The organism is Streptomyces sp. NPDC005962 (assembly GCF_040629205.1).
GTDB lineage: Bacteria > Actinomycetota > Actinomycetes > Streptomycetales > Streptomycetaceae > Streptomyces.
Window position 1 is genome coordinate 115,343 of the sequence record NZ_JBEXVE010000014.1, and the last position, 54,060, is coordinate 169,402.

The window sequence follows — 54,060 nt, forward strand, 5'->3', positions numbered from 1 at the left end:
AGTCCGGGTCGCGACGGCGCATCTCCTCGAAGGCGCGATAGCCGCCGTCGTCCGGGTTGATGCCCCAGCCCTGCCCCGCCAGGTCGCCGGACCAGACGAAGCGCACACCCTTACGGCGCTCCGGCACCGTACGGAATGTCCCGTGCACCGGCTCGCCGGTGCGGCGCGGGTCCTCCGGGTCGGCGAGCAGCACCCGGTAGTGCACCTGGCTGCCGGAGGGCAGACCGTGCAGCGCGGTGCGGCCGGTGAAGTCCGTGCCCGGCCCGAGCAGCGGACCCTGCCAGCGCCGCGGCCGGGTGAAGGACTCCGTCGCGGAGGTCTCCACGATCATGCGGGCCGGGCGGTCGGAACGCACCCACACCAGCCCCGAAGACGTCGTCACGTCCCCCGTCTGCACGCCCCACCGGGCGCTCGGGCGCCCCGACAGCGCCTGTGCGGGCGCCGCCGATGCCACCCCCGACGCCGCGGCGGGCAGGGCCAGCGCCGCGGACGCGGCCGCCGACCCCTGCAGTACCGAACGCCGCCCGATCCCTCTGCCGGATTCCCGCGCCATGGTGGAGCCTCCCGTAACTCGTAGAACAGCTGTGCTGGTCTGTTGTTATCGGTGCGAGATGCCTCATTCCCGAACGCACAGTAAACAGCAGGAGCTTCCGATGAGTCCCGGGCCCGCTGGGCTACAGTCCGCCCGCCACTCGCAGCACCGCTCCGGTCGTGTATGACGCGTCCGGGGAGAGCAGCCACGCCACCGCGCCCGCGATCTCGTCCGGCTCACCCGGACGGCCCATCGGCACCCGCTCCGGATTCCGCCACGGCCGCTCCGGGTCACCCATCCGCGCGTGGATATCGGTCAGCGTCATGCCCGGCTGGACCGAGTTGACCCGGATGCCCTCCGCGGCCAGCTCCTTCGACAGGCCCACGGTCATCGCGTCCACGGCCGCCTTGCTGGCCGCGTAGTGCACGTACTCCCCGGGGCTGCCGGTCGTCGCCGCACCGGAGGAGACGTTGACGATGACGCCGCCCCGGCCGCCGTGCCGGGTGGACATCTCGCGCGCCGCGCGCCGCGCGCACAGCAGGGCGCCGGTCACGTTGACGTCCACGACCCGCCGCATCACCTCGGGCGACGTCTCGGTGAAGCGGCCCAACGGCCCGGTGATCCCGGCGTTGTTGACCAGCCCGGTGATCGGGCCCAGGTCCTCCCGCACCGCGTCGAACATCGCCTCGACCTGCTCCGCGACGCTCGTGTCGGCCTGGACGACGGCGGCCCGCGCCCCCTCCGCGCGCACCAGTTCGGCACTCCGCTCGGCGGCCTCCCGGTCCTGCTCGTAGCCGATGGCGACGCTGTGTCCGGCGCGTGCCAGCCGCACCGCCACCGCCGCCCCGATCCCACGGCTGCCGCCCGTCACGACCGTGACCTGGTCCATTACCTCAGCTCCCGCCCCGTTACCGTCCCTGTTGGAATGATCATGACGATAGCTGATCGGACATTGGTCTTGACCAAGTTTGCGCCCCGCCCTATGGTCACATTGATACTGCAACAATGTTTAATAAATAAGCACGCATAAAGAAGCACAGGGGGAGATCAGGGTGGGGACCACGCAGCTCGACTCGGTACCGGAGCCGAAGTACTGGCATCTGAAGACCGTGCTCAGTGAGGCGCTCGACTCGGAGTTCGCGGTCGGGGAGATCCTGCCCAACGAGCGTGAGCTGGCCGCCCGTTTCGGCGTCGCCCGCGCCACCCTCCGGCAGGCCCTCGAACAGCTCGAACTGGAGGGCAGGCTGCAGCGCCGCCGCGGGGTCGGCACCACCGTCGCGCCGCCGCGCGTCGGCGTGGCCGTCGGGGACTACACCCACACCTGGACGGAGGCGGGCGAGGACGCCTGGGCCTGCGTCGACAGCGTCGAGGCGGTGCCGCCCGCCGCGGTCCTGCGGCTCCTGGACACCGAACCCGACGCCCCCGTGCACCAGGTGCGGCGCACCCGGGTGAGCCAGGGCCAGCCGCTCGCCGCCGAACTGCTCTACGTACCGGCCGCGTCCGTTCCCGGCCTCGCCGCCATCGGGACCCCCAGCGGGCTGGCCCGCGCCCGCGCCGTGCTGCGCGAGCTGAGCAGGCTGCGGCTGGAGGGGCGGGAACAGTCGGTGGAGCTGGGGTCGGCCCGGGCGGACGACGCCAAGGAGCTGGACCGGCTGCCCGGCGCCCCCGTTCTCGTCGTGACCACCCGTTACGTCGCGGAGAACCGCACCGCGGCGGTCGCCGTGGCCACCTACCGCGCCGACACCTGCCGCCTCACCTTCGGCGACCCGGGCGGCATCGAGCTGCTGGCGGGCTGAACCGGACCGAGAGGCCTCAGCGGGCCGCCCGGCGCGCGGTGACCGTGCTCTCCACCGCGAACAGCTCCGCCTCCACATGGTCCAGCGCCAGCCGCAGCGCACCCGTCGTCACCGCGGCCTCGCCCAGCAGCGACTGGGCGACCTGCGGCGGACGCAGGCAGTAGCGGGCCAGCTCGTCGCGGAGCGGGTCCAGCACGCCGTCAAGCCCCGCGGCCCAGCCGCCCACCACGACCACCTCGGGATCGAGCGCCAGCACCAGGGCCGCCGTGTCGTGCACCAGCCGCCGGATGAAGCGGTCCACGGCCGCGCGCGCCCGCGCGTCGCCGTCCCGGGCGAGCGCGAAGACCCGTACGACCTGCGCCTCGTCCAGGGGGTTGAGCGGTTCGCCGGTGGTGGAGAGCACCTCTTCCGGGCTGGCCTCGCGGCCCAGCAGATGCAGTGCGCCGATCTCCCCGGCCGCGCCGCCGTAGCCGCGGTGCAGCCGCCCGCCGATCAGCGATCCGGCACCCGGGCTCAGCCCGGCCAGGACGAAGACCACATCGTCCGAGCCCGCCGCGGCACCCTTCCAATGCTCGGCCACGGCCGCCGTGTTCGCGTCGTTCTCCACCAGCACCGGGCACTGGAAGGAGCGCCGCAGCCGCTCCCCGAGCGGCAGGCCCGTCCAGCCCGGCAGGGCGGTGCACAGATGGACGGTGCCGTCGGCCTCCACGACGCCGGGGCTGCCCACCCCGACCGCCCGCAGCGAGCAGCGCGCGACCCCGGTGTGCCGGAGCAGATCCGCGGCGGCGGCCCGCACCCGGTCCAGCCGCTCGTCCGCCGGTGCCTTCTCGGACACCTCGCGCACCGCCGAGCCGAGCGGGCGCCCGTCCAGGTCCGACAGCAGGGCGGCGACCCGGTGCGCTCCTATCTCTATGCCCAGCAGATGCCCGGCCTCGGCGCGGAACCGGAAGCGGCGCGCGGGGCGGCCCTGGCGGCGCACTCCGCCCTCCTCGGCGGGCACCTCCGCCGCGAGCCCGCTGTCGATCAGCCCGTCGACGACGCCCTCGACCGTGGGCCGGGACAGGCCGGTGGCCAGGGTGAGGTCGGTGAGGGAGGCACAGCCGGGGCCGGACGACCCGGCGTCGCCCTCCGGGACACCCGGGGCCCGCGGGGCCTCTGTACCAGAGGGGGCATCCGGCGGAGCGGAAGCGGTGGCGGCGCGCAGCGCCTGCAGCACCACGGCGGAGTTGATGCGCCGCAGCAGGGACGGATCACCGCCGGTCAGCCGCCCCACGTCGGTCCCCCTCCCACTGAGTGTGTGCCGGATCGTATCTGCTGGGGGCGGGCACGGCGAGCCGCCCGCGACCCCGCGCACGCCCAGGTACTTAGGGGGTGTCTTGCCGGTCATGCCGGGCTCCCGACGCCTGGCACGGCACCTCGCGGCCCCGCGCTCGTCGCACGCAGCGCCGCTGCGCTCTCCTCACGCGGGTTGCGAGGCACCGCACCAGACGCCGCTCGCTGATCCGGCCTGACCGACAAGACACCCCCTGGCCACCCCGCACGCGCCCGCTGCCTCGCCGTATTCATGGCGGCCATCCAACACCTGACGGGCGGCCAGATGTCGGTCCCGGGTTGTTTACTGAGGGCATGACCAGTACGGCGGACCACCTGGCCACGATCGACGCCCTGCGGGCCCGGGACTTTCCCGCGCAGCGCCGCGGCCCGGGGTTCCATGTCGCCGACCTCCGGGTGAGCGAGGACTTCTGGGACGCGGACCTGACCCGGGTGGAGGAGGTGCTGGAGGAGTTCGAGGCCGAGCTGAGCGTCCTCGTGCAGGTGCTGACGTTACGGTGGGGCGCTCCCCGGGTCCTCGACCTCGGCGACGCCCTGGAGCGTTCGGCGATGGGCGAGCCGGTTCCGCCGCCGCTCGAAGCCCTGTGCGGATATGTGCCCGAGCTGCACATCTGGCAGGTGGACGGGCGCTGGGTCGGTCTCGGGGTCGGGCAGGGCGACCGGGAGCTGCCGTTCCAGCTGCTGGTGGCGATAGGGGAGTCGGCCGTCGGCTGACGTCAGGAGGTGCCCGGGTCCGCCTCGGCGGCGGCGCGCAGCCGGGCGAACTCCTCCGCCATCGCCGCCTTCGTCCAGTGCGCGTTGAGCCCGCTGGGGTTGGGCAGGGCCCAGACGCGGGTGTCGCCGATCGTCCGTTCCTGCGGGCCGATCTTCGCCCGCTTGTCGCCGAACGCGACCCGATAGGCGGTCACTCCCGCCACCCCGAGCCAGCGCGGCCGCAGGCGGCGGACCTTCTCCTCCAGTATCCGGCCGCCCTCCCGGTACTCCTCGTCGGACAGCTCATCGGCCCGCGCGCTGGCCCGGGCGACCACATTGGTGATGCCCAGCCCGTACGACGGCAGTTCGCCCTGCTCGGAGGGGTGCAGCAGCCTCGGGGTGAACCCCGAGGCGTGCAGCACGGGCCAGAACCGGTTGCCGGGGCGGGCGAAGTGATGGCCGGTGGCGGCGGTCATCAGCCCGGGGTTGATGCCGCAGAAGAGGACCCGCAGACCGTCCCCGACCACATCGGGGACGATGCGGTCGCGGGCGGCCTCCAGTTCGTCCGGGGTCACGGGCGGTGTCAGAGGATCGAGCCCGGTGCGTACGCCGCGGCCTCGGGGTGCCGCTTGGCGATCTCCTCGATCCGGGCGACCACCGCGCCGACCTGGTCGGCGGCCGCGCCCGTGAAGGACAGCTTGTCGGCCATGAGCGCCTCCAGCGCCGCCCGGTCCAGCGGAATCCGCTCATCGGCGGCGAGGGAGTCGAGCAGCTCGTTGCGCTCGGCGCCCTGCTCGCGCATGGCGAGGGCGGCGGCGACCGCGTGCTCCTTGATCGCCTCATGGGCGATCTCGCGGCCCACCCCGGCCCGCACGGCGCCCATCAACACCTTGGTGGTGGCGAGGAAGGGCAGGTAGCGGTCCAGCTCACGGGCGACGACGGCCGGGAAGGCACCGAACTCGTCGAGCACGGTCAGGAAGGTCTCCAGCAGCCCGTCGAAGGCGAAGAACGCGTCCGGCAGTGCGACCCGGCGCACCACCGAGCAGGAGACGTCGCCCTCGTTCCACTGGTCGCCCGCCAGCTCGCCGGTCATCGAGGCGTAGCCGCGCAGGATCACGGCGAGGCCGTTGACGCGCTCGCAGGAGCGGGTGTTCATCTTGTGCGGCATCGCGGACGAGCCGACCTGGCCCGGCTTGAAGCCCTCGGTCACCAGCTCGTGCCCGGCCATCAGCCGGACCGTCTTGGCCAGCGAGGAGGGGGCCGCGGCCAGCTGCACCAGGGCGGTGACGACCTCGTAGTCCACCGAGCGCGGGTAGACCTGGCCGACCGAGGTGAACGCCTGCGCGAAGCCCAGGTGACCGGCGATCCGCCGCTCCAGCTCGGCCAGCTTCCCCGTGTCCCCGCCCAGCAGGTCCAGCATGTCCTGCGCGGTGCCGACCGGGCCCTTGATGCCGCGCAGCGGGTACCGGCCGAGCAGCTCCTCCAAGCGCCCGAAGGCGACCAGCAGCTCGTCCGCCGCGGTCGCGAAGCGCTTGCCGAGCGTGGTGGCCTGCGCGGCGACGTTGTGCGAACGCCCGGCCATCACCAGCTCGGCGTGGTCGGCGGCCAGCTTGCCGAGCCGGACCAGCACGGCGACCGTACGGTCGCGCACCAGCTCCAGGGAGAGCCTGGTCTGCAGCTGCTCGACGTTCTCGGTGAGGTCGCGGGAGGTCATGCCCTTGTGGACGTGCTCATGACCGGCGAGGGCGTTGAACTCCTCGATGCGGGCCTTCACATCGTGCCGGGTCACCTTCTCGCGCTCGGCGATCGAGGCGAGGTCGACGTCCTCAAGGACCCGCTCGTAGTCGGCGAGGGCCGAATCCGGCACCTCGATGCCCAGGTCCTTCTGGGCACGCAGGACGGCGAGCCACAGCCGCCGCTCCAGCGTCACCTTGTACTCGGGGGACCACAGGACGGCCAGCTCCGCCGAGGCGTAGCGGCCGGCCAGGACGTTCGGAATGCGCGGCTTACCAGTCACGTGCACAGAGTCTACTGGCCGTATCCCCAGGCCAGACCGGTGCCCATTCTTCAGGCCGGACCGGTGCCCACTGCCCAGGCCGGACCGGTGTCCACCGGCCCGGCCCGATCAGCCCTCGTAGGGCAGCAGTTCGGCCCGCTTCGGCGCCCGGCCGTCGCCCGAGGAGCGGCCCGTCATCCGGCGGGCGATCCACGGGCCGAGGTGCTCGCGGGCGAACCGCGCGTCCGAGGTGCGGCGGGCCAGCCAGCCCGGGCGGACCGCGGGCGGCAGCGGCGCGTCCCAGTCCTCCTCCGGGTCGTGGCCCAGCGCCTGCCAGACGGCCTCGGCGACCCGGCGGTGCCCCTCGGCGTTCAGATGGAGCCGGTCGTCCGCCCACATCCGGGGATCGCCGACCGCCTCGGAGGAGTACAGGTCCACGACGGTCGCGTCATGCCGCACGGCCAGCTCGTCCACGAAGGAGTACAGCCGCTCCATCCGCGGCTGGAACCGGCCCTGCACCGGGCCGCGCCGCCCCGGGCCGCGCATCAGGACCAGCTTCTTGCAGCTGGGCGCGAGCCGGTCGGCGGCCTCCTCCAGCAGCCCGCATACCCGGCCGATGTCGCATTTGGGGCGCAGGACGTCGTTCCCGCCGCCGACCAGCGTCACCAGGTCCGCGCCCATCGCGGCGGCCGGGCCCGTCTGCTCGTCCACGATCTGGCCGATCAGCTTCCCGCGCACCGCGAGATTGGCGTACCGGAACCCTGGGGTGTGGGCCGCCAGCCGGGCGGCGAGGAGATCCGCCCAGCCGCGGTAGCCGCCGTCCGGGAGGGAGTCGGACATGCCTTCGGTGAAGGAGTCGCCGACCGCGACAAAGCTTGTATATGTGGTGTTCGTCTGCATGGCTCGGCCGATCTTATCCGGTGCACGCGGGCTGCGCGGAGGCCGTGGCGCGCGCATGATGAGCCGCATGGCGCTGACCCACATCTACTTCGAGGGCGGCGCCCGGAACGGGACGACGGCGAGCTGGAACCTCGAACCGGGCGCGGACATCTACGACGACAACATCTTCCGGCCGCCCGAGCTGTACCGGCGGACCGACCGTACGAAGGTGATCGGGCACGTCGAATACGTCGTCTTCCGCTACGACCCGGCGGGCGCACGGCCCGGCCGCCTGCCGTGAGCGCCCCGCGCGCGGGGGTGGCCGGGAATCTCCGGCGGGGTGGGCGCGCGGGTGCGAACGGGTCCCTCGGTTGGGCGGAGCAGGGTTCCGGACGGCGTGGAGTAGGGCAGTCTGGTGCCCGTGGATGCCTTTGAATGCGACCGTACGACGATGGCGATCGTCGCCGCCGCCCTCGCCGATGACGGTGAGGGTGCCGCGGCCCTGCTGGAGCCGCTGGAGACGCGCGACGTATGCCGGGTCGCCGTCCGGCTCGCCGCGATGGCCGCCGACGCGCTGCTGGCCGTCGCCGAGGAGGGCGGCGGCGGACGGGAGGAGGCGCTGGCCCATTGGCAGGCGTGCATCATCGCCCATGAGTCCAGACGGGACCAGTGACGGACCGGTTCTGCCGCTCCCCGTCACACCGCCACACCGTCTCGCCAGGCTTGCCGGGTTCGTCGGGCTCGTCGGGCATCACGAGACGCGGCCTCGTCACGCCACCAGGAGGCGCAGCACGTCCTCCATCGTGACCAGCCCCTCCAGCCGTCCCTCCGCGTCGACGACGGGCGCGAGATGGGTGCCGCTGTCGCGCATCGCGGTCAGCACGTCGTCCAGCGGCGTCTGCGACCGCACCCGGGCGACCGGCCGCAGCTGATCGGGGCGGAACGGAACATCGCGCGGATGCGCGTCCAGCGCGTCCTTCACATGCAGATAGCCCAGCATCTGCCCGGAGTCGTCGATCACCGGGAAGCGGGAGAAGCCGGTTTCGGCCGACATCCGCTCCAGCTCCTCCGGCGTCGCCCCGAGCCGCGCCGAGACCACCCGGTCCATCGGCAGCACCACGTCACGCACCGGCCGCCGGCCCAGCTCCAGCGCGTCCCGCAGCCGCGTCGCACCCCGGTCGTCCAGCAGCCCGGCCTCACTGGAGTCCGCGACCATACGCGCCAGTTCGTCATCCGAGAACGTCGCCGCCACCTCACCCCTGGGCTCGACCCGCATCAGCTTCAGCAGACCGTTGGCGAACGCGTTCACCGCGAAGATGACCGGGCGCAGCGCCCGCGCGAGCCCCACCAGCGGCGGCCCGAGCAGCAGCGCGGTGCGCACCGGCTCGGCCAGCGCCACGTTCTTCGGCACCATCTCGCCGACCAGCATGTGCAGATACGTCGCCAGGCTCAGCGCGATCACGAACGAGATGAGATGGATCAGGCCGAGCGACAGCCCGGCCGCGTGGAACAGCGGCTCCAGAAGATGCGCGATGGCCGGTTCCGCGACGGCGCCCAGCACCAGCGTGCACAGTGTGATGCCGAGCTGGGCCGCCGCCAGCAGCGCGGAGACGTGTTCGAGCCCCCACAGCACGGCCCGCGCCCGGCGGTCGCCCCGCTCGGCGTACGGCTCGATCTGGCTGCGCCGCACCGAGATCAGGGCGAACTCGGCGCCCACGAAGAAGGCGTTCGCGACCAGCGTCAGCAGGCCGATGAACAGCTGGACGGCGATCATGGGCCCGCCCCGCCGTGGTCCCGGCCGTGGTCATGGCCGTCGTCGTGGTGGTGGGGGAGCGGGGCGTGCAGCCGGACCCGGGCGGCGCGGTGGCCCGCCGCGTTCACCACCTCCATCCGCCAGCCCTCCGGCTCGACCGTGTCGCCCACGACCGGGATACGGCCCAGCTCGGCCGCGATCAGCCCGGCCAGCGTGTCGTACGGGCCCGGGGGCACCCGCAGCCCGATCCCCTCCAGCTGATCGACCCTGGCGGCGCCGTCCGCGTCGTACACCGCCCGGCCCGCCGCGTCCTCGCCCGCCGGGGCCAGATCGGGAGTCTCGTGCGGGTCGTGCTCGTCGCGTACCTCGCCGACCACCTCCTCGATGATGTCCTCCAGGGTGACGACACCGGCCGTGCCGCCGTACTCGTCGATGACCACGGCCATGCTGCGCCGCACCGACAGCCGGTCCAGGAGCCGGTCCACGGTGAGCGACTCGGGGACGAGCAGGGCCTCGCGCATCAGCTCGGACACCGGGTGCCACGGCCGCGCGTCGGCGGGGATCGCGAGGACGTCCTTGATGTGGACGACGCCCGCCACCGCGTCCAGGCTGTCGCGGTGGACGGGGAAGCGGGACAGCCCGGTGGCGCGGGTCGCGTTGGCGACGTCCTCGGCGGTGGCCCGTACGTCCAGCGCGATCACCTGCACCCGGGGCGTCATCACGTTCTGCGCGGTCAGCTCGGCCAGGTTCAGGGTGCGGACGAACAGCTCCGCGGTGTCCTTCTCCAGCGCGCCCTCCTTCGCGGAGTGCCGGGCGAGCGCGATCAGCTCCTGCGGGCCGCGCGCCCCGGCCAGCTCCTCGGCGGGCTCCAGGCCCATCCGGCGCACCAGCCGGTTGGCGGTGTTGTTGAGGTGCGCGATGAGCGGACGGAAGGCCGCGCTGAAGGCACGCTGCGGGGTGGCGACGGCCCGGGCGACCGGCAGCGGGCGGGAGATCGCCCAGTTCTTGGGGACCAGCTCGCCGACGACCATCATCACCACCGTGGACAGGGCGGTGCCCACGACGAGGGCCACCGAGTGGACGGCGGAGCGGGGCACCCCGATCGCGGTGAGCGGCCCGCCCAGCAGCACGGCGATGGACGGCTCGGCGAGCATGCCCACGACCAGGTTGGTGACGGTGATGCCGAGCTGGGCGCCCGAGAGCTGGTACGTCAGGCCGCGCACGGCCTTCAGGGCGCTCTCCGCACCGCGCTCGCCGCGCTCCACCGCCCGGTCGAGCTCGCTGCGCTCGACCGTGGTCAGCGAGAACTCCGCCGCCACGAATCCACCGCAGGCGAGCGCGAGCAGGAGCGCCACGGCCAGGAGGAGGACTTCGGTCATGGGGTCACCTCCGTCCCATGATCCGGCAGGGCCCGGAGGAGCGCGCGACGGGAGACGCCGCACACCTCAAGCACCTCAAGGGTAGAGGCACGGCGAAGGGCCGTCGGGGCCGCGTCGCACGGCGAGGGCGCGGCGTCAGGGCGTCGAGCGCGGACGAGGTCGCCGCGTCAGGGCGGCGTGAGCGCGGGTGAGGGCGCCGGGTCAGGGCGTCAGCGGCTTCACCCAGCGGCTCCACTGCGGCTCCCGGGCGTACCCGGCCGCGCTCCACGCCTGGTGGGCGAGCGCGTTCTCGTCGAGCACCATGGCGTCCCCGCGCCGCCCGCCCAGCGCCGCGAACCGCTCCTCGGCCGCCGCGAGCAGCGCGGTCGCCACGCCCCGGCGGCGGTGGGCGGGGTGGACCGCGAGCCGGTACAGATGGCAGCGCCAGCCGTCGAAGCCCGCTATGACGGTCCCGGCGAGCGCCCCGTCCCGCTCGGCCAGCAGCAGCGACTCCGGGTCCCGGGTGATCAGCCGGGCCACCCCGTCCCGGTCGTCGCTGATGCTCGTACCTTCCGCGGCCTCGCGCCAGAAGGCGAGCACGGTGTCGGCGTCCGAGGGGGTGGCGCTGCGGATGTGGAGATCACTCATGGCGTGAGCCAAGCAGAGCACCGGGCCGTCCGGCGACCCCTTTTCGCGAGGTCAGGGAGTACGCGGATGGAGGGGGCGCCAGGTGTCGGTGGCGGTCGCGGCGAGCGCGAGCGGGCCGAGGACGACCAGCAGCAGGACGGGGGACATGGTCAGCAGGACCACGGCGGCGGCCGTGGACCCGGCCAGCAGCACCGGTACGAGCGGCTGCCCCGGCACCGACCGGAACGCCGCGGCGAGGACGGCGCGCCAGCGCAGCCCGTCCCGCCAGGCCGCGGCGCACCGCAGCCCCAGGGCGGCGAGGGCGGCGGCCGCGATGGCGAAGGCCGGACCGGCGCCCGGCCCGCCGTGGGCGTCCAGGGCGAGCGCGTCCAGCCACAGCAGCGCCAGCACCCCGGCGGGGGCGAGCCAGACCGACGGCCCCGAGCGCAGCACCCGGCGCAGCGCGGCTAGGAAGTGGCGTGGTGTCACGCCCGCTCCGCCGTGCGTCTGCTCGCGCAGCACGGTGCAGCCCGCCACCAGGGCGGGGTAGGCGGTGACCACGGGCAGCGAGGCGAGCAGCAGGAACACCCCCAGCAGCAGACAGTCGGCGAACGGGGCGAACCAGAAACGGCGCATCTGCCCGGCCCCCTATCCCTTGAGCCCGGAGGTGTGCACGCCCTCGACCAGCAGCCGCTGGAAGGCGAGGAAGAACAGCAGCACGGGCACGAGGGTGAGCACCGACATCGCGAACATCGGCCCGAACGCGGCGCTGCCGGACTGGTCGACGAACATCCGCAGGCCCAGCTGCAGCGTGTAGTCCCGCGGGTCGGCGAGATACATCAGCTGGGAGAGGAAGTCGTTCCAGCTCCAGATGAACGAGAAGATCGTCGTGGTGACCAGGGCCGGTTTGAGCAGCGGCATGATGACGTGCCAGAAGGTGCGGTACGGCCCGCAGCCGTCGATGACCGCCGCCTCGTCGAGTTCGCGCGGCAGCGAGCGGATGAACTGGACGATCAGGAAGACGAAGAAGGCCTCGGTGGCCAGGAACTTCGGCAGGATGAGCGGCAGGAAGGTGCCGACCATGCCGAGCTTCTGGAAGATGATGTACTGCGGGATCAGCACGACGTGCATCGGCAGCATCAACGTCCCGATCATCACCGCGAAGTAGAGCCCACGGCCCCGGAACCGCAGCCGGGCGAAGGCGTACGCGGCCAGCGAGCAGGACAGGACGTTGCCGATGACCGCGCCGGTGGAGACGAGCAGCGAGTTGCCGAACAGCCGCCACAGCGTGATGCCGCTGATCCCCTCGGCCGCCTTGGTGTAGTTGCCCGGGGTGAAGACCTCCGGGACGGGGCTCAGATTCGAGATGATCTCGGTACCGGACTTCACCGAGGCCGTGACCAGCCACAGCACCGGATAGAGCAGCACGAGGCCGAGCGCCACACAGACGAGGTGCCACACCGCGGAACGCAGCGGCGGCGCGGTGCTGGTGGCAGGGGCAGGCGCAGCGGCAGGCGCAGGGGCAGGGGCCGGGGTGGGTGCGGTCGTCATGACGCCTCCTCCTGTCCGTAGAAGACCCACAGCCGGGAACTGCGGAAGACGAGGAACGTGACCAGTGCGATGACGGCCAGCAGGACCCACGCCATCGCGGAGGCGTATCCCATGTGGAAGTTGGTGAAGGCCTGTTGGTACAGGTACAGCGAGTAGAAGAGGGTCGAGTCGGACGGCCCTCCGGTGCCGTTGCTGACCACGAACGCGGAGGTGAAGGACTGGAAGGAGTGGATGATCTCCATGATCAGGTTGAAGAAGAGGACCGGCGTCAGCATCGGCAGCGTGATGGAGAAGAAGGTGCGCGTCCGGCTCGCCCCGTCGATCGAGGATGCCTCGTACAGCTCTTTCGGGATCTGCTTCAGCCCGGCCAGGAAGATCACCATGGGCGCGCCGAACTGCCAGACGGTCAGCATGATCAGCGGATAGAGCGCGTAGTCCGGATTGTCGGTGAGGCCGCCGATCTCCAGGCCGAAGAAGGCCAGCGAGCGGTCGGTGAGACCGCCGGTGGCGAACAGGGACCGCCACACGAGGGCGACGCTGACGCTCGCGCCGAGCAGTGACGGGGCGTAGAACGCGGCGCGGTACAGGCCGACTCCGCGGCGCGCGCGGTTCAGCAGCAGCGCCACGGCGAGCGCGGCCGCGAGTTTGAGCGGCGCGCCGATGAGGACGAACTTCAGGGTCACGCCCACCGAGGTGAGGAACCGGTCGTCCTCCAGCATGTAGCGGTAGTTGGCAAGACCCACCCACTGCGGCTTCGAGAAGAGGTCGTAGTCGGTGAACGACAGATACAGCGAGGCCAGCATCGGGCCGAGGGTCAGGACGACCGCGCCGATCAGCCAGGGCGCCAGGAAGACGTGTGCCGACAGAGCTGTGGAACGGCGGCGGCGCCGCACCGCGGGAACGGCGTCGGTGACGCCGCCGCCGGGGCGGGGCAAGGGACGGGGCGGTGCGGTCGCCTGGGCCATGCGTGCTCCTCCGAGGCGAGGGTGGATGACGGCGGCAACGGTTGCACGGGAAAGCGCTTGCGGCAAGAGGCGGGCGTTGTTGAACTTTTCCCTGATGATTCGGTTCTTGACATTGACTGAGTGCTGCACGCAAGCGTAATTTCCGGCTCAGTCTGAAACAGAGTGGCAACGTTTGCAGTCACTCCTCCGCCCGCAGAGTGAAGGGCCGCGATGTCCGCAACACGCCGTCCCCCCACCCCCTTCTCGCCCTCGCGCCGCCGACTGCTCGCCTCGCTCGGCGCGCTGGGGCTGGGCGCCGCCAGCGCGGGGTGCGCCCTAGACAAGGCCGTCGCCGACGACCCGGTGACGCTCGGCTTCCAGTGGTGGGGCCCCGACGATCGCAACCTGGCCACCGCCAAGGCGCTGCGGCTCTTCAAGAGCCGCCATCCGAAGGTCACGGTGGAGACCTCGTTCACCGGGTACGACGCCTACTTCCAGCGGCTCGCCACCCAAGTGGCGGCCGGCGGCGGCCCCGACATTCTGCAGATGGACTACTACCAGATGCGGGCGTACGCCGACTACGGGCTGCTCGCGGACCTCGGCGGCCCCGAGTTCTCCGCGCTCTCCCTGGACCAGGTGCCCACCGCCTATGTGAACGCCAACCGGCTGGGCGGCAAGCTGTACGCAGTACCGACAGGGCTCACGACGCAAGCCCTGTTCGTCGACCCCACCCTCTGGCGCAAGGCGGGGGTCGGCCTGCCGAAGAAGGGGTGGACCTGGGACGACCTGCTGGACGACGTCGGCCCCGCCCTGAAGCGGGCGGTGCCGGGCAGAAGCCCGCTCACCGATTTCGGCGGTTACAGCGAGTGTTTCAACGTATGGCTCGCCCAGCGCGGCAAGTCGATCTACCAGGCCGACGCCTCGCTCGGCTTCACCACGGCTGATCTCGCCGGGTTCTGGGAGCTGACCTCGCGGCTGCGGGACAAGGGCATCTTCACCCCGCCCCCCACCACCGCCTCCTACGACGGCTCGATCGAGAGCTCTCCGCTGGTACGGAAGCTCTCCACGGCCGAGTTCAAGCTCACCTCCTCGGTCACGCCCTACTTCGAGGCCTACGGCGAGGTCGCCGCCGTGCCGTTCCCCACCGTGTCCTCCGGCGCCCCGCTCGGGCTGACCGCGGGTGCCGGGATGATGTGCGTACAGCGGCGCAGCGCGCACAAGCGGGAGGCCGCGCTGCTGCTGGACTTCCTGCTCAACGACCCCCAGGCGGGCCGTGCGCTCGGCGTCGTACGCGGCCTCCCTCCGAACCGGCCGAACCTCGACCGCCTCGCCCCCGGCTTCACCAAGGGCGACCGCATGGTCTACGAGTACGTCACCTCGTTCGAGAAGGACTTCGCGCCATCTCCGCTGCCTCCGCCCGGCTCCGACGAGGACAAGCTGGAGTTCGAGGGCGTCTACCAGGACGTGATCTTCGGCAAGCAGAGTGTACGGGCGGCGGCCGCCCACATGATGGAGAAGTTCCACACCACCGTGCCGCAGGGCTGAGCCATGATCATCCGCGAACTGCGGGTCACCCCCATCGCCTTCCGTGACCCCCCGCTGCTCAACGCCGACGGAGTGCACCAGCCCCACGTCCTGCGGGCGGTCGTCGAACTGGTCGTGGACGACGGCCGCGGCGGCGAGGTGACCGGCCTCGGCGAGTGCGCCGGCCACGCCTGGCAGCTCGACTGGCTGACGCTCGTCGGCGCCCACCTGGCGGGCATCCCCGTCTTCGACACGGCGGCGGTCGGCCGGACCGTCCGGGCGCTGCTGTCCGGCCGGGCGGACGGTGTCGACTACGGCGCCGACGCGCCGTGGCGGCGCTGGTCCGACCGTACGGGGCCGCCCGAATCGCGCGGCCCCGCCCCGGTTCCCGCCCCCGCCTTCGACGTACGGCGCGTGTACGCGGCGATCGAGGTCGCCTGCCTGGACGCGCAGGGCAAGCTGTCCGGCGTACCGGTCGTCGACCTGCTGGGCGGCCGGGTGCGCGATGCCGTGCCCTACAGCGCGTACCTCTTCTACAAGTGGGAGCGGCACCCGGAACGCGACGGCGCCTCGGCGGCCGGGGACGAGTGGGGAGCCGCCCTGGACCCCGACGGCATCGTCGCCCAGGCGCGGCGCATGGTGGACCGGTACGGTTTCCGCTCGCTCAAGCTCAAGGGCGGGGTCTTCCCGCCGGACGAGGAGATCGCGGCCATCCACGCGCTGAGCGCGGCGTTCCCCGGGCATCCGCTCCGTATCGATCCGAACGCCGCGTGGACGCTTGCGACCTCCCTGGCGGCGGTCCGCGAACTCGAAGGCGTCCTCGAATACCTGGAGGACCCGGTGGCCGGGGCCGAGGACATGGGCGCCCTCGCCGCGCAGACCTCGATCCCGCTCGCCACCAACATGTGCGTGAACTCGCTGGAGACCATGCGCCCCGCCCTCGACCACGGCGCCGTGCGGATCGTGCTGGCCGATCACCACATCTGGGGCGGGCTGCGGGGCACGGCCGCGCTGGGCGACGTCTGCAAGGCAGTCGGCTGGGGGCTGTCCATGCACTCCAACTCGCACCTGGGCATCAGCCTCGCCGCGATGACCCACGTAGCCGCTGCCACGGAGGAGCTGGCCTACGCGTGCGACACCCACTACCCGTGGAACGCCGCCGATGACGTGGTGGCGCCCGGTGCCCTGGCCTTCGCGGACGGAGCGGTGCGGGTCCCGCCGGGCCCGGGTCTCGGGGTCGAGCTGGACCGCGCCGTCCTCGACCGGCTGCATGCCACGTACCTGGGTCTGGGGCGCGAGCACCGGAACGACGCGCTCTACATGAGGACCGTGGAGCCGGACTTCGACCCGAGGCTGCCGCGCTGGTAGCCGACAGCGGCTCTCACTCGACGGCGGCCGTCGACCCCCGCACCACCAGATGCGTCTCCAGCACCCGCTGCATGGGCTCCGCCCCCTCCACCGCGGGCGTGCCCAGGATGCGGGACAGCAGATCGACGGCGGCCCGCGCGGCGTACGCCTTCGGCACGGACACCGTGGTCAGCGGGGGTGCGGCCATCCCGGACAGCGCGAAGTCGTCGCAGCCCACCACGCTCATCTCGTCCGGCACCCGCACCCCGCGCGCGGTGAACCGGCTGATCAGCCCGAACGCGACGATGTCGTTGAACGCCACGACCGCGCTCGCCCCGCTGGCGAGCACCACATCGGCCGCCCCGGTGATCCCGCCGTCGAACTGCGGGGCCACGCTCCCCACGTGGACGATCTCGACCTTGCCCGACTCCGCCATCGCCTCGACGCCCGCCGCACGCTCCCGCGCGGCCCAGGAGCTGCGCGGACCGCCGACGTACGCGATCTTGCGGTGGCCCAGGGCGTGCAGATGGGCCACCGCGTCGGTCATGCCCGCCATCAGGTCGGCCGTGACGCTCGCGAAGCCGGGCTCCTTGCGGTGCAGCAGCACGGTCGGCTTGGCGGCGAGCTCGTCCAGCGACCGCAGCTCCTCGCCGCTCAGATGCGGGGAGACCAGGACGATCCCGTCCACCTGCGGGGCCAGGGTGCGGATCGCGTCCAGTTCCAGGGCCTCGTCGCGTTCGGCGTCGGAAACGAACACCGCGTATCCCAGGCCCCGGGCCCGGGACTGCACGCCCTTGCAGCACTCCGCGAAGAAGGGATTCAGCAGGTCAGGGACGATCACGCCCAGATGGCCCGTACGTCCTGTGATCAAGCCCTGGGCCGCACGGTTGGGCTGGTAGCCGAGCCGGTCGGCGGCGGCCCGCACCCGCTCGCGCGTGACGACGCTCACCGTCCCCCCGGGAGCCAGCGCCCGCGACACCGTGGACGGCGAGACCCCTGAGGCCTTCGCGACGTCTCGAATGGTCACCTGCACGACCTGAGGTTTGCACCCCCGCTCCCCGTACGTCAATCACGCTCCGTGCAGCTCCTCGATCACCGGGGCGAAGGCCTCCATATGGTGCTCCAGCACGGCGAAGTACGAGAAGCCGAAGCGCTCGCGATGGGCCCGCAGCCGGTCCGCCATCTCCTTGGGGCTGCCCAGCAGCAGCGCGGGGTGTTCCAGCAGCTGTTCCTCGGTGAGGTCGGGGGCGTACTGCTGGAGCTCGCGGGTCTTGGCGCGGAGGTCGCCGGTGTTCTCGACCTTCTGGATCAGATAGTTCAGCTCGGTGGACTCCGGGTCTCTCCCGGCTTCGGCGGTGAAGCGGCGGAAGGCCGCCACCCGCTCCTCCAGCGCCTCCGGGCTGATCATCTTCAGTGGCACGGGCGCGTCGTCCGGAGCCTGGACCGCGCCGGTGAACGCCGCGATCTCCGCGTGGCGCGCGGCCACCCGCAGCAGCCGGTCGCCGTTGCCGCCCAGGACCAGCGGCGGTCGCGGCGTCTGCGCGGGCCGCGGGCGCTGGTCGGGATCGGTCAGCAGCCGCTCCAGCTCGCGAACGGTGTGCTCCAGATGGTCGACCCGCTCGCGCGGCGATCCGAACGGCAGTCCGGCGCTGTCGTGCTCGGCCTTCACATACCCCGCTCCCAGGCCCAGCTCCAGCCGTCCCCCGGTGAGCGCGTCACAGGTGGCCACCTCACGGGCCAGCAGGGCCGGGTTCCAGAAGCCCAGGTTGAGGACGAAGGTGCCCAGCCGCGGCCGCTCGGTGACCTCGGCGGCGGCCATCAGCGCCGCGAACGGCGCGGGCATGCCCAGATGGTCGGGGGCCAGCAGCACGTCGTACCCGAGACGCTCGGCACGGCGGCACTTCTCGCGCCACGCCGGGGCCGATTCGAGCGTGAGCAGATTGACTCCGAAACGGAACGGCCTTGCCATGAGCCCTCCTTGATCGAGAATGTCCCGAACCTATCGGAGAACAACCCGGTGTTGGCCCTCGTCCGATCAGCAGCTCACGTCCGCTCAGTAGCCCACGTCGGCCACGGGTCCGTCGGGGGTGGCGTACGCGCGGGTGAAGATCTGCATGCGGCCCAGCACCGAGTCGGCCGTGGGCCGCTCCATCCGGTCGACGATCCGGCCGTCGTCGAGGAAGAGCACCAGGTCGGAGTGGGCGGCGGCGCTCGGGTCATGGGTCACCATGACCACCGTCTGGCCCAGGTCGTCCACCGCCTCGCGCAGGAAGGTCAGTACCTCCAGGCCCGCCCGCGAGTCGAGGTTGCCGGTCGGCTCGTCCGCGAAGATCAGCTCGGGGCGGGAGGCCAGCGCCCGGGCACAGGCCACCCGCTGCTGCTGGCCGCCGGACAGCTGGGCGGGCCGGTGCTTCAGCCGGTCCCGCAGCCCGAGGGTGTCGATGACCCGCTCCAGCCACTCCGGGTCGGGCTTCCGGCCCGCGATGTCCATCGGCAGGGTGATGTTCTCGGCCGCGTTCAGGGTGGGCAGCAGATTGAACGACTGGAACATGAAGCCGACCCGGTCGCGGCGCAGCTGGGTCAGCCGGCGGTCGCTCAGGCCGGTGATCTCGGTGTCGCCCAGCCAGACCTGGCCCGCGGAGACCGTGTCGAGACCCGCCAGGCAGTGCATCAGCGTGGACTTGCCGGACCCGGACGGCCCCATCACCGCGGTGAACCTGCCCCGCTCGATCTCCACGTCCACCTCGTCCAGCGCGATCACGGCGGTCTCGCCGCTGCCGTACGCCTTGGTCAGGCCGCGGGCCCGGGCCGCCGCGCGGGCGCCGCCCTCCGCGTCCCCGTCTGTTTTCGTCGCCGCCGGTGTGGACACAAACGCCTCCCGTGTCGGAACGGTTTGCCCTCGATGGTAGGCACCGGTGCGTATTTGCGCGCCGTTGGCGTCGCTAGCAATTATGCGCTAGCGTGGGGGTGTGGCTAAGACACAGCTGAACGTCCGGGTCGACGAAACCACCGCTGAGGTGGCCCGGGAGCGTGCACTGCAGCGGGGAGTGAGCGTGAACCGCTACATCGAAGAGCTGGTCCGGCAGGACGCGGGCGAGGTGGGCCGGAAGTTCGTGGAGGCCGCGGCCGACTTCATGAAGCAGTACGAGTCCGTCTTCGACGAGGAATTCGGCCGGGAGCTCGGAGGCGAAGCGCGCCGTTGACCGTGCGTATCGACCTCGCCTGGCTTCTGATGATCGCCGAACACAACACCCCGGGGGACCCGCGCGTCACCGACTACGGAGTGCTGGTGGCCGCCGTGAGCAGGCACGAAGCGGAAATATTCGGCACCCCGATCTACGACGATCCGCAGGAGCGGGCCGCCGCGCTGTTGCAGCTGCTGCTCCTGGTACCGGCCCTGGAGCGTTCGAACGCGCTGTTCGCGTCGGCTGTCGCGTACGCGTACCTGGTGGCGAGCGGGCTGAAGGTGGCCACGTCGCCGGAGCGGGTCCGGGATCTGGCGCGCCTGGTGCACGACGGCGCGGTGGATGTGCACGCGATCGCGGACGAGCTGCGCCGGTGGAGTGTCTAGCGGCGCTTACGGGACCGGGCGCCGCACCACGCCCAGCGTGCCGGGCGACGTGGGCAGCGGCAGCCCCCGCTCCGGAAGCCGCAGGGACCGGTGGGTGACGGGCTCGAAGCCCGCCCGCGCCAGCTCCGCCCGCATCTCGCGTCCCGTGTGACACCCGCCGAACAGCAGTGGCCACACCGTCCGGTCCAGCGCCTCCTGCGTCATCGCCAGTGCCCGCCCCTCGGCCCGGCCGTGCTCCAGGAACCGCAGTTCACCGCCCGGCCGCAGCACCCGCAGCAGCTCCGCCAGGGTGCGCTGGACGTCCCGTACGGAACAGAGCACCAGACACGCCACCGCCGCGTCGAACGCCTCGCTCTTGACCGGCAGTGCCTCCGCGACCCCGGGCACCACGTCCACCGGCACCTCCGCCCGGTGGCCCGCCCGCACGGCCAGTCGGCGCAGATGGCGCTCGGGTTCGATGGCGACGACCTCGGAGACGGTGTCCGGGTAGTGCGCGAAGTTCAGGCCGTTTCCGGCGCCGATCTCGATGACCCGGCCGGACAGCCCGGCCAGCAGCTCGCCGCGGAGTTCGGCGACCCCGGCCCGTTCGTCGGCCAAGGGGCTGACCTTGGCCCAGAAGCGGGCGAAGAGCGGGTGGTGGACGGCTTCACGCGGGGGCCGACGGAGGCGGACGGGCATGGGTGACACCCCTTTTCCAGCGGGACGGCTGTGTACCGGTACGGGGAGTCTGCCCATGCCGCCCCCACCGTTACGCCGTGCGGTGCTCCTTTGTACGGTGCTCATTCATGAACTGCTCCGCGTCCCAGATCCCGTCGAGCCGCGGCGCCAGCCACCCCGGGGCCGCCGCGCGGAAGTCCTCGGGCGGGAGGGCTCCGGCCCGCTCGGGGACGGCGCCCAGCAGCGGGGCGCCCGCCGCCCGGGGCAGGTCGGTCCTGTTGCAGCGGGAGGCGAGGTCCGCCCCGGCGGGCCAGCTGCCGATGACAACACCGGGGAAGCGCAGGTTCCGGGCGCGCAGCGCCTCCGCCGTGAGGGCCGTGGCGTTGAGCGTGCCCAGGCCCGCATGGGCGACGACCAGGACGGGGGCGTCGAGCAGCCGGGCCGCGTCGGCGAGCGTCGCGCCGGTCTCGTCGAACCGTACGAGCAGGCCGCCCGCGCCCTCGACGAGCACCAGATCGTGCTCGGCGGCCAGCTTCTCCGCCGCCTCCGCGATCTCCCGCGGCCGCACGGCGGGGCGCCCGGCGCGGCGCGCCGCGGTGTCGGGCGCCAGCGGCTCGGGGTAGCGGGCGAGTTCCCTCAGGGTCACGTCACCGGCGAGCCGGGCCACTTCGGCGGCATCGCCCGGTTCCTCCGGGGTGACGCCGGTCTGTGCGGGTTTGAGTACGGCGACCGAGCGGCCGCGCGCCAGCGCCGCCGCCGCGACGGCCGCTGTGGTGACGGTCTTGCCGACCTCCGTGCCGGTGCCGGTCACGACCAGTACTGACATCTGCTTCTTCGTGCCTTTCGCTGTTCTCTCGCCGCTGTGTCGTCAGCCCGCCGCGGCCGCGGCGGCCCGTACCGCCGTGCAGACGCGGGCCAGATCGTCGTCGCCCGTGATGTAGGGCGGCATGGTGTAGAGCATGTCGCGGAACGGCCGCAGCCAGACGCCCTCGCGCACCGCCGCCCGCGACGCCGCAGCCATCCCCGCGTCGTCCAGCGGGTGGTCGAGCTGGACGACGCCGATCGCGCCGAGCACCCGTACCTCCCGTACGCCCGGCAGCTCGGCGGCGGGCGTCAGCCCGTCCCGCAGCCCCGTCTCGATCCGCTTGACCTCCTGCCGCCAGTCGTAGGACAGCAGCAGGTCGATCGAGGCGCCCGCGACGGCGGCGGCCAGCGGATTGCCCATGAACGTCGGGCCGTGGGCGAGCACGGGCAGCTCGCCGCGCGAGATGCCATCCGCCACCCGCGAGGTGCACAAGGTGGCGGCCAGTGTCAGATAGCCGCCGGTCAGCGCCTTGCCGAGGCACATCACATCGGGGCTGACCCCGGCGTGGTCGGCCGCGAAGAGCGCTCCGGTGCGGCCGAAACCGGTGGCGATCTCGTCGAACACCAGCAGCACGTCGTGCTCGTCGCACGCCTCGCGCAGCATCCGCAGCAGGGCGGGGGAGTGGAACCGCATCCCGCCCGCGCCCTGCACCACCGGTTCCACGATCACCGCGGCCAGCTCGTCCGCGTGGCGGGCCACCAGCTCGCGCACATGTGCCTCGTACGCGGGGTCGGGCTCGGCGTCGAAGCCGGGCGGCGGCGCGTCCGCGAAGATCTGCTCGGGCAGGACGCCCGACCACAGCCGGTGCATACCGCCGTCCGGGTCGCACACCGCCATCGGCTGCCAGGTGTCGCCGTGGTAGCCGCCGCGCCAGGTCAGCAGCCGCTGCTTGGCGGGACGGCCGAGGGAGCGCCAGTACTGGAGGCACATCTTGACCGCGACCTCGACCGACACCGAGCCGGAGTCGGCGAGGAAGACATGCTGAAGCGGTTCGGGCGTGATCTCCACGAGCCGGGTGGCCAGCCGCACGGCGGGCTCATGGGTGAGCCCGCCGAACATCACATGGCTCATCCGGTCGAGCTGGCCGTGCGCCGCCTCGTTGAGCACCGGGTGGTTGTAGCCGTGGATGGCGGACCACCACGACGACATCCCGTCCACCAGCTCCCGTACGCCCTCCGCCGGTTCGGCGAGCCGCAGCCGGACCCCGGCCGCGGACTCCACGACGAGCGGGTCCGTGCGGCCGGGCATCGGGCCGTACGGATGCCAGACGTGCTGCCGGTCCAGCGCCAGCAGCGCGTCGGGCGTCAGCGGCTCAGGCATTGGGCGGCAGTTCCGTCCCCGCGCCCCGGCGGCGCACCGCGACCAGGTCCGCGTGCGACTCCCCGGCCGCCACCGCGACGGGCTCGGCCGCGGGCTCATCGGGAGCCGTGGTGGCGGGCGCGTCACCGCACGGGCCGCAGCCGCCGCCCTCCGCGCCGTGCGAGCCACAGCCCCCGGCGGCCGCCGCGGCCACGTCGGCGCGGTGCGCGGGCAGCGTCCTGGTGTCCGTGCCCTCCACCTCGAAGCCCGCGTCGGCGATCATGTCCAGATCGTCCTTGCCGGACTGGCCCTCGGTGGTCAGATAGTCGCCGAGGAAGATCGAGTTCGCCAGGTGCAGGGCCAGCGGCTGGAGGGTCCGCAGATGGATCTCGCGTCCGCCCGCGAGCCGCACCTCCACGTCCGGGCAGACGAACCGCACCATCGCCAGGATGCGCAGAGCGCGCTGCGGGGTGAGGTTCCAGTCCCCGGCCAGCGGGGTGCCCTCGATGGGGATGAGGAAGTTGACCGGCACCGAGTCCGGGTTCAGCTCGCGCAGCGAGAAGACCACGTCGACCAGGTCCTCGTCGCGCTCGCCCATGCCCGCGATCAGCCCGGAGCAGGCCGACATGCCCGCGGACTGGGCCTGCTGCACGGTGGAGACCCGGTCGGCGTAGGTGTGGGTGGTGGTGATGTCGCCGTACGTGGCCTCGGAGGTGTTGAGGTTGTGGTTGTACGCGTCGGCGCCCGCGTCCCGCAGCCGCTGCGCCTGACCGTCGGAGAGCAGCCCGAGACAGGCACAGATCTCGACGGCCTCGTTCTGTTCCTTGATCGCGGCGATGGTCTTCGAGACCCGGTCCACGTCCCGGTCCGTCGGCCCGCGTCCGCTCGCGACCAGGCAGACCCGCTTGGCGCCGCCCGCGACCCCGGCCTCCGCCGCGGCCGCCGCCTGGTCCGGCTTGAGCCAGGTGTACTTGAGGATCTCGGACTTCGAGCCCAGCCGCTGCGAGCAGTACCCGCAGTCCTCCGGGCACAGCCCGGACTTGAGGTTCACCAGATAGTTGAGCTTCACCCGCCGCCCGAACCAGCGACGGCGCACCCTGCCCGCGGCGGCCACCACATCCAGTACGTCGTCGTCGGAAGTCGCCAATACCGCGAGAGCCTCTGCGCGGGTCGGCGACTCGCCCCGCAGCCCCTTGTCCACCAGCGTGTTCAGCAGGTCCATGGCGGAGATCCTGTCTTACCCCGCCGCTCCGGGCAAAGGAGGGACCGTACAAGACGTGGCGTTCGGGGTGTGTGTATTGCCACACCCTGCCCCTGCGCGGGCGCGACTACCTTCTATCCGGACCCCACAGTCGGCGCCCGGCACCACACGGTACCGCCCGGTCAGTGCCCGGCCCGTGCCCGAACGAAGGTGAGGAAGCCGATGCCCCAGGACCGTCAGGACGACCCGTTCGCGTGGATCGACGCGGGACGGGAGCAGCGCGCCCGGGCCGGGCTGCGGCGTGTGCTGCGCCCCCGGCCCGCCGACTCGCCGCTGCTCGACCTGGCGAGCAACGACTACCTGGGCCTGGCCCGGCACCCCGAGGTGACGGCCGCCGCCGCGGCGGCCGCGCACCGCTGGGGCGCAGGTTCGACCGGCTCCCGGCTGGTCACCGGCTCGACGGAGCTGCATACGACGCTGGAGGCCGAGCTGGCCGCGTTCTGCGGCTTCGAGGCGGCGCTGGTGTTCTCCTCCGGGTACGCCGCCAACCTGGCCGCGGTCTCAGCGCTCAGCGGCCGGGGCGCGCTCATCGTCTCCGACGAGGGCAACCACGCCTCGCTCATCGACGGCTGCCGCCTCTCCCGCGCCGAGGTCGCCGTCGCCCCGCACGCCGCCCTCGACGCCGCCGCCAAGGTCCTCGACGGGGCCCGGACGGAGGACCCGGGCCGCCGCGTGCTCGTCGTCTCCGACTCCGTGTTCTCGGTGGACGGCGACGTGGCACCGCTGACCGGGCTCGCCGCCGCCTGCCGGGCGCACGGCGCGGCGCTGGTCGTGGACGACGCCCACGGCCTGGGGGTGGTGGGCGAGGGCGGGCGCGGTGCCCCGTACGCCGCCGGGCTCGCGGGCGCGCCGGACGTGGTGGTCACCGCCACCCTGTCGAAGTCGCTGGGCAGCCAGGGCGGGGTGGTGCTGGGGCCCGCCCGGGTGATCGAGCACCTGGTGAACACCGCGCGCACGTTCATCTTCGACACCGGCCTCAACCCGGCCGCCGTGGGCGCCGCCCTGGCAAGCCTGCGGTTGCTGCGCCGGGAGCCGGAGCGCGCCGGACGGGCCCGTGACGTCGCGGCGCGGCTGCACGCACGGCTGACCACCGCCGGGCTCACCGCGGCGCGGCCCGACGCCTCGGTGGTGTCGGTGCGCGCGCCGTCCCCGGAGCAGGCGGTGCGCTGGGCCGCGGACTGCCGTACGGCCGGTCTGGTGGTGGGCTGCTTCCGTCCCCCGTCCGTACCCGACGGCATCTCGCGGGTACGGCTCACCGCTCGCGCGGATCTGACGGATCAGCAGGTGGAGAAGGCGGCCGACGTGATCGTGGGGACCGCACCGGCCGCCTGACGGATCGGTGTCCGGCGGTGGGGAGTCCTCCCGGCTACGGCCGGGAGGCGCCCTGGGTGCCGGGGTCACCGAGATCGCCGTCGCACAGGTCCCCGACGAACGAGGCCCAGGCGGACGGGGGGAACAGCAAGGCGGGTCCCGCGGTGTTCTTCGAGTCCCGTACGGCGAGCCGGCCCGGACCGAGCCGGGCCGTTTCGACGCAGTTGTTCATTCCGACGCTATAGCTGCTGCGCAGCCACACGACGGACTTGGCGGACAGATCGGACATGGTGCCCCCTCAGGCGCCGCCCCCGATTTTCATGATGAAGGACAAGGAATCCTCTGGTGACAGGGCGTTGGTCCGCAGCACATCGAATGCGCTGCTGTACGCCCGGAGGTCTTCTTTCCGCTCCAGATAGAGGCTACTCGTCAGGTGGTCGAGAACTACTACGTCGAGGTCAGTAATGTGCGGAAAAGAGAAGATAATGAAAGGACCTGTAATACCAATAGGCATTCCCGCGGAGAACGGCAGTACCTGAAGCCGTACCTGCGGTAATTCGGCCACTTCCGCGAGCTGCCGCAACTGAGCCCTCATCACCCCGGCGTCGCCCACTCCGCGCCGCAGCACCGCCTCGTCGAGCACCGCGTGCAGTGCCAGCGGCCGGTCCTCGCGCAGCACGGACTGACGCGCGATCCGCACCTCGACCAGCGTGTCCAGCTGGTCATCCGGCAGATCCGGCAGCGCCGCCCGGGTCACCGTCCGTGCGTAGTCCGCGGTCTGCAGCAGCCCCGGCACCACCGTGGTCTCCAGCGTGTACGCGGCCGACGCCTCCGCCTCCAGGCTGATGAAGTCCCGGTAGGCGGGCGGCAGCAGATCGCGGTACGCGTACCACCAGCCGCGCCGCGACCCCTCCGGGTCCGAGGCGCCCCCGCCGCACAGCGCCTCCAGCAGGGCCCGCAGCTGCGGGTCGGTGACCCCGTACACCTTTAGCAGCCGCGCCACATCCCCGGGCTTCACCCCGCTGCGCCCGGTCTCGATCCGGCTCACCTTCGACTGGTGCCATTTCAGCCGCCGCGCGGCCTCGCCGCTGGTGAGCCCCGCCAGATCGCGCTGGCGGCGCAGTTCCGCGCCGAGCTTGCGGCGGCGTACCGCCGGGCCGTACCGCATGAGATCTCCCTCCCGCCTGTCCCGTCCGCTGTCCCGCCCTGTGATGCCGTGTCGTGACCGTGGCCCAGTCTGCCCGGCAAATCCGGTCTTCCGTAGCAGAGTTCACCGTTTCGGGCGACAGATATATGCATAACTCGGTGGATCGCCCCCGTCACGGAGGGCATTGGTGGCAGTCTGGCGATCGGAGCCGCCGGGGCCGCCCACCCGGACCCCATGGCTGCGTCGGCGCCACCCGAACGCGTCCGCAGCCGCGCCCCGGCGGGAAAGGGACAGACCGTCATGGCAGACCATCAGGAAGCATCCGTCACTCTGCCGAGCGCGCCCGCCTCGGTCCCCGCGGCCCGCGCCTACGTGGCGAACGTGCTGGCCGAATGGGGACTCGGGGAAGGCGACGAGGCCGCGGACACCGTGCGGCTCATCGTCTCCGAGCTCGCCACCAACGCCGTACAGCACACCCTGGGCCAGTCGCCCACCTTCACCCTGGACATAAGGCTCGATCAGGAGGGGCGGCTGGAAATCGGTGTCACGGACAGTCATCCCCGCCATCCCCAGCGGCTGTCCGCCGCCGCCCACCAGGACAACGGGCGGGGCCTGGTCATCATCGGCGCTCTGGCCGCCGAATCGGGCGGCGAGGTGTTCGTCACCCCGACCGCGGACGGCGGCAAGACCGTATGGATCGCCCTGCCGTGGACCGTGCCGGTGCGCTAGCCCTGGTCGGTGGGCGAGCCCGTGTCGGTGTGCGGCTCGTTCGGCTCGTTCGGCGAGGTCGCCGGGGTCGGCGCGTGGTGGCTCATCCGGTGGCGGACCCACCGCGGGAAGACGCCCCACAGCCCGAGGCACATCGCGAACGTGCCCGCCGCCGCGGCGATCCCCGGGGCGCGCCCCAGCACCACGTCCACCACCAGCAGCACCGATCCTGTGAACGCCATTGTCAGCACGCACAGACCGGCCGAGGCCAGCTTTCCCGAGATGTCCACGACCCGCCGCTTGGCTCCCCGCCGGAACAGCGCCCGGTGCAGCGCCGCCGGGGCGGTGAACAGGGCCGCCGCCACCATCGCGAGCAGCAGCGTGGCCACGTATGTGCCGCGCTGTATCTCGTCCAGCGATCCGAAGCGGTTGGTGAAGGCCAGGGTCAGCAGGAAGGCGAACAGGATCTGCACCCCCGTCTGGGTGACCCGCAGCTCCTGCAGCAGTTCGGCGAAGTTCCGGTCGTCACGCTCCAGCGCGGTCTCGTGACGGACGGTTCTCGGGGCGTCGTTCTCCATACGCCCCCGGGTTACCGGAACCGTTCACAGTACGCGCTCGACCTGCCCCGTAGCCGCCCGCGCCTCGGTCAGCTCCAGGATGCGCGCGTACGTACGGCCCGCGTCCGGGCTGATCAGATAGTGCGGCATATCGCCGCGCTCGATCACCCCGTACGGGCTCGTGCCCATCAGGTACGACGAGTAGAGGATCAGCCCGTCCGGGCGGCGCGGATCGATGGCCAGCGCCGAGAAACCGGGGAACTCGTCCGTCTGGTAGACCCGCAAACCGTCCGCCGCCGCCCCGTGGCGCTCCTTGAACCGGCCGAACCGCTCCAGCGAATCCTTGATCTTCCGGGTCATGTCCTCCTGGTACTGCCGCGACAGGGTGGCCGCCGCGTCCGAGGATGGATCGAGCAGATAGCAGCGGTACACCCCGCCCCGGCGCAGCAGGTTCAAGACCGCGTCGCGGTAGCGGGCCGGGCGCTCGGTGGTGACCAGCCGGGACGACGAGGTGCGCAGCGCGGTGCCCATGTCGAGCACCTCCACGGACGCCGCGTCCAGCAGCCGCGCCTTCTCCGGCGAACTGGGCCGCTCGGGGTAGGCGTGCACGGGCGTGCCGCCCGCCAGCCCCCGGCCCGCCAGCCAGGCCTTGGCCGCCGCGCCCGGGCCGCCGTCGCCCGCCATCAGATAGACGTCCTTGCCCTCATGGCTGCCGACGTGCGCGAACAGCTCCGCGTACCGGCCCGCGGTGCGGTACACGTCCTCCGAGACCGCCAGACAGTCCGGCGGCGTCGCCTTCTCCAGATGCGCGGCCAGATTGATGTCGGGAGAGTGGATGGTGCCGGTCCGGCCCTCGCCGGTGTGCCGTATCGCCCCCTTGTGCACCGCCATCCGCACATGCAGCTCGCCATCCACTCCCGCCTGCGCGAACTCGTCCCGCAGATGCCGCAGATCGAGCGTGAGGAAGGTACGGGCCGCCTCCAGCGCGACATCGCGGGCCACGCTCTCGCTGTCGTCGTGGATCGCGAAGAACCCGCCGTCCCCGCGCCAGTTCCACAGATCGCTGCGGGCACAGCGGTGCTGCGCGGAGACCTGGCCGATCCGCGCCCGCATCCGCTCCCGCAGCAGATCGAAACCGTGCGCGGCCCGGTCCCTGGGATTCGAGCGGACGATCGTCGAATAGCCGGAGGTGTCGACGAAGACGAGATACACCTGGTCGTAGGTCCGGTCCGCCTGGAACTGGTCCGCCTGGAACTGATCGCTCAACGTAGCTCCCCTCCCGGCGCCGGTCTCCCCGAACCGGCGCCCCCCGGCTCACGCTAACGCCTCACCGGGCCGGTCACACCAGACCCCGCTCGACCGCGCCGCGCTCCACACAGAACTCGTTGCCCTCGGGGTCGGCCATCACCGCCCACCCCATCCCGTCCTCCGTGCGCCGGTCGTCGACGATCCGCGCCCCGAGCCCGAGCAGCCGCTTCACCTCCTGGTCCCGGGTGCCCGAGGGCGGCTGGATGTCGAGGTGGACCCGGTTCTTGACGGTCTTGGTGTCCGGCACCCGCAGGAACAGCAGACCGGGCACGCCTGGTTGCCCCGACTCGATCAGCACCTCGTCGTCGCCCGGCGCGTCCTCGTCCGTCACGGCGTAGCCGGTCAGCTCCGACCAGAACAGCGCCAGGGCGTAAGGATCGTGGGCGTCGAAGGAGATATGCCGGACCGGATTGAGATACGCCATGCGGTGCCTCCGGAGGTGACGGGGGACCAGGGCTGTCCTGATCCCCCGTCAACCTACTGCCGGGCACCGACACCAGGCCCGTTCAGCGCACATGCCCGTACGAGACCTTGCTGGTCCAGATCCGCTCCAGCCGCACCACGGTGCCCGCCTTCGGGGCGTGCCAGATCCGGCCGCTGCCCGCGTAGAGGCCGACGTGGTAGACGCTGCCGCCCTCATGGAAGAAGACCAGGTCACCGCCGCTGCGGGCGGACGCCTTGATAGGGCGGCTGCGGTTGTACTGGGCGGCGGCGGTGCGTGGCAGCCGCTTCCCGGCCCGCTTGTACGCGTACTGGGTGAGCCCCGAGCAGTCGAAGCGGCGGGGCCCGGCCGCGCCGTACACGTAGGGCGCGCCCTTCTTCGAGGCCGCGATGCGCAGCGCCTTGGCCGCCACGGTCGCGGCGTCGGCCTGCTGCGGCAGAGCCGGCACCGCCACGGTGCCGCCTACGGCGACGGCGGTGAGGGCCGAGAGGGCACCGGCCCGGGAGACCATCCTGGGGATTCGTATGTGCGCGGTCATCTCGCACACCACCCTTCGGTGACCGGGTTCGGTCGTCCCAGGGATGGTCACCCGCCGCGGGCGCCGGTTCCGAGCCGAGCGGGCGGGGCGTGAGGGTGGTCACGGCTGCTCCGTTCGGGTGACCGGGACGCGGTGGGACCCGGGCTCCGGCCTGCGGCGACGGCCGTTTCGGCGACACCGGCCGCAAGCCGGAGACGGCGTCGCGCCGGGGACCGGGTTGAGCCGTTCGGGTGACGCCGGGTGCCCCCGGGCGGGGCTCCGGGGGCAGCGCGCCGGGCCGACGACGCCGGGTCCGGGCCGGGCCGACGGCGCCGGGGCCGGGGCCGGGCTGTCGTGTCGGGACCGGGGCTCAGCGCGGCGAGGCGGTCGGCAGCGTCACCCGTTCGGAGCGCCGCTCCCCGTCCAGCACCCGCAGCGCCCGGGTCAGCGTCGCGGTGTGCAGTTCGCTCTCGCCCCGGTCGTGCATCAGCGTCAGCGCGTCCCGCAGGGCGATGGCCTTCCCGACCAGCGCCTGGGCGGCGCGCAGCCCGCCGTAGGTGTCATGGCCGCGGGCCGGGTTGATCCGGCCGAGCAGATCGACCGCCTCCAGATAGGCGTCCACGAGGTCGCCCTCCGCGCGGGTCAGCGCGGGCAGCGGGGGCAGTTCCGGCGGAAGCATCGGCGCGCTCACCTCTCCCCGGGGAGCGAGCCCGGACGCTTACGGCTTTGGGTGACCCCGTCCACCAGCCCGTACGCCACCGCGGCCTCGGCGTCGAAGATCGTGTCGCGGTCGACGTCGGCGCGGACCCGCTCGGCGCTCTGGCCGGTGTGCCGCATCAGCATCTCCTCCAGCATGGCCTGGGTCCGCAGCAGCTCACCGGCCTGGATCTCCAGGTCCGAGGTGGTGCCCTCGACGGGCTCGCTGAGCGCCGCCTGATGGATGAGCACCCGCGCGCCCGGCAGCGCCAGCCGCTTGCCCGGCGCCCCGGCGGCGAGCAGCACGGCGGCGGCGGACGCGGCCTGGCCCAGGCAGATGGTCTCGATGTCGCACGCGACGAAGTGCATCGTGTCGTAGATCGCCGTCATCGCGCCGAACGAGCCGCCCGGGGAGTTGATGTAGAGCGAAACGTCCTGGTCGGGCGCGGCGTGTTCGAGGTGGATGAGCTGCGCGATCACATCGTTGGCCGCGGTGTCGTCGATGGGCGTGCCGAGGAAGACGATGCGCTCGGAAAGCAGCTTGGAATAGGGGTCCATGGTGCGCACGCCGGTGCTGGTGCGCTCGGTGAACTCGGGCAGGACATAGCGCGCGGCCGGTCGTTCCATCGCGGTCACCTCTCAGGGGGCTTGGCTCCGTAAAAAATGTACAGGATGTACGTCCCGTACGATGGGGAGCATGGCGTACGAGATTCCGGTGACGCAAGCCCGGGCGGAACTGGCGGAGCTGATCAACCGCGTGGTCTACGGCGGTGAGCGGGTGGTCCTCACCCGGCACGGAAAGCCGCTGGTCGCTCTGGTGTCCTCGGATGACCTGCGACGACTCGACGCGATCGAGGCGGATGCGGAGGGGCAGGCGGAGGAGCAGGTGATCAGTACGGTGTCGGCGATGCGCCCGACCTCGTCCGCTCCTGGCGAACGGCGGCGCTTCGGTATCGCGGCAGAACACCGCGGCCCGGACGCCGGGGATCGGCGTCCGGGCCGCGAATGATGACGACAGGCCCTGGGGGAGTGGCGGCTAGGAGCTGAGCTCCCAGACCGCGTGGGCGATGGCGTCGCTGTTGCGGTCCAGCGCGGTGTCGTCGACATTGGACGTCTTGTCGCACGCCGAGTGGTAGCACGGGTCGAACGGCTCGCCCGCCTTGCCGCCCCACGTGTCCGCCTGCGCCTGGGTCTTGGTGGACTCGGCGCCGGTGAACAGCCCGCCGACCCGCACCCCGGCGTCCTTGAACGGGGCGTGGTCCGAGCGGCCGTCGCCCTCGGTCTCCTTCTCGGTCGTGATGTCCTTGGCCGCGTACCAGTCCTTGAAGACCTTCTCCAGCTCCGGGTCGTCGTCGTAGACGAAGTAGCCGGGGTTGGGGGAGCCGAGCATGTCGAAGTTCAGATACGAGTCGATCTTCGACTTCTCGTCGGACTTCAGGCTGTCGACGTACTTCGTCGAGCCGACCATGCCGTCCTCCTCGTCGCCCCACCAGGCGAACCGCAGATGCTTGGTGGGCTTGAGGTCGGCCTTGGCCACGGCGAGCGCGACCTCCAGGATCGCGGCGGAGCCCGATCCGTTGTCGTTGATGCCGGGGCCCGCCTCGACCGAGTCGAGGTGTGACCCGGCCATGACGACCTGGTCGGCGCTGCCGCCCGGCCAGTCGGCGACGAGGTTGTAGCCCTTTGCGCCGCCCGAGGTGAACTCCTGGACGTCAGTGGTGAATCCGGCCGAGTCCAGCTTGCCCTTGAGGTAGTCCAGGGACGCCCGGTAGCCGGGCTGTCCGTGGGCGCGGTTGCCTCCGTTGTCGTCGGCGATCGTCTGGAACTGGGCCAGATCGGCCTTGACCGCGTTCACGTCGATGTCCGGTGCGGCGGCGCGGGGGGTGACGGTCGCCTGGGCCGCGGAGGCCCCGCCCAGCAGGGCGGCGGCGAGGGCGGCGCAGGTTCCGGCCGCGAGGGTGCCACGGCGAAATGGTGCTATGCGATGCACAGTTGGGCTCCGTAGTGATGTGGGGGGTTTGTGCGGAGCTGATGGATCATGATGCGGACATGAGGATCATCGTTTTTGCGTGTCATCGTCAAGGGCGATTCTTTGCCGAGGCGTTAACCAGCTTGAAACGCCGTCCAACTAGCCTTCGGTAGTCGTGCGTGAGGATGAGGTGGGACGACGTGCATTTGACGCCGCACGAGCAGGAACGCCTGCTCATTCATGTGGCTGCCGACGTGGCTGAAAAGCGACGGTCCCGGGGTGTGGTACTCAACCATCCCGAGGCCATCGCGTTGATCACCGCGCACATCCTGGAGGGCGCCCGGGACGGCCGTACCGTCGCCGAGCTGATGGCCTCCGGCCGCAAGGTGCTCACCCGCGACGAGGTCATGGAGGGCATCCCCGAGATGATCCACGACGTGCAGGTCGAGGCCACTTTCCCGGACGGCACCAAGCTCGTCACCGTCCACCAGCCGATCGTCTGACGGGAGGCGGCGTTCCATGATCCCCGGAGAGATCCTCCACGCGGACGAGCCGGTACGGCTCAACGAGGGGCGGCCGGTCCTCCGGCTCACCGTGCTCAACGCGGCCGACCGGCCGGTCCAGGTCGGCTCCCACTACCACTTCGCCGAGGCCAACCCCGGCCTGGAGTTCGACCGCGCCGCCGCCCGCGGCCACCGGCTCCACATCGCGGCGGGCACCGCCGTGCGCTTCGAACCGGGCATCCCCGCCGAAGTGGAGCTGGTGCCGCTGGCGGGCGCGCGCGTCGTCCACGGGCTGCGCGGCGAGACGGGAGGCGCGCTGTGACGGAGCTGAGCCGTGCCACCTACGCGGACCTGTTCGGACCGACCGCGGGCGACCGTATCCGGCTCGCCGACACCGACCTCGTGGTCGAGATCGAGGAGGACCGCTGCGGCGGCCCCGGCCGCTCCGGCGACGAGGCGGTCTTCGGCGGCGGCAAGGTGATCCGCGAGTCCATGGGCCAGTCCCGCGCCACCCGCGCCGAGGGCGCCCCCGACACCGTGATCACCGGTGCCGTGGTGCTCGACCACTGGGGCGTGATCAAGGCCGACGTCGGGCTGCGCGACGGCCGTATCACCGGGATCGGCAAGGCCGGGAACCCCGACACCATGGACGGAGTCCACCCCGACCTCGTCATCGGCCCCGAGACCGAGGTCATCGCGGGCAACGGCAGAATCCTCACCGCGGGCGCCATCGACGCCCACGTCCACTTCATCTCCCCGACCCTGATCGACCAGGCGCTGTCCTCGGGTATCACCACCCTCGTCGGCGGCGGCACCGGGCCCGCCGAGGGCACCAAGGCGACCACCATCACCCCCGGCCCCTGGCATCTGGCCCGGATGTTCGAGGCGCTGGAGGCGTACCCCGTCAACATCGGGCTGCTCGGCAAGGGCAACACCGTCTCGCGCGAGGGCATGCGGTCCCAACTGCGCGGCGGCGCCCTCGGATTCAAGATCCATGAGGACTGGGGAGCGACCCCCGCGGCGATCGACGCCTGCCTCGGGGTCTGCGAGGAGAGCGGCGCGCAGCTCGCCATCCACACCGACACCCTCAACGAAGCCGGGTTCGTCGCCGACACCCTCGCCGCGATCGCCGGACGCTCCATCCACGCGTACCACACCGAGGGCGCGGGCGGCGGCCACGCGCCCGACATCATCACCGTGGTCTCCCAGCCGAACGTGCTGCCCAGCTCCACCAACCCGACCCGGCCGCACACCGTCAACACGGTCGAGGAACACCTCGACATGCTGATGGTCTGCCACCACCTCAACCCGGCCGTCCCCGAGGACCTCGCCTTCGCCGAATCCCGCATCCGGCCCGGCACCATCGCCGCCGAGGACATCCTGCACGACCTCGGCGCCATCTCGATCATCTCCTCCGACTCCCAGGCCATGGGCCGGATCGGCGAGGTCGTCCTGCGCACCTGGCAGACCGCGCACGTCATGAAGCGGCGCCGGGGCGCCCTGCCGGGGGACGGGCGCGCGGACAACCGGCGGGCGCGTCGCTATGTCGCCAAATACACCATCAACCCGGCGGTGGCGCAGGGCCTCGACGGCGAGATCGGCTCGGTGGAGCCCGGCAAACTCGCCGACCTGGTGTTGTGGGAGCCCGCCTTCTTCGGCGTCAAGCCGCACCTGGTGCTCAAGGGCGGGCAGATCGCGTACGCGCAGATGGGCGACGCCAACGCGTCCATCCCGACGCCCCAACCCGTGCTGCCCCGGCCCATGTTCGGCGCGATGGGGCGCGCCCCGGCCGCCAACTCCTTCAACTTCGTCACCCAGACCGCCCTGGACGACGGCCTGCCGGACCGGCTCGGCCTCGGAAAGCGGTTCGTGCCGATCCGGGGGACGCGCGGGGTGACCAAGGCGGACATGCGGGAGAACGACGCCATGCCGAGCGTGGAGGTCGACCCGGACACCTTCACGGTGACCATCGACGGCGCCCCCGTCGACCCCGCCCCGGCCGCCGAACTCCCCATGGCCCAGCGATACTTCCTCTTCTGACCGCGATGACCATGGACAACGCTCTGCCTACGACACCGTCCGGGCCCCCGCGGCCCGCGACACCCGGCCCGGCCCCCACCCCGGGCGGGCTCCCCGGCGATACCGCGCCGCTGGTGCCGGGCGGGATGCCGCCCACGGCGCCTGGCGGCTCGCCCCTGGCACCGGGTGGGGTTGCGGTGGCGCCCGGCGGGGTTGCGCCCGCGACGCCCGGCGAGGCTTCGCCCGGGCGGGGCGGGTGGGGGATCGGCGGGGGTGTCGGCGCATTGCTCATCCTTGCCGACGGGCGGTTTCCGGCTGGGGGGCATGCCCACTCCGGTGGGGCCGAGGCCGCCGTCAAGGCCGGGCGGGTCCATGACCCGGCCACGCTGGAGAGCTACTGCCGTGGGCGGCTGCACACCGCCGGGCTCACCGCGGCCGGGCTCGCCGCCGCGGCCGCCGCCGGGGTGGACCCGCTCGCGCTCGACGAGGCCGCCGACGCCCGGACCCCCGTGCCCGCGCTGCGCGCCACCGCCCGGCGGCTCGGCCGTCAGCTGATGCGCGCCGCCCGGGCCACCTGGCCCTCGGCCGAGCTGGACGCCCTTGCCGCCGCCCGGCCGCGCGGCGCCCATCAGCCTGTCGTGCAGGGGCTGGCCGTGCGCGCCGCCGGGCTCGACCCGCACGCCGCCGCGTACGTCGCCGCGTACGAGTCGGCCGGAGGACCGGCGTCCGCCGCCGTACGGCTGCTCAGCCTCGACCCGTTCGACGCCACCGCCGTCCTCGCCCGCCTCGCCCCCGAGATCGACCGGATCGCCGTCCGGGCCGCCGAGGCCGCGTACCGGGCCCTGGACGAGGGGCCCGGCGCGCTGCCCGCCGCCGCGGCGCCGTTGCTCGACATCGCCGCCGAGCAGCACGCCGCCTGGCCCGTACGCCTCTTCGCCTCGTAACCGCCCGCCCCGATCACCCGCCCCCGGAGCCGCCATGCACCTCGACCACCCCGAGACCTACCCGCAGCGCCACACCCACGGCGCCGCCGACCCCCGCCGACCCGATGGCACCCGCCGGGCGCTGCGCATCGGCCTCGGCGGACCGGTCGGTTCCGGCAAGACCGCGACCGTCGCCGCCCTGTGCCGGGCGCTGCGCGACGAGCTGTCGATCGCCGTGGTCACCAACGACATCTACACCCGCGAGGACGCCGAGTTCCTGCTGCGCAACGCGGTGCTGCCGCCGACGCGCATCACCGCCGTGGAGACCGGCGCCTGCCCGCACACCGCGATCCGGGACGACATCTCCGCCAACCTCGAAGCGGTCGAGGATCTGGAGGAGAGCGCCGGCCCGCTCGACCTGGTGCTCGTCGAGTCCGGAGGCGACAACCTCACCGCGACCTTCTCCAAGGGCCTGGTCGACGCACAGGTGTTCGTCATCGACGTCGCGGGCGGCGACGACATCCCGCGCAAGGGCGGCCCGGGGGTGACGACGGCCGACCTCCTCGTCGTCAACAAGACCGACCTCGCCCCGTACGTCGGGTCCGACCTGGAGCGCATGGCACGCGACGCCAAGGAGCAGCGCGGCGATCTGCCCGTCGCCTTCACCTCCCTGGTCGCGGTGGACGGCGTCCGTCCCATCGCCGACTGGGTACGGGAGCGGCTGGCCGCCTGGACAGCGGCCCCGGCGGCCCCGGAGTGACCGGCACCGGCGTACGCGCCGCCGCCCACCTCGTCGCGGCCGCCGACGGCCGCGGCGGCACCGCGCTGCCCGTGCTGGCCGGGGACGGGCCGCTCGCCCTGCGGCGGACCCGGGCGACTGGCGACGGCGAGGCGTGCGTCACCGTCGTCGGCGCGATGAGCGCCCCGCTCGGCGGCGACCACATCGCGCTGACCGCGACCGTCGGCCCCGGTGCCCGGCTCCGCGTCGGCTCGGCGGCCGCCACGCTCGCGCTGCCCGGCCGCTCCGCCGAGCCCGCCCACTACGCGGTCCGGCTGACCGTCGCGGACGGCGCCACCCTGCACTGGCTGCCCGAGCCCCTGATCTCCGCCCACGGCAGCGATCTGCGCATGACCACCACCGTCGAACTCGCCCCCACCGCCCGTCTGGTGCTGCGCGAGGAGCAGATCCTCGGCCGCTCTGGCGAGCCCCCGGGCGCGCTCACCAGCCGCCTCACCGTGCACCGCGCCGGGCGACCGCTGCTGGACCAGGAGCTGTCGTACGGCCCCGGCGCGCCCGGCTGGGACGGCGGCGCGGTGCTCGGCGGGCACCGGGCGGCCGGTCAACTCCTCGTTGTCGACCCGGCGTTCGACAGCGACCCCGTCGCGCCCCGCCTGCTCGCCGACACGGCCGTCATCACCCCGCTCGCCGGTCCCGCCGCCCTGGCCAGCGCCGTGGCGGCGGACGGGCTGCGGCTGCGCCGGATGCTGGACGAGGCGCTCAGCTCGCGGCCGCGTCCGGAGCGAGGTCGTGTACGAACACCGGCTTGAGCCGCTTCTCGGGCAGCGTGTCGGGCACTTGCTCGCCCGGTGGCCTCGACGGCGACTCCAGGTCCTCATCGCGGGCGCGATCGAAGGCTGAACGGGCCGTGAAGGTGACGTGTTGATAAAGAAACGGCGGTTCGCCCTGTACTCAGCGGTAAGCGAGGCGCGAGGATCTTCCTGACACTCTGTGATCATCGCCGCACTGGCGGCGCAACAAAGCAGGGGGATTACTACGTGAGACGCACAGCAGTACTCGGCGTGGCCGGCGGCGTGTTGACCGGTGCGCTGATAACCGGTGCGCTGGTCGCCCCCACGGCGGGGGCATCGGAGCCCACGCGGACGCCGGGGGGCGCCGCGGAGGCCCGTGGGGCGGCGGTCGCCGCGGCCCGGGCCGCGAAGGCGGGCATCGACTGGACGGACTGTCCGGCCGACTGGAACCTGGCCAAGCCCATTCAGTGCGGCTATGTGACCGTTCCGCTCGACTACGCCAAGCCGAACGGCCGCACCATCAAGATCGCGGTGGACCGCGTCGGCAGCACCGGGACCGCCTCCGAGCGGCAGGGTTCGCTGATCTACAACCCGGGCGGACCGGGCGGCTCCGGGCTGAAGTTCCCGACCCGGGTCACCAACAAGAACCCGCTGTGGACGAAGACCGCGAAGGCGTACGACTTCGTGGGCTTCGATCCGCGCGGGGTCGGCCACTCGGCCGCCATCTCCTGTGTCGACCCGCAGGAGTCCGTCAAGGCGCCCAAGATGGACCCGGTGCCCGACAGCGAGGCGGACAAGCGGGCGCAGCGCAAGCTCGCCAAGGAGTACGCCGACGGGTGCAAGGAGCGCAGCGGCTGGATGCTGCCGCACCTGACGACGCCCAACACCGCCCGCGACATCGACGTTCTCCGCGCCGCGCTCGGCGACAAGAAGCTCAACTACCTGGGCGTGTCCTACGGAACGTACATCGGCGGGGTCTACGCGACGCTCTTCCCGAACCATGTGCGCCGCCTGATCGTGGACTCCGTGGTCAACCCTTCGCGGGAGAAGATCTGGTACCAGGCCAACCTGGACCAGGACGTCGCGTTCGAAATGCGCTGGGACGACTGGAAGGCGTGGGTGGCCAAGAACGACGCGGCCTACCACATCGGCAGCACCCCGGGAGCGGTCCAGGCGCAGTGGGAGAAGCTGCGCGCGACCGCCAAGAAGAACCCGATCGGCGGGGTCGTCGGCCCGGCCGAGCTGCTCGGCTTCTTCCAGAGCGCCCCGTACTACGACTCGTCGTGGGCCACGGTCGCTCAGGTGTGGAGCGACTACCTGGCCGGTGACGAGAAGGCGCTCGTCGAGGCCGCGGGCCCGGACCTGTCCGACACCGCGGGCAACATCGCCTCGGAGAACGGCAACGCGGTGTACACCGCCGTGGAGTGCGCCGACGCCAAGTGGCCGACCAGCTGGCAGAAGTGGGACCGGGACAACACCCGGCTGCACCGCGACTACCCGTTCCTGACCTGGTCCAACGCCTGGATGAACCTGCCGTGCGCCACCTGGCCGTCCCAGCAGCACACCCCGCTGGAGGTCGGCGCGGGCAAGGGGCTGCCGAAGACGCTCATCGTGCAGAGCACCCGTGACGCCGCCACCCCGTACGAGGGCGCCGTCGAGCTGCACAAGCGGCTCAAGGGATCGCGTCTGATCACGGAGAAGGACGCCGGTTCGCACGGCGTCACCGGGCTGGTCAACGCCTGCATCAACGACCGGGTGGACGCCTACCTGCTCAAGGGCACGGTGGACGCCAAGGACGTGACGTGCGCTCCGCACGCCACGCCCAAGCCCGCCCAGACCGGCAAGGCCGCGAAGGCCGCCGGGGCCGTCAAGTAACGGTCGGCCGGGGCCCGCTTCCGTACGAGTCGGCGCGTACGGAAGCGGGCCCCTGCGTCGTTCCCGCCCCCGGACTACCGGGGGAACGCCGCCGCGAAGGCCGCCCTGGTGGGCGAGTCCGCGCGGCGGTCCAGTCGGCGCGGTGCGCCGCGTAATAAACCGACCGACTGTACAACTTCCGGCAGGGTCCGGCGAGTCGCCGGAGGGTGTCCGTAATAGCCGCGTATGCACTGCATGTTGGCGGTGTGGGGTTTCGGGTCGCCCGAGGGTGTGAGCGAATGCGATCGCTTTTTTACGCCCATTGAATTCACTCGCCGAATTCGTTACCAAGAAAAAATCATCGTCATTTCGGGGCGTGTTCCAGCCGCTATGCTCCAGGGCCCATAGCGAGTTCTTCGCACGTATTTTCTCCCGCTGCTTTTAAGGAAGCCGATGGTTTTCGCCGGCGCGTCACCTGGAGGCCGACGGCCCGCCTCCGTGCTCGTATGGCTCATCCCTCCCGCCGCGATGGCGGCCTGCGCGGCGCTCGCCGTGACCGTGGTGTCCGCCGGTGCGCGGGCCACGGTCGCCGCGTGCGGCGCGGCGGCCACGTTCGCGGTGGCCCTGGCGGCGGCCGAGGCGGCCCGCCGCGGCCGTCTGATCGGCAGGCTGCGCGCACGCGTCGCCGACCAGGACGCCGCGTACCACCAGCGCCTGGCCGAACAGGAGGTGGAGACCCGGCGGCTGGCCCAGGAGGTGCTGCCCGCGGCCGTGGCGCGGCTGCAGCGCGGAGCCGAGGTCGACGCCGTGATGAAGAGCATCGAGTCCTCGCCCGACCTCGACCCGGACTTCGAGTCCGCGCACCGCGCCGTCCTGCGGTCGGTGCTGGAGATCGTGCGGGCCGAGGAGGACCTGCGGGACGCGGCGGGGCGGGCGTTCGTCAACATCGCCCGCCGGGTGCAGGCCATCACCCACCAACAGGCCATGGACATGCGGGACATGGAGGACAAGCACGGGGCCGCCCCCGAGGTCTTCCACGATCTGCTCCACCTCGACCACGGCAACGCGCTGATCGGCCGCCTCGCCGACAGCATCTCCGTGCTGGGCGGCTCCCGCCCGGGCCGTCAGTGGCGCAACCCGGTGCCCCTCTACAACGTGCTGCGCGGCGCCATGTCGCGCATTCTCGAATACCGGCGGGTGGATCTGCACTCGGTCGCCGACGTCGGCATCGTCGGCCCGTCCGTGGAGCCGCTGATCCACGCCCTGGCCGAACTGCTGGACAACGCCACGCGCTACTCCCCGCCCAAGACCCGGGTCCATCTGACCGCGGTCGAGGTCCAGTCCGGGGTGGCGGTCGAGATCGAGGACGCCGGGGTGGGCCTGTCGGAGGAGAGCCGCAATCGGGCCGAGTACGTGCTGGAACAGGCAGGCACCGGCTTCGACCTCGACGACCTCGGCGAGACGCCCCGGCTGGGTCTGGCCGTGGTCGGCCGGCTCGCCGTCAAGTACCGGTTGCAGGTCTCGCTGCGGCCCTCCGCGTACGGCGGCGTCCGCGCCGTGCTCGTCGTCCCGCAGGACGTCATCTGCCCCACCCCCGCCCCCGGCGGCGCCATCGCCCGGGCCCAGAAGCTGCCGCCGCCCAAGCCCATCAAGCGCGCCGAGCCCTATCCGCCGCTGTCCGAAGACATCACCGGCCAGGTTGTCCACGACCACAACGGAATCCGCCACAACACCGCCGGACTTCCCCAGCGCCGCCGCCGGATGCCGACCGTGACCCCGCCCATCCGGATTCAGGCCGACCCGGAGCCCGCCCCGCCGGGCCCCCGGACCCCGGCCGAGCCGCCCGTCCAGCCGGGGATGTGGCTGGCCGCGTTCACCAAGGCCGTCTCCGGTGAGGCGGACCCGGTGGACACCTCCGGCCACCGGCACGGCGAAGAGCCAACGGATACGTCGCACGCCTGGGACAACGCCTCGGATAAGGGTGAGTAGCAAGTGACGCAAGCGCGGTTCAACATGGACTGGATGCTCCGGGACCTCGCCAAGAGCGTTCCGCAGACCCGCCACGTGGTCCTGCTGTCCTCGGACGGCCTGTGCATGGCCCAGGTCGGCACGGACGGGGACACCGCCGACCGCCTGGCCGCCGCCTGCGCGGGGCTGCAGAGCCTGTCGACGGCGATCGCCGCCGAATTCCCCACCGGCCACGGGCGGATGCGGCTGGTGGTCATCGAGGTCGACGCCGGCTTCTTCTACCTGATGGCGGCCGGTACCAGCTCCTACCTCGCGGTGCTCGCCGACGACGGCGTGGACGCCGGGCTGATCGGCCAGTGCATGAGAGACCTGGTCGCCCGGCTCGGCGAACACCTCAGCAGCCCGCCACGGGTCGACGGACGCATGACATGAGCCGGGCCGGAAGGGGCGCCCACGAAGGCGGCCCCGAACGGCTGTACATGGTCGACGGCGGCGGCCCCGCCCGGTCCGCGCGGGCGGGCGGCATCGAACTGGTCAGCCTGATCGTGGCCCGGGCCGAACCCGGACCGGGCATGCTGCCCGAGGCCGCCGCCGTGCTGAGGATGTGCCACTTCCCGCTCTCCGTGGCCGAGATCTCCGCGTATCTGACGCTGCCCGTCAGCACCGTGACCGTACTCCTCGCGGATCTGCTCGCCCACCGCCAGGTGGAGGCCCGGTCCCCGGTTCCGGCCGCCGTGCTGCCCGACACCGAACTCCTCCAGGCGGTGATGCATGGACTACAGAACCTCTGAGACGACCGTCGGCCCCCGAAGCGAGGACACCCTCCCGGCCTCCGCCACGGCGGCCGTCAAGATCGTGATCGTCGGCGGCTTCGGGGTCGGCAAGACCACCATGGTCGGCTCGGTGAGCGAGATCCGCCCGCTCACCACCGAGGAGACGATGACCCAGGCCGGGGTCGGCGTCGACGACCTCGCCGGGGTGGAGCGCAAGACCGAGACCACCGTGGCCATGGACTTCGGCCGGATCAGCCTCAACGAACGGCTGGTGCTCTACCTCTTCGGCACCCCCGGCCAGGAGCGCTTCTGGTTCCTGTGGAACGGCCTCTTCGAGGGCGCCCTCGGGGCCGTGGTCCTCGTCGACACCCGCCGGCTGGAGGTCAGCTTCGACGTCCTGGGCCGACTGGAGGAGCGGGGCGTCCCCTTCGTCGTCGCCATCAACGCCTTCGCCGGGGCGCCCGTCCACCCCGTCGGGCGGCTGCGCGCGGCCCTGGACCTGCCCGAAACCGTCCCCATCATCGACTGCGACGCCCGAGAGCGCGCCTCCAGCCGCGACACCCTCCTCACCCTCGTGAGCCATCTGCAACACCTCACCACCGTGACCCCGGAGACACCGTGACCCCTCCTCCCGACAAGTGCCCCGCCCACGCCCGGAGCCCCCTCGCCGGTGTGGTGGACCTCTTCGGCTCCGAGAACGAGAAGGACCCGATGGGTCTGTACGAGCGGCTGCGCACCGAACACGGACCGGTGGCCCCGGTACGGCTCGGCGGCGACGTACCGGCCTGGCTACTGCTGGGCTACCGCGAGAACCTGGAGGTCGCCCGCACCCCCTCCCGCTTCTCCCGCGACTCCCGGTACTGGAGCGCCTGGGCGCAGGGCCGCATCCCGGACGACTCGCCGCTGCTCCCCGTGGTCGGCTGGCAGCCCATGTGCACCTTCGCCGACGGCGACGAACACGAGCGGCTGCGCGCCGCGCTCACCGACAGCATGAACCGCGTCGACCGCCGCGGCATCCGCCGCCACATCACCCGCTTCACCCATCAGCTGGTCAACGACTTCTGCGCCGACGGACAGGCCGAACTGGTCACGGGCTTCGCCCAGCGGCTGCCCATGCTCGTCCTCACCCAGCTGCTCGGCATGCCCGACGAGTACGGCCCCCGGCTGGTCGAGGCCACCCGCGACCTGATGAAGGGCTCCGAGACGGCCCTGCGCAGCGACCAGTACGTCACCGACACCCTCCGCCAGCTCGTCGAGCGCAAACGCGCCGACCCCGGCAGCGACCTCGCCTCCTGGCTGCTGAGCCACCCCTCCCGGCTGACCGAGGAGGAGGTCGTCCAGCATCTGCGGCTCGTACTGCTCACCGGCAACGAGACCACCACCAACCTCATGGCCAACACGCTGCGCATGGTCCTCACCGACCCGCGCTTCCGCGCCTCCCTGGCCGGTGGCCATATGACCCTGCCGGACGCCATCGAGCACGTGCTGTGGAACGAACCGCCTCTGACCGTGATCCCCGGCCGCTGGGCCACCGGCGACACCGAACTGGGCGGACGGCAGATCAAGGCCGGGGACATGCTGCTCCTCGGCCTCGCCGCCGGGAACGTCGACCCCGCCATCCGCCCCGACCTCGGCGCGCCCATGTACGGCAACCGCTCGCATCTGTCGTTCAGCGGCGGCCCGCACGAATGCCCCGGCCAGGACATCGGCCGCGCCATCGCGGACACCGCCATCGACACCTTGCTGCTGCGCCTGCCCGACCTGCGGCTGGACGTGCCGGAGCCCGAGCTGACCTGGGTCGCGTCGTGGATCTCCCGCCATCTGGTCGCGCTGCCGGCCGCGTTCATGCCGCGCAGGCCCGAGACCGATCCGGTGGACACCTCCGGCATGCTGCTCGCGCCCAAGATGCGCCCCGCGCGTCCTGCGCGCCGTCGGCCCTCGGACGGGGAAGAGGCGTTACCCCCGCGCGGAACCGCCGCCGCCGACACGGCGGGCCCGCCCGCCCGCGTCTCATGGTGGACGTCCCTGTGGCGGTGGCTGCGCGGCACCGCGACGTGACGCTACGCCCGCTGCGTGACGTCACGCCCGCTCAGCGGGTGAGCAGCGTCCCCACCGTCAGCAGCGCGAGCACGACCCAGGCGAACCACAGCCAGCCGTTGCTCCCCAGCGCCACGGTGTAGGCCGTCACCAGCACCAGGCCACCCACCGCACACGCCGTCATTCCCTTGGCAGATCCGGTCATCCCCGACCTCCTCACGGCGGCCCCGGCGCCCCGGCGCCGGAACACCGGCCCCACGGCCGAGACTCCATGGTCTCTCGGCCGTGGGGTTCCCGGCTAGCGTCCGCGCGCCTGGAGAGATGCCAGATAGGCGTTGTACGCGGCGAGTTCCTGATCGCCGTCGCGGTCCGCCGTACGGTCGTCGCGCCGCGCCTGGCGCTGGTCGGACTTGTACCACTGGTACACCAGCGCCACCAGCACGATCACCGACGGGACCTCGCTGAACGCCCAGGCGATGCCGCCCGCCGCGTTCTGGTCGGACAGCGCGTCGATCCCCAGCGAGCCGGGCGGATGCTCGAAGCTGCCGACCATGGGCTCGCTCGCCATCATCAGCGCGATCCCGAAGAACGCGTGGAACGGCATCCCCGCGAACAGCTCCAGCATCCGCATCACATAGCCCGGCCGGTGCGGACCCGGGTCCACGCCCATGATCGGCCAGAAGAAGACCAGACCCACCGCGAGGAAGTGGACCATCATCGCGATGTGCCCGGCCTTGGAGCCCATCAGGAAGTCGAAGAGCGGGGTGAAGTAGAGCCCGTACAGGCTCGCGATGAACAGCGGGATCGTGAACACCGGGTGGGTGATGATCCGCATGTAGCGGCTGTGCAGCAGCGCGACCAGCAGCTCCCGAGGCCCCTTGCGGCCCCGCCCGGCCGCCGGGAGGGCGCGCAGGGCCAGCGTCATCGGCGCGCCCAGCAGCAGGAGGATGGGGGAGACCATGCTGATGATCATGTGCTGGACCATATGGACGCTGAACATGACCATGCCGTAGTCGTTCAGCCCGGTGCACATCGCGACGACGATCGTCAGCACACCGGCGACGAACGCCAGCAGCCGCCCCACCGGCCAGCTGTCCCCCCGCCGCCACAGCCGCGCCACGCCCCAGCCGTACAGCGCGAGCGCCAGCACACAGCCGACCAGGAAGAAGGGATCACCGCCGAACTCCAGCCCGCGCGACAGCGTGAACGGCGGCAGATCCATCATCATGCCGTGCCCGCCGTGATCCATTCCCTATCCCCGGCCTTCCTGGGTTCTCCCGATGCGCACCACAATGTGCCCGCACCAGCGTAGAACCGGTCAGATCACAGCACGCACTCGGCCTCGGTGTACCGCTCGGCGGGTACCGTCTTGAGCCGCTCCACGGCTTCCGCGAGCGGCACCAGCACGATGTCCGTACCGTGCAGGGCCGTGATCTTGCCGAACTCGCCGCGGTGCGCCGCCTCGACGGCGTGCCAGCCGAAGCGGGTGGCCAGCACCCGGTCGTACGCCGTCGGCGTGCCACCGCGCTGCACATGGCCCAGGATCACCGGCCGGGCCTCCTTCTCCAGCCGCTGCTCCAGCTCGACGGAGAGCAGACGGGCGATACCGGCGAACCGCTCGTGGCCGTAGACGTCCCGTTCCCCCGGCGCGTACTCCATCGTGCCCTCGCGCGGCTTGGCGCCCTCGGCGGCCACCACGATCGCGAACTTCTTGCCCGCCTCGAACCGTGCCCCGACGGTCCGGGCCAGCTCCTCGATGTCGAACGGACGCTCCGGTACGACGATCGCGTGGGCGCCCGCGGCCATACCCGAGTGCAGCGCGATCCAGCCGGTGTGCCGTCCCATGACCTCGACGATCAGCACCCGCTGATGCGACTCCGCGGTGGTCTTGAGCCGGTCCAGGGCCTCGGTCGCCACGCCGACCGCGGTGTCGAAGCCGAAGGTCACATCGGTCGACGCGATGTCGTTGTCGATCGTCTTCGGGACTCCCACGATGGGCAGCCCGGCGTCCGACAGCATCCGGGCCGCCTTCAGGGTGCCCTCGCCGCCGATCGGGATGACCGCGTCCAGGCCCAGCTCCTCGACATGGCCCTTCGCGCGCTCCACCCCGTCCCGCAGATGCGCGGGCTGGACCCGGGTCGAGCCGAGGATGGTGCCGCCGAGGGCCAGGATGCCGCTCACGGCGTCCAGGTCGAGCTTGCGGTAGTCGCACTCCAGCAGGCCCTTCCAGCCGTCCTGGAAGCCGATCACCTCGTCGCCGTGATCGACGACGGCGCGGTGGACGACGGACCTGATGACCGCGTTCAGCCCGGGGCAGTCGCCGCCGGATGTGAGCACACCGATGCGCATGGCGCGTGATTCCTCTGTCTGCAATGGAGCCGACATCCGGACCGCGCTGTCCGGCTGGACGACGACACCCTACAAGCGGCGGACGCCGCTGCCCGCGCTTCGCCGCCGGGTGTCCGCGATGCGGTCACCCGGCGGCTCAGCCGTGCGCGAGGGCGCTCAGGCGGGTGCTCAGGAGGGTGCTCAGGCGGGCTGGGTGGCCGCCGCGATCCGCTCGTTGCGCAGCGCCTCGTACCACTGGTCGTCGACCGGCGGCAGCCCGTTCACATCGAGCGCCAGCTTCAGCAGATGGTCCGCGATATGCGGGTTGCGGGCCATCACCGGGCCGTGCATGTACGTCCCGAAGACGGTGTCCTTGTACGCGCCCTCGTAGCCGTCGCCCGTGCCGTTGCCGTTGCCGAACCGGACGCGTGCCAAGGGGCGCGCGGTCGGGCCCAGGTGGGTGACGCCCTGGTGGTTCTCGAACCCGGTCAGCGGCGGCAGCCCCAGCGGATCGTCGATGTCGGCCAGTACGTCGCCGACGCAGCGGTCGCCCTCGCCGCGGGTGCTCATCACGTCCAGCAGGCCCAGCCCCTGCTGGCGCTGCCCGAGGTCGTTGACGAACTCGTGGCCCAGGATCTGGTACCCGGCGCACACCGAGAAGACGATCGCCCCGTTGGCGACCGCGCGGTTCAGCCCGCCGTCCCGCATCAGCCGCTCGGAGGCCAGCCGCTGCGGGCGGTCCTCACCGCCGCCGATCAGGTAGATGTCCCCGGAGGTGGGGATCTGCTGGTCGGAGCGGACGTCCAGCCGGGAGACGTCCAGCCCGCGCTGGCGCGCCCGGCGCTCCACCACCAGGACATTGCCCTGGTCGCCGTACGTGCTCAGCAGGTCGGGGTAGATCCAGACCAGACGCAGGCCGTTCTGGCTCGTGCTACGCATCGTCGTGTCTCCTCGTACGGGGGGTCAGTTGCCGACCCGGCGGCGCAGGTCCTGGAACGCGGTGTAGTTGGCGATCACCTCGATGCGGCCGGGCGGGGAGATCCGCACCGCCTCGTCCGCGTCGGCGCAGACCCGGAAGTCGAGCCCGGCGACCTCCAGGCGCACCGCGAGGTCCAGCTTGCGGTCGCCGATCACACAGATCGGGTGCCCGGCGAGCCGGGTGTAGTCCACGTCCCACAGCCAGGAGGTGTCGGTGCCGTCCGCGCCGCGCGCGTTCACCGAGAGGATCACCGGGGTGGGCGGCGGGTCGATCAGCGAGAACGTCTCCAGCCAGCCGGCCGGGTTCTTGGCCAGCAGCAGCCGCAGCTGGCGCTCCTGGAAGGTGACCACGTCATAGCGGCCCGCGACGGCCTGCACCTGGTACATCCGCTCCAGCGCGACCTGCGGGGGCACGCCGAAGGTCGCGGCGACGGCCGCCGAGGTGGCCGCGTTCGCCCTGTTCGCGCGGCCGGGCAGCTGGAGGTGGATCGGCCAGGCCGCGCCGTGCGGGTCCAGTACGTACTCGCCGTTCAGCGCCCAGCTGGGCACCGGGCGGCGGAAGCCGCACTCGCCGCACACCCAGTCGTCGCCGGGGCGCTGGAGCACCCCGCCGCACGCCGGGCAGGACCAGGCGTCGTCCTTCCACTCCTGGCCCGCCGCGACCCAGACCACATTGGGGCTGGAGGAGGCGGCCCAGACGATGAGCGGGTCGTCCGCGTTCGCGATCACCGTGGCCTTCGTACCGGCCAGGCCCTCACGCCACTTCTCGGCGAGCATCCGGGTCTCGGCGGCCCGGTCGAGCTGGTCGCGCGAGAGGTTGAGCAGCGCGATGGCCTTGGGCTCGGTGTCGCGGGCGACCCCGGCGAGGTACTTCTCGTCGACCTCGATCACGCCGTAGCGGGCGTCCGAGCCGCCCGCCAGGGCCGAGGTGATGCCCGCGGGCATATTGGCCCCGAGCGCGTTGGAGACCACCGGGCCCGCGGCCCGCAGCGCCTCGGCGATCAGCCGGGTCGTCGTGGTCTTGCCATTGGTCGCCGACACCAGGATCACGTCCAAGTGGTGCGCCAGCCTGCCGAGCAGATCGGGGTCGAGGCGCAGGGCCACCTTGCCGCCGATCACCGACCCGCTGCCGCGGCCCGCGGCCTTCGACACCGCCGCCGCGGCCTTGCCCGCCGTCACGGCCAGTTTGGCACGTGGCGACAGCGGCTCTGAGTTGCCTGCCATCGTCTCTCGATCCTCCTCGCAATACCGGCGCCGCACCTGCCCCCCGGGACGCCGGTGGTACGCCCCCTCCGCGCCGAATCGCCAGCCGGGAGGCCACGGTCGGGGATCAGCCTATCGAGATCCGGGCGGTGTCCCGAATTCCGTGGCCCCTTCCGGGGGACCGTAGGCTTGGCGCCCATGCGAAACGGCGCGATCCCGGGCAGCCGGGGGACGGTACGGACCCTGCGGTTGCTCGGCGATGAGGCGCTGCGCGCGCCCTGCGAGGAGGTCACCGCGTTCGACGGCGCGCTCGCCGGGCTGGTCGAGGACCTGTTCGCGACGATGTACGCGGCGGGCGGGGTGGGGCTGGCCGCCAACCAGATCGGTGTGGGGCTGCGGGTCTTCGTCTACGACTGCCCGGACGACGAGGACCGGCGTCATCTGGGGCATGTGGTCAACCCGCGGCTCGCGGAGGCCGACGGGGTGACCGTGCGGGGCGCCGAGGGCTGTCTGTCGCTGCCGGGCATCGAGTCGGGCACCCCGCGCTTCGACCGCGCGGTGGTGGAGGGCGTGACGATGACCGGGGACCCGGTGCGGGTCGAGGGCACCGGCTTCTTCGCCCGCTGCCTCCAGCACGAGGGCGACCACCTGGACGGCGGGCTGTTCCTGGACCGGCTGGACGGGCTGCGGCGGCGCCGGGTGCTGTGGGCGGCCCGCCGCGCGCCGTGGGCGCGCGAACGGGCGTAAACGGGGACGTAAAGAGGTAAAGGGGGCGGGGCTTCGGAACCTCGGGGCTTCAGAACCCCGGGGGCTCTAGAAACCCGGGGACTCTAGAACCCCGGGGCGCCGATCCGGTCGTCCACCAGGGCCAGCCTGCCCCACAGCAGATCGGTGAGGTGGTGCACCAACCGCTCGCGTGAGCAGGGCCGTTCCCGCAGCCACCAGTCGCCCGCCGCGTGCATCATGCCGACGATGCCATGGCCCCAGATCCGGGCCACCTCCTCTCCGCCGGGGCCGAGTTCGACCCGGTCGGCGATCACCTTGGCCAGCTCGTCGCCCATGCGGCGCAGCAGCGGGGCGGAGTGGTGGCCCACGTCGAAGCCCTGCTCCTGCTGCTGGCCGTGGTCGGCCGGATGCATCAGGAAGCGGTACACCTGGGGCCGTGCCTCGATCGCCACCAGATAGGTCTCCAGCGTGGCCGCCACCCGGCCCCGGCGGTCGGGCGCGGGGGCGTCGAGGGCATTGCGCAGCGAGGCGAGCAGGGCGTCGGTGTGGCGGACCGCGAGGGCGCGGTAGAGCCCTCCCTTGTCGCCGAAATGGCGGTACAGAATGGGTTTGGTGATGCCCGCCTCGGCGGCGATCGCGTTCATCGAGGCCTCGGGGCCGTCGCGCAGCACCACCCGGTCGGCGGCCTCCAGCAGCTCCTTGCGGCGCCGTGCGGCCGCCTGCTGCTGATGGTCCTCGCGCTGGCTGGTCCCGGTCTCCATGTCGTGGCCTCCCCGCCCCCTGACGTTTCACGCGTTACATGTATGGGCTTCGCGTATCTGCGCAACGTAACACCCGCCCGGGGTAAGGGGTTCGCGTGGCTGTGGAGTTGACATCTCCTACTCACCGGTAACACACTGCTGTTACCGTAGGTAACAGCAGATGCAGCAGGTGGAGGGGCCATGGCGGAGTTCTCGTTCGAACTCAACGATGATCAGAAGGCAGTGCGCGAGTGGATTCACGGCTTCGCCGCGGACGTCATGCGCCCCGCCGCCGCGGAATGGGACGAGCGCGAGGAAACGCCCTGGCCGATTATCCAGGAGGCGGCCAAGATCGGGCTGTATTCGCTGGACTTCTACGCACAGCAGTATTTCGACCCCACCGGCCTCGGCATCCCCATGACCATGGAGGAGCTGTTCTGGGGCGACGCGGGGATAGCCCTGTCCATCGTGGGCACCGGCCTGGCCGCCGTCGGCGTGCTCGCCAACGGCACCGAGGAGCAGATCGGCACCTGGATTCCGCAGATGTACGGCGACGCGAGCGACGTCAAGGTCGCCGCCTTCTGCTCCTCCGAGCCCGACGCGGGCTCCGACGTCTCCGCCATGCGCACCCGGGCCGTCTACGACGAGGCCAAGGACGAATGGGTCATCAACGGCACCAAGACCTGGGCCACCAACGGCGGCATCGCGAGCGTCCACGTCGTGGTCGCGGCCGTCGACCCCGGCCTCGGCTCCAAGGGCCACGCGTCCTTCATCATCCCGCCGGACACCCCCGGCCTGTCCCAGGGCCAGAAGTTCAAGAAGCACGGCATCCGCGCCTCGCACACCGCCGAGGTGGTCCTCGACGGCGTACGGGTGCCCGGCAGCTGCCTGCTCGGCGGCAAGGAGAAGCTGGACGAGCGCCTCGCCCGCGCCCGCGAGAAGGCCACGGCGGGCGGGCAGCGGCTGAAGAACGCCGCGATGGCCACCTTCGAGGCGTCCCGCCCGGCCGTCGGCGCCATGGCCGTCGGCACCGCCCGCGCCGCGTACGAGGTCGCGCTCGACTACGCCAAGACCCGGCAGCAGTTCGGCCGCCCCGTCATCGACAACCAGGGCGTCGCCTTCCAGCTCGCCGACATGCGCACCCGGATCGACGCCGCGCGGCTGCTGGTGTGGCGGGCCTCCTGGATGGCCGTCAACGGCAAGCCCTTCGACTCGGCCGAGGGCTCCATGTCCAAGCTGTTCGCGAGCGAAACCGCCAAGTCGGTCACCGCCCAGGCGGTCCAGATCCTCGGCGGCAACGGCTTCACCCGCGAGTACCCGGTCGAGCGCATGCACCGCGACTCCGCGATTTATACGATCTTCGAGGGCACCAGCGAGATCCAGCGCCTGGTCATCGCCCGCACCCTCTCCGGCGTCCCGATCCGGTAGGGCAGCCGCTGGATCGCCTCGGACTCACCTCGCGCCGAAGCGGCGTTTGCGCCGGGCGAACGCCGCCAGCAGGTCCCGCAGCTCGTCCGCCGTGAAGTCCGGCCAGAGGGTGTCCACGAAGAACAGCTCCGCGTAGGCCGCGCGCCACAGCATGAAGTTGGAGATCCGCTGCTCCCCGGACGTCCGCACCAGCATGTCGATGTCCGGGAGGTCGCCGTGCGGCAGGTGCCGGGTGAACAGCGCCTCGTCGATCAGGCCCGGGTCCAGGGCCCCGTCCGCCGAGGCCCGCGCCAGCGATGTCGCCGCACGGGCGATCTCCTCTCGTCCGCCGTGGTTGAAGCAGAAGGCCAGCGTCATCGCGCGGTTGTCGGCCGTCTCCGCCTCGGCCCGGCGCAGGGCGGCCAGGGTGGAGCGGGGGAGGCGGGCCTCGGAGCCGAGCCAGCGCAGCCGTACGCCGCGCTCGCCGTACGCGCGGAAGACGTCGGCCAGCTGGGCGGTGAGCCGCATGAGGGCGGCCACCTCGGCGCGCGGCCGGTTCCAGTTCTCGGTGGAGAAGAAGAACAGCGACAGATGTTCGACGCCCTCCTCCAGCGCCGTGTCCACCACGCGCGGCAGCGCCAGCACCCCCGCCTCATGGCCCCGGGTGCGGGAGAGGCCGCGCAGGGCGGCCCAGCGGCCGTTGCCGTCCATGATGATGGCGAGATGCCGGGGCGGCCCCGGGGCTTCGTCCTGGGGGCCGCGGGGGCCGCGGCACTGCCGTACGACGCTGGGCGGCGGGGCGGCGATGGACGCCCGCAGCAGCCGCTTGACCGAGGGCACCCTCCAGGCTCCGACCTCGAACACCCGCGCGTCCCTCCGCCTCGGCTTCCCCGGTGCCGTGTCTGACGACGGGGCGGGGCCGCGGGTTACCTACCCGGTGGCCGAACCATTCGTTTGGTCGGCACGGCCGGCCGGCTCGGCGACAGCCCTCATCATGGTTTCCGCGCGACGCCCCCGTGCACATCCGTCGTCCCGATGGGTGTCTCGGACGGCCCGGGCCGCCACAGCGGACAGGAGACGATACCGGGTTCGACCAGCTCCAGGCCGTCGTAGAAGCGGCTGATCTGCTCCAGGCCGCGCAGGACGTACGGGACGGCGCCGGTGTCGTCGTAGCCCTGCTGGGCCTCCTTGAGCGCCTGGTCGGTGTCGGTGCTGTCGTAGTGCACGAAGTAGCTGCCGGAGGGGAGCGCCTGCTGTAACCGGCGGACGATCGACACCGCCTCGTCGTAGTCCTGGATGTGCCCGAGGATGCCCATCAGCATCAGGGCGACCGGCCGGTCGAAGTCCAGCGTCTTGGCGGCCATCTCCAGGATGCGTTCGGGCTCGTGCAGATCGGCGTCGATGTAGTCGGTCACGCCCTCGGGGGTGCTGGTGAGCAGCGCCTGGGCGTGCCGGAGCACCAGGGGGTCGTTGTCGACGTAGACGATCCGGGCCCCGGGCGCCATCCGCTGGGCGACCTGGTGGGTGTTGTCGTAGGTGGGCAGCCCGGTGCCGATGTCCAGGAACTGGCGGATGCCGCACTCGCCCGCCACATGGGTGACAGTGCGGATGAGGTAGGCACGCGAGGCGCGGGCCATGACCTCGATGTTCGGGGCGACCTCCCGGTACTGGTCACCGGCGATCCGGTCGACCTCGTAGTTGTCCTTGCCGCCCATCCAGTAGTTCCAGATCCGGGCCGAGTGCGGCACGGCTGTGTCGATCTTCGACCACGCCTGCTGGTCGGGGCCGGGGGCGGACGAACCGTTGGTCATCGGTACTTCTCCTGCCGTACGTCATGCCTGCGAGAGGCTCCAACTTACCCACTCTGCGCGGGAGTTCAGCGGTTCCCGGCATAGCGGCGGACGGGTGAGCGAATCCGTGGCAGACGGCGGGCGAAGGAGGCCGTCTGGAGCGTCACCGGAGTCTCGCCGGGGCCCGGCTCGGCGCCGGGTCCTGACCCGGGGTCCGGTGGCGTTTCCTCGTCGACCGTGACCACCGGGGCGTGCTGGGCGAGGGTGCGGAAGGCCTGGTCGAACCCGGTCAGCGCGGCGTCGATCTCCGCGAGGTCCGCGGCCCCGGCGCCGCGCGCCGTCAGCCGGTCCTCCAGCACCGCCGCGGGCGCGGTCACATGGACGAACGCCCCGTCGCGCGCGGCCACCGCCTCCGCGAAGTCGAACGCCTGAATCCAGGTCACCCGGGAGTGTCCGCGCCGCAGCGGCCCGTAGACCAGCTCGCCGACCAGCCCCGCGTCCACCGCGAGCGCCCCGTCGTGCTGGAGCAGCTCGCGGTAGGGGCGGACCGGGTCGAGGTGCGGGAGGTCGGGGGAGGCGTGGGTGACGGCGAAGCCGTGCCGGTCCGCGAGCCCGGCCAGCAGCCCGTCCCGGCGGACGCC

Annotated in this window: 62 protein-coding genes (2 of these 62 only partly in view); 25 read left to right on the top strand and 37 right to left on the bottom strand. The window is 72.1% G+C overall.

The genetic code is table 11. The features are described from left to right. Positions 1–553, bottom strand: the 5' portion of a protein-coding gene (locus ABZ370_RS23700) for an alkaline phosphatase D family protein (protein ID WP_358624264.1). It extends 1,031 nt beyond the left edge of the window; only the first 553 of its 1,584 coding nucleotides appear in the window; it begins with the start codon at positions 551–553; its stop codon lies off the left edge, out of view. Between the two features lie 121 nt (positions 554–674). Beyond that, the gene (locus ABZ370_RS23705; protein WP_358624267.1) at positions 675–1,421 is read right to left on the bottom strand and encodes an SDR family oxidoreductase; all 747 of its coding nucleotides are present in this window, start codon (positions 1,419–1,421) and stop codon (positions 675–677) included. Between the two features lie 163 nt (positions 1,422–1,584). On the opposite strand from ABZ370_RS23705, the gene ABZ370_RS23710 reads away from it, so the two are divergent. Then, positions 1,585–2,328, top strand: a complete 744-nt coding sequence (locus ABZ370_RS23710; protein WP_358624268.1) for a GntR family transcriptional regulator — start codon at positions 1,585–1,587, stop codon at positions 2,326–2,328. Positions 2,329–2,344: 16 nt separating this feature from the next. Here the strand turns inward: ABZ370_RS23710 and ABZ370_RS23715 are convergent, their stop codons facing one another. Continuing rightward, positions 2,345–3,601 carry an ROK family protein gene (locus ABZ370_RS23715; protein WP_358624271.1) on the bottom strand — a complete coding sequence of 419 codons (1,257 nt, stop codon included), beginning with the start codon at positions 3,599–3,601 and terminating at the stop codon, positions 2,345–2,347. 353 nt (positions 3,602–3,954) lie between these two features. On the opposite strand from ABZ370_RS23715, the gene ABZ370_RS23720 reads away from it, so the two are divergent. Next, positions 3,955–4,374: a hypothetical protein gene (locus ABZ370_RS23720; RefSeq protein WP_358624274.1), complete on the top strand. Its 420-nt coding sequence runs from the start codon at positions 3,955–3,957 to the stop codon at positions 4,372–4,374. A 2-nt stretch (positions 4,375–4,376) separates the two neighbouring features. Here ABZ370_RS23720 and mug read toward each other — a convergent pair whose 3' ends face one another. The 3 genes from mug to ABZ370_RS23735 all read right to left on the bottom strand — a co-directional run bounded on the left by mug (position 4,377) and on the right by ABZ370_RS23735 (position 7,249). Then, on the bottom strand, positions 4,377–4,928 hold the full coding sequence (mug, locus tag ABZ370_RS23725; protein ID WP_358624276.1) for a G/U mismatch-specific DNA glycosylase: 552 nt from the start codon (positions 4,926–4,928) through the stop codon (positions 4,377–4,379). Positions 4,929–4,936: 8 nt separating this feature from the next. After that, positions 4,937–6,370 carry an adenylosuccinate lyase gene (purB, locus tag ABZ370_RS23730; protein WP_358624278.1) on the bottom strand — a complete coding sequence of 478 codons (1,434 nt, stop codon included), beginning with the start codon at positions 6,368–6,370 and terminating at the stop codon, positions 4,937–4,939. Positions 6,371–6,478: 108 nt separating this feature from the next. Beyond that, the gene (locus ABZ370_RS23735; protein ID WP_358624281.1) at positions 6,479–7,249 is read right to left on the bottom strand and encodes an SGNH/GDSL hydrolase family protein; all 771 of its coding nucleotides are present in this window, start codon (positions 7,247–7,249) and stop codon (positions 6,479–6,481) included. A gap of 67 nt (positions 7,250–7,316) precedes the next feature. Here ABZ370_RS23735 and ABZ370_RS23740 point away from each other — a divergent pair, with 67 nt between their 5' ends. After that, complete coding sequence (locus ABZ370_RS23740; RefSeq protein WP_358624283.1) at positions 7,317–7,529, top strand: hypothetical protein; 213 nt, start codon at positions 7,317–7,319, stop codon at positions 7,527–7,529. Positions 7,530–7,649: 120 nt separating this feature from the next. Beyond that, positions 7,650–7,901 (top strand): hypothetical protein, encoded by a 252-nt coding sequence (locus ABZ370_RS23745; RefSeq protein WP_009712946.1) that lies wholly within the window; start codon positions 7,650–7,652, stop codon positions 7,899–7,901. Between the two features lie 96 nt (positions 7,902–7,997). Here ABZ370_RS23745 and ABZ370_RS23750 read toward each other — a convergent pair whose 3' ends face one another. The 6 genes from ABZ370_RS23750 to ABZ370_RS23775 all read right to left on the bottom strand — a co-directional run bounded on the left by ABZ370_RS23750 (position 7,998) and on the right by ABZ370_RS23775 (position 13,482). Further along, positions 7,998–9,002 (bottom strand): hemolysin family protein, encoded by a 1,005-nt coding sequence (locus tag ABZ370_RS23750; RefSeq protein ID WP_358624286.1) that lies wholly within the window; start codon positions 9,000–9,002, stop codon positions 7,998–8,000. Continuing rightward, a complete protein-coding gene (locus tag ABZ370_RS23755) occupies positions 8,999–10,360 on the bottom strand; it encodes a hemolysin family protein (protein ID WP_358624288.1) in 1,362 nt (453 codons plus the stop codon). The genes ABZ370_RS23750 and ABZ370_RS23755 overlap by 4 nt, the downstream gene beginning before the upstream one ends. Before the next feature lie 201 nt (positions 10,361–10,561). After that, entirely contained in the window at positions 10,562–10,987 is a 426-nt protein-coding gene (locus ABZ370_RS23760) for a GNAT family N-acetyltransferase (protein ID WP_358624291.1), read from the bottom strand. Positions 10,988–11,038: 51 nt separating this feature from the next. Beyond that, a complete protein-coding gene (locus ABZ370_RS23765; protein WP_358624293.1) occupies positions 11,039–11,602 on the bottom strand; it encodes a hypothetical protein in 564 nt (187 codons plus the stop codon). 12 nt (positions 11,603–11,614) lie between these two features. Continuing rightward, positions 11,615–12,517, bottom strand: a complete 903-nt coding sequence (locus ABZ370_RS23770) for a carbohydrate ABC transporter permease (protein WP_358624295.1) — start codon at positions 12,515–12,517, stop codon at positions 11,615–11,617. Further along, entirely contained in the window at positions 12,514–13,482 is a 969-nt protein-coding gene (locus tag ABZ370_RS23775) for a sugar ABC transporter permease (protein WP_358624298.1), read from the bottom strand. The genes ABZ370_RS23770 and ABZ370_RS23775 overlap by 4 nt, the downstream gene beginning before the upstream one ends. Before the next feature lie 210 nt (positions 13,483–13,692). Between ABZ370_RS23775 and ABZ370_RS23780 the strand changes: the two genes are divergently transcribed. Further along, a complete protein-coding gene (locus ABZ370_RS23780; RefSeq protein WP_358624300.1) occupies positions 13,693–15,006 on the top strand; it encodes an ABC transporter substrate-binding protein in 1,314 nt (437 codons plus the stop codon). A gap of 3 nt (positions 15,007–15,009) precedes the next feature. Beyond that, positions 15,010–16,353: an enolase C-terminal domain-like protein gene (locus ABZ370_RS23785; protein WP_358624302.1), complete on the top strand. Its 1,344-nt coding sequence runs from the start codon at positions 15,010–15,012 to the stop codon at positions 16,351–16,353. A gap of 13 nt (positions 16,354–16,366) precedes the next feature. On the opposite strand, the gene ABZ370_RS23790 is transcribed toward ABZ370_RS23785, so the two are convergent. From ABZ370_RS23790 to ABZ370_RS23800, 3 genes are all read right to left on the bottom strand, one after another. Next, complete coding sequence (locus ABZ370_RS23790) at positions 16,367–17,365, bottom strand: LacI family DNA-binding transcriptional regulator (protein ID WP_358624305.1); 999 nt, start codon at positions 17,363–17,365, stop codon at positions 16,367–16,369. A 36-nt stretch (positions 17,366–17,401) separates the two neighbouring features. Next, positions 17,402–18,301: an LLM class F420-dependent oxidoreductase gene (locus ABZ370_RS23795; protein WP_358624308.1), complete on the bottom strand. Its 900-nt coding sequence runs from the start codon at positions 18,299–18,301 to the stop codon at positions 17,402–17,404. Between the two features lie 84 nt (positions 18,302–18,385). Then, the gene (locus tag ABZ370_RS23800; protein WP_358624310.1) at positions 18,386–19,201 is read right to left on the bottom strand and encodes an ABC transporter ATP-binding protein; all 816 of its coding nucleotides are present in this window, start codon (positions 19,199–19,201) and stop codon (positions 18,386–18,388) included. Positions 19,202–19,301: 100 nt separating this feature from the next. Here ABZ370_RS23800 and ABZ370_RS23805 point away from each other — a divergent pair, with 100 nt between their 5' ends. Both ABZ370_RS23805 and ABZ370_RS23810 read left to right on the top strand, forming a co-directional pair. Next, positions 19,302–19,535 (top strand): antitoxin, encoded by a 234-nt coding sequence (locus ABZ370_RS23805; RefSeq protein ID WP_358624312.1) that lies wholly within the window; start codon positions 19,302–19,304, stop codon positions 19,533–19,535. Then, positions 19,532–19,903 (top strand): fic family toxin-antitoxin system, toxin component, encoded by a 372-nt coding sequence (locus tag ABZ370_RS23810; RefSeq protein ID WP_358624314.1) that lies wholly within the window; start codon positions 19,532–19,534, stop codon positions 19,901–19,903. The genes ABZ370_RS23805 and ABZ370_RS23810 overlap by 4 nt, the downstream gene beginning before the upstream one ends. Before the next feature lie 6 nt (positions 19,904–19,909). On the opposite strand, the gene ABZ370_RS23815 is transcribed toward ABZ370_RS23810, so the two are convergent. From ABZ370_RS23815 to bioB, 4 genes are all read right to left on the bottom strand, one after another. Continuing rightward, positions 19,910–20,581 (bottom strand): methyltransferase domain-containing protein, encoded by a 672-nt coding sequence (locus ABZ370_RS23815; RefSeq protein ID WP_358624316.1) that lies wholly within the window; start codon positions 20,579–20,581, stop codon positions 19,910–19,912. 70 nt (positions 20,582–20,651) lie between these two features. Continuing rightward, the gene (gene bioD, locus ABZ370_RS23820; protein WP_358624319.1) at positions 20,652–21,386 is read right to left on the bottom strand and encodes a dethiobiotin synthase; all 735 of its coding nucleotides are present in this window, start codon (positions 21,384–21,386) and stop codon (positions 20,652–20,654) included. A 42-nt stretch (positions 21,387–21,428) separates the two neighbouring features. Then, the gene (locus tag ABZ370_RS23825) at positions 21,429–22,745 is read right to left on the bottom strand and encodes an adenosylmethionine--8-amino-7-oxononanoate transaminase (protein ID WP_358624322.1); all 1,317 of its coding nucleotides are present in this window, start codon (positions 22,743–22,745) and stop codon (positions 21,429–21,431) included. After that, a complete protein-coding gene (bioB, locus tag ABZ370_RS23830; protein ID WP_358624324.1) occupies positions 22,738–23,946 on the bottom strand; it encodes a biotin synthase BioB in 1,209 nt (402 codons plus the stop codon). Before bioB ends, ABZ370_RS23825 begins: the two co-directional genes overlap by 8 nt. A 201-nt stretch (positions 23,947–24,147) precedes the next feature. On the opposite strand from bioB, the gene ABZ370_RS23835 reads away from it, so the two are divergent. Beyond that, positions 24,148–25,317: an 8-amino-7-oxononanoate synthase gene (locus ABZ370_RS23835; protein WP_358624327.1), complete on the top strand. Its 1,170-nt coding sequence runs from the start codon at positions 24,148–24,150 to the stop codon at positions 25,315–25,317. Positions 25,318–25,351: 34 nt separating this feature from the next. Here the strand turns inward: ABZ370_RS23835 and ABZ370_RS23840 are convergent, their stop codons facing one another. Both ABZ370_RS23840 and ABZ370_RS23845 read right to left on the bottom strand, forming a co-directional pair. Then, on the bottom strand, positions 25,352–25,585 hold the full coding sequence (locus tag ABZ370_RS23840; RefSeq protein WP_358624329.1) for a DUF397 domain-containing protein: 234 nt from the start codon (positions 25,583–25,585) through the stop codon (positions 25,352–25,354). A 9-nt stretch (positions 25,586–25,594) separates the two neighbouring features. Beyond that, entirely contained in the window at positions 25,595–26,464 is an 870-nt protein-coding gene (locus tag ABZ370_RS23845) for a helix-turn-helix transcriptional regulator (RefSeq protein ID WP_358624331.1), read from the bottom strand. 279 nt (positions 26,465–26,743) lie between these two features. On the opposite strand from ABZ370_RS23845, the gene ABZ370_RS23850 reads away from it, so the two are divergent. Next, complete coding sequence (locus tag ABZ370_RS23850) at positions 26,744–27,172, top strand: ATP-binding protein (protein ID WP_358624333.1); 429 nt, start codon at positions 26,744–26,746, stop codon at positions 27,170–27,172. On the opposite strand, the gene ABZ370_RS23855 is transcribed toward ABZ370_RS23850, so the two are convergent. The 6 genes from ABZ370_RS23855 to ABZ370_RS23880 form a co-directional block, all read right to left on the bottom strand. Then, positions 27,169–27,729, bottom strand: coding sequence for a DUF6328 family protein (locus ABZ370_RS23855; protein ID WP_358624335.1), 561 nt, complete (start codon positions 27,727–27,729; stop codon positions 27,169–27,171). The two genes, ABZ370_RS23850 and ABZ370_RS23855, sit on opposite strands and share 4 nt — an antisense overlap. A gap of 24 nt (positions 27,730–27,753) precedes the next feature. Continuing rightward, complete coding sequence (locus tag ABZ370_RS23860) at positions 27,754–28,974, bottom strand: hypothetical protein (protein WP_358624338.1); 1,221 nt, start codon at positions 28,972–28,974, stop codon at positions 27,754–27,756. A 73-nt stretch (positions 28,975–29,047) separates the two neighbouring features. After that, entirely contained in the window at positions 29,048–29,440 is a 393-nt protein-coding gene (locus ABZ370_RS23865) for a VOC family protein (RefSeq protein ID WP_358624341.1), read from the bottom strand. 82 nt (positions 29,441–29,522) lie between these two features. Then, complete coding sequence (locus ABZ370_RS23870) at positions 29,523–29,996, bottom strand: C40 family peptidase (RefSeq protein ID WP_358624343.1); 474 nt, start codon at positions 29,994–29,996, stop codon at positions 29,523–29,525. Positions 29,997–30,345: 349 nt separating this feature from the next. Next, entirely contained in the window at positions 30,346–30,654 is a 309-nt protein-coding gene (locus ABZ370_RS23875; RefSeq protein ID WP_358624345.1) for a hypothetical protein, read from the bottom strand. Between the two features lie 8 nt (positions 30,655–30,662). After that, positions 30,663–31,298: an ATP-dependent Clp protease proteolytic subunit gene (locus ABZ370_RS23880; protein ID WP_358624346.1), complete on the bottom strand. Its 636-nt coding sequence runs from the start codon at positions 31,296–31,298 to the stop codon at positions 30,663–30,665. A gap of 70 nt (positions 31,299–31,368) precedes the next feature. Between ABZ370_RS23880 and ABZ370_RS23885 the strand changes: the two genes are divergently transcribed. Further along, positions 31,369–31,680: a type II toxin-antitoxin system Phd/YefM family antitoxin gene (locus ABZ370_RS23885; protein WP_358624349.1), complete on the top strand. Its 312-nt coding sequence runs from the start codon at positions 31,369–31,371 to the stop codon at positions 31,678–31,680. Between the two features lie 27 nt (positions 31,681–31,707). Here the strand turns inward: ABZ370_RS23885 and ABZ370_RS23890 are convergent, their stop codons facing one another. Continuing rightward, positions 31,708–32,661, bottom strand: coding sequence for a M28 family metallopeptidase (locus tag ABZ370_RS23890; RefSeq protein WP_358624351.1), 954 nt, complete (start codon positions 32,659–32,661; stop codon positions 31,708–31,710). 179 nt (positions 32,662–32,840) lie between these two features. Between ABZ370_RS23890 and ABZ370_RS23895 the strand changes: the two genes are divergently transcribed. The 12 genes from ABZ370_RS23895 to ABZ370_RS23950 all read left to right on the top strand — a co-directional run bounded on the left by ABZ370_RS23895 (position 32,841) and on the right by ABZ370_RS23950 (position 44,268). Beyond that, positions 32,841–33,143 (top strand): urease subunit gamma, encoded by a 303-nt coding sequence (locus tag ABZ370_RS23895; protein WP_358624353.1) that lies wholly within the window; start codon positions 32,841–32,843, stop codon positions 33,141–33,143. A 16-nt stretch (positions 33,144–33,159) separates the two neighbouring features. Beyond that, entirely contained in the window at positions 33,160–33,465 is a 306-nt protein-coding gene (locus ABZ370_RS23900) for an urease subunit beta (RefSeq protein ID WP_358624356.1), read from the top strand. Then, positions 33,462–35,183 carry an urease subunit alpha gene (locus tag ABZ370_RS23905; protein ID WP_358624358.1) on the top strand — a complete coding sequence of 574 codons (1,722 nt, stop codon included), beginning with the start codon at positions 33,462–33,464 and terminating at the stop codon, positions 35,181–35,183. The genes ABZ370_RS23900 and ABZ370_RS23905 overlap by 4 nt, the downstream gene beginning before the upstream one ends. Before the next feature lie 242 nt (positions 35,184–35,425). Next, a complete protein-coding gene (locus tag ABZ370_RS23910) occupies positions 35,426–36,106 on the top strand; it encodes an urease accessory UreF family protein (RefSeq protein ID WP_358624521.1) in 681 nt (226 codons plus the stop codon). Positions 36,107–36,140: 34 nt separating this feature from the next. Beyond that, positions 36,141–36,845, top strand: coding sequence for an urease accessory protein UreG (gene ureG / locus ABZ370_RS23915; RefSeq protein ID WP_358624361.1), 705 nt, complete (start codon positions 36,141–36,143; stop codon positions 36,843–36,845). Then, positions 36,842–37,633 carry an urease accessory protein UreD gene (locus ABZ370_RS23920; protein ID WP_358624364.1) on the top strand — a complete coding sequence of 264 codons (792 nt, stop codon included), beginning with the start codon at positions 36,842–36,844 and terminating at the stop codon, positions 37,631–37,633. Before ureG ends, ABZ370_RS23920 begins: the two co-directional genes overlap by 4 nt. Before the next feature lie 228 nt (positions 37,634–37,861). Beyond that, on the top strand, positions 37,862–39,490 hold the full coding sequence (locus ABZ370_RS23925; protein ID WP_358624366.1) for an alpha/beta hydrolase: 1,629 nt from the start codon (positions 37,862–37,864) through the stop codon (positions 39,488–39,490). Positions 39,491–39,922: 432 nt separating this feature from the next. Further along, entirely contained in the window at positions 39,923–41,458 is a 1,536-nt protein-coding gene (locus ABZ370_RS23930) for an ATP-binding protein (RefSeq protein ID WP_358624369.1), read from the top strand. Between the two features lie 3 nt (positions 41,459–41,461). After that, positions 41,462–41,869, top strand: coding sequence for a roadblock/LC7 domain-containing protein (locus ABZ370_RS23935; RefSeq protein ID WP_358624372.1), 408 nt, complete (start codon positions 41,462–41,464; stop codon positions 41,867–41,869). Then, complete coding sequence (locus tag ABZ370_RS23940) at positions 41,866–42,228, top strand: DUF742 domain-containing protein (RefSeq protein ID WP_358624374.1); 363 nt, start codon at positions 41,866–41,868, stop codon at positions 42,226–42,228. The genes ABZ370_RS23935 and ABZ370_RS23940 overlap by 4 nt, the downstream gene beginning before the upstream one ends. Continuing rightward, entirely contained in the window at positions 42,209–42,832 is a 624-nt protein-coding gene (locus ABZ370_RS23945; protein WP_358624377.1) for an ATP/GTP-binding protein, read from the top strand. Before ABZ370_RS23940 ends, ABZ370_RS23945 begins: the two co-directional genes overlap by 20 nt. Further along, positions 42,829–44,268, top strand: coding sequence for a cytochrome P450 (locus ABZ370_RS23950; protein ID WP_358624380.1), 1,440 nt, complete (start codon positions 42,829–42,831; stop codon positions 44,266–44,268). The genes ABZ370_RS23945 and ABZ370_RS23950 overlap by 4 nt, the downstream gene beginning before the upstream one ends. Positions 44,269–44,299: 31 nt before the next feature. Here the strand turns inward: ABZ370_RS23950 and ABZ370_RS23955 are convergent, their stop codons facing one another. From ABZ370_RS23955 to ABZ370_RS23975, 5 genes are all read right to left on the bottom strand, one after another. Beyond that, positions 44,300–44,452 carry a hypothetical protein gene (locus ABZ370_RS23955; RefSeq protein ID WP_358624383.1) on the bottom strand — a complete coding sequence of 51 codons (153 nt, stop codon included), beginning with the start codon at positions 44,450–44,452 and terminating at the stop codon, positions 44,300–44,302. 93 nt (positions 44,453–44,545) lie between these two features. Then, positions 44,546–45,496, bottom strand: coding sequence for a cytochrome c oxidase assembly protein (locus ABZ370_RS23960; RefSeq protein ID WP_358624386.1), 951 nt, complete (start codon positions 45,494–45,496; stop codon positions 44,546–44,548). A gap of 74 nt (positions 45,497–45,570) precedes the next feature. Continuing rightward, complete coding sequence (locus tag ABZ370_RS23965; protein WP_358624387.1) at positions 45,571–46,596, bottom strand: 6-phosphofructokinase; 1,026 nt, start codon at positions 46,594–46,596, stop codon at positions 45,571–45,573. 180 nt (positions 46,597–46,776) lie between these two features. Continuing rightward, the gene (locus ABZ370_RS23970) at positions 46,777–47,514 is read right to left on the bottom strand and encodes a glutamine amidotransferase (RefSeq protein ID WP_358624389.1); all 738 of its coding nucleotides are present in this window, start codon (positions 47,512–47,514) and stop codon (positions 46,777–46,779) included. A 24-nt stretch (positions 47,515–47,538) separates the two neighbouring features. Continuing rightward, the gene (locus tag ABZ370_RS23975) at positions 47,539–48,777 is read right to left on the bottom strand and encodes a MurT ligase domain-containing protein (protein WP_358624392.1); all 1,239 of its coding nucleotides are present in this window, start codon (positions 48,775–48,777) and stop codon (positions 47,539–47,541) included. Positions 48,778–48,954: 177 nt separating this feature from the next. On the opposite strand from ABZ370_RS23975, the gene def reads away from it, so the two are divergent. Further along, complete coding sequence (gene def / locus ABZ370_RS23980; RefSeq protein ID WP_358624394.1) at positions 48,955–49,503, top strand: peptide deformylase; 549 nt, start codon at positions 48,955–48,957, stop codon at positions 49,501–49,503. 83 nt (positions 49,504–49,586) lie between these two features. Here def and ABZ370_RS23985 read toward each other — a convergent pair whose 3' ends face one another. Next, positions 49,587–50,243, bottom strand: a complete 657-nt coding sequence (locus ABZ370_RS23985; protein WP_358624397.1) for a TetR family transcriptional regulator — start codon at positions 50,241–50,243, stop codon at positions 49,587–49,589. A gap of 180 nt (positions 50,244–50,423) precedes the next feature. Here ABZ370_RS23985 and ABZ370_RS23990 point away from each other — a divergent pair, with 180 nt between their 5' ends. Continuing rightward, positions 50,424–51,650, top strand: coding sequence for an acyl-CoA dehydrogenase family protein (locus ABZ370_RS23990; RefSeq protein WP_358624400.1), 1,227 nt, complete (start codon positions 50,424–50,426; stop codon positions 51,648–51,650). A gap of 24 nt (positions 51,651–51,674) precedes the next feature. Here ABZ370_RS23990 and uppS read toward each other — a convergent pair whose 3' ends face one another. From uppS to ABZ370_RS24005, 3 genes are all read right to left on the bottom strand, one after another. After that, complete coding sequence (gene uppS / locus ABZ370_RS23995) at positions 51,675–52,493, bottom strand: polyprenyl diphosphate synthase (RefSeq protein WP_358624403.1); 819 nt, start codon at positions 52,491–52,493, stop codon at positions 51,675–51,677. A gap of 128 nt (positions 52,494–52,621) precedes the next feature. Next, positions 52,622–53,440, bottom strand: a complete 819-nt coding sequence (locus ABZ370_RS24000) for an SAM-dependent methyltransferase (RefSeq protein WP_358624405.1) — start codon at positions 53,438–53,440, stop codon at positions 52,622–52,624. A gap of 65 nt (positions 53,441–53,505) precedes the next feature. Next, a protein-coding gene (locus ABZ370_RS24005) for a hypothetical protein (protein ID WP_358624408.1) crosses the window boundary here: on the bottom strand, positions 53,506–54,060 show its 3' portion. It continues 57 nt past the right edge of the window; the window shows 555 of its 612 coding nt (coding positions 58–612); its start codon lies off the right edge, out of view; its stop codon occupies positions 53,506–53,508.

Excerpts from the sequence above, each read along its gene's own strand:
- ABZ370_RS23965 (WP_358624387.1), bottom strand. The coding sequence starts at position 46,596 with ATGCGCATCGGTGTGCTCACATCCGGCGGCGACTGCCCCGGGCTGAAC.
- ABZ370_RS23825 (WP_358624322.1), bottom strand. The coding sequence starts at position 22,745 with ATGCCTGAGCCGCTGACGCCCGACGCGCTGCTGGCGCTGGACCGGCAG.
- ABZ370_RS23740 (WP_358624283.1), top strand. The coding sequence starts at position 7,317 with ATGGCGCTGACCCACATCTACTTCGAGGGCGGCGCCCGGAACGGGACG.
- ABZ370_RS23990 (WP_358624400.1), top strand. The coding sequence starts at position 50,424 with ATGGCGGAGTTCTCGTTCGAACTCAACGATGATCAGAAGGCAGTGCGC.
- def (WP_358624394.1), top strand. The coding sequence starts at position 48,955 with ATGCGAAACGGCGCGATCCCGGGCAGCCGGGGGACGGTACGGACCCTG.
- ABZ370_RS23835 (WP_358624327.1), top strand. The coding sequence starts at position 24,148 with ATGCCCCAGGACCGTCAGGACGACCCGTTCGCGTGGATCGACGCGGGA.
- ABZ370_RS23840 (WP_358624329.1), bottom strand. The coding sequence starts at position 25,585 with ATGTCCGATCTGTCCGCCAAGTCCGTCGTGTGGCTGCGCAGCAGCTAT.
- ABZ370_RS23795 (WP_358624308.1), bottom strand. The coding sequence starts at position 18,301 with ATGGCAAGGCCGTTCCGTTTCGGAGTCAATCTGCTCACGCTCGAATCG.
- ABZ370_RS23750 (WP_358624286.1), bottom strand. The coding sequence starts at position 9,002 with ATGATCGCCGTCCAGCTGTTCATCGGCCTGCTGACGCTGGTCGCGAAC.
- ABZ370_RS23845 (WP_358624331.1), bottom strand. The coding sequence starts at position 26,464 with ATGCGGTACGGCCCGGCGGTACGCCGCCGCAAGCTCGGCGCGGAACTG.
- ABZ370_RS23945 (WP_358624377.1), top strand. The coding sequence starts at position 42,209 with ATGGACTACAGAACCTCTGAGACGACCGTCGGCCCCCGAAGCGAGGAC.
- ABZ370_RS23930 (WP_358624369.1), top strand. The coding sequence starts at position 39,923 with ATGGTTTTCGCCGGCGCGTCACCTGGAGGCCGACGGCCCGCCTCCGTG.
- ABZ370_RS23760 (WP_358624291.1), bottom strand. The coding sequence starts at position 10,987 with ATGAGTGATCTCCACATCCGCAGCGCCACCCCCTCGGACGCCGACACC.
- ABZ370_RS23775 (WP_358624298.1), bottom strand. The coding sequence starts at position 13,482 with ATGGCCCAGGCGACCGCACCGCCCCGTCCCTTGCCCCGCCCCGGCGGC.
- ABZ370_RS23900 (WP_358624356.1), top strand. The coding sequence starts at position 33,160 with ATGATCCCCGGAGAGATCCTCCACGCGGACGAGCCGGTACGGCTCAAC.
- ABZ370_RS23785 (WP_358624302.1), top strand. The coding sequence starts at position 15,010 with ATGATCATCCGCGAACTGCGGGTCACCCCCATCGCCTTCCGTGACCCC.
- ureG (WP_358624361.1), top strand. The coding sequence starts at position 36,141 with ATGCACCTCGACCACCCCGAGACCTACCCGCAGCGCCACACCCACGGC.
- bioB (WP_358624324.1), bottom strand. The coding sequence starts at position 23,946 with ATGGACCTGCTGAACACGCTGGTGGACAAGGGGCTGCGGGGCGAGTCG.
- ABZ370_RS23755 (WP_358624288.1), bottom strand. The coding sequence starts at position 10,360 with ATGACCGAAGTCCTCCTCCTGGCCGTGGCGCTCCTGCTCGCGCTCGCC.
- ABZ370_RS23985 (WP_358624397.1), bottom strand. The coding sequence starts at position 50,243 with ATGGAGACCGGGACCAGCCAGCGCGAGGACCATCAGCAGCAGGCGGCC.
- ABZ370_RS24000 (WP_358624405.1), bottom strand. The coding sequence starts at position 53,440 with ATGACCAACGGTTCGTCCGCCCCCGGCCCCGACCAGCAGGCGTGGTCG.
- ABZ370_RS23870 (WP_358624343.1), bottom strand. The coding sequence starts at position 29,996 with ATGACCGCGCACATACGAATCCCCAGGATGGTCTCCCGGGCCGGTGCC.
- ABZ370_RS23865 (WP_358624341.1), bottom strand. The coding sequence starts at position 29,440 with ATGGCGTATCTCAATCCGGTCCGGCATATCTCCTTCGACGCCCACGAT.
- ABZ370_RS23960 (WP_358624386.1), bottom strand. The coding sequence starts at position 45,496 with ATGGATCACGGCGGGCACGGCATGATGATGGATCTGCCGCCGTTCACG.
- ABZ370_RS23855 (WP_358624335.1), bottom strand. The coding sequence starts at position 27,729 with ATGGAGAACGACGCCCCGAGAACCGTCCGTCACGAGACCGCGCTGGAG.
- ABZ370_RS23975 (WP_358624392.1), bottom strand. The coding sequence starts at position 48,777 with ATGGCAGGCAACTCAGAGCCGCTGTCGCCACGTGCCAAACTGGCCGTG.
- ABZ370_RS23735 (WP_358624281.1), bottom strand. The coding sequence starts at position 7,249 with ATGCAGACGAACACCACATATACAAGCTTTGTCGCGGTCGGCGACTCC.
- ABZ370_RS23970 (WP_358624389.1), bottom strand. The coding sequence starts at position 47,514 with ATGCGTAGCACGAGCCAGAACGGCCTGCGTCTGGTCTGGATCTACCCC.
- ABZ370_RS23940 (WP_358624374.1), top strand. The coding sequence starts at position 41,866 with ATGAGCCGGGCCGGAAGGGGCGCCCACGAAGGCGGCCCCGAACGGCTG.
- ABZ370_RS23875 (WP_358624345.1), bottom strand. The coding sequence starts at position 30,654 with ATGCTTCCGCCGGAACTGCCCCCGCTGCCCGCGCTGACCCGCGCGGAG.
- bioD (WP_358624319.1), bottom strand. The coding sequence starts at position 21,386 with ATGTCAGTACTGGTCGTGACCGGCACCGGCACGGAGGTCGGCAAGACC.
- ABZ370_RS23955 (WP_358624383.1), bottom strand. The coding sequence starts at position 44,452 with ATGACCGGATCTGCCAAGGGAATGACGGCGTGTGCGGTGGGTGGCCTG.
- ABZ370_RS23765 (WP_358624293.1), bottom strand. The coding sequence starts at position 11,602 with ATGCGCCGTTTCTGGTTCGCCCCGTTCGCCGACTGTCTGCTGCTGGGG.
- ABZ370_RS23780 (WP_358624300.1), top strand. The coding sequence starts at position 13,693 with ATGTCCGCAACACGCCGTCCCCCCACCCCCTTCTCGCCCTCGCGCCGC.
- ABZ370_RS23850 (WP_358624333.1), top strand. The coding sequence starts at position 26,744 with ATGGCAGACCATCAGGAAGCATCCGTCACTCTGCCGAGCGCGCCCGCC.
- ABZ370_RS23880 (WP_358624346.1), bottom strand. The coding sequence starts at position 31,298 with ATGGAACGACCGGCCGCGCGCTATGTCCTGCCCGAGTTCACCGAGCGC.
- ABZ370_RS23705 (WP_358624267.1), bottom strand. The coding sequence starts at position 1,421 with ATGGACCAGGTCACGGTCGTGACGGGCGGCAGCCGTGGGATCGGGGCG.
- ABZ370_RS23770 (WP_358624295.1), bottom strand. The coding sequence starts at position 12,517 with ATGACGACCGCACCCACCCCGGCCCCTGCCCCTGCGCCTGCCGCTGCG.
- ABZ370_RS23720 (WP_358624274.1), top strand. The coding sequence starts at position 3,955 with ATGACCAGTACGGCGGACCACCTGGCCACGATCGACGCCCTGCGGGCC.
- ABZ370_RS23815 (WP_358624316.1), bottom strand. The coding sequence starts at position 20,581 with ATGCCCGTCCGCCTCCGTCGGCCCCCGCGTGAAGCCGTCCACCACCCG.
- ABZ370_RS23885 (WP_358624349.1), top strand. The coding sequence starts at position 31,369 with ATGGCGTACGAGATTCCGGTGACGCAAGCCCGGGCGGAACTGGCGGAG.